Source organism: Nocardia camponoti, assembly GCF_014646135.1.
Taxonomy (GTDB): Bacteria; Actinomycetota; Actinomycetes; order Mycobacteriales; family Mycobacteriaceae; genus Nocardia; species Nocardia camponoti.
In genome coordinates this window covers 801,406-857,433 of sequence record NZ_BMMW01000002.1, presented here as the reverse complement: position 1 = coordinate 857,433, position 56,028 = coordinate 801,406, and the positions used below count along the sequence as shown (strand labels likewise).

General features: G+C 63.6%; 60 protein-coding genes and 2 riboswitches (2 of these 62 cut by a window edge). Of the genes, 38 read left to right on the top strand and 22 right to left on the bottom strand.

What is annotated here, in order from left to right; all coding sequences use genetic code 11:
- Positions 1–81, top strand: the 3' portion of a protein-coding gene (locus IEX78_RS12060; protein WP_188828986.1) for a Clp protease N-terminal domain-containing protein. It extends 651 nt beyond the left edge of the window; only the last 81 of its 732 coding nucleotides appear in the window; its start codon lies beyond the left edge, outside the window; the stop codon is at positions 79–81.
- 209 nt (positions 82–290) lie between these two features.
- A complete protein-coding gene (gene groL / locus IEX78_RS12055) occupies positions 291–1,916 on the top strand; it encodes a chaperonin GroEL (protein WP_188828985.1) in 1,626 nt (541 codons plus the stop codon).
- 90 nt (positions 1,917–2,006) lie between these two features.
- Here groL and IEX78_RS12050 read toward each other — a convergent pair whose 3' ends face one another.
- A complete protein-coding gene (locus IEX78_RS12050; protein WP_229683902.1) occupies positions 2,007–2,810 on the bottom strand; it encodes a DUF6585 family protein in 804 nt (267 codons plus the stop codon).
- Between the two features lie 106 nt (positions 2,811–2,916).
- Entirely contained in the window at positions 2,917–3,603 is a 687-nt protein-coding gene (locus tag IEX78_RS12045; RefSeq protein ID WP_188828984.1) for a ZIP family metal transporter, read from the bottom strand.
- 219 nt (positions 3,604–3,822) lie between these two features.
- Here IEX78_RS12045 and IEX78_RS12040 point away from each other — a divergent pair, with 219 nt between their 5' ends.
- Entirely contained in the window at positions 3,823–4,617 is a 795-nt protein-coding gene (locus IEX78_RS12040) for an alpha/beta fold hydrolase (RefSeq protein ID WP_188828983.1), read from the top strand.
- A gap of 118 nt (positions 4,618–4,735) precedes the next feature.
- On the opposite strand, the gene IEX78_RS12035 is transcribed toward IEX78_RS12040, so the two are convergent.
- Positions 4,736–5,194, bottom strand: coding sequence for an SRPBCC family protein (locus IEX78_RS12035; protein ID WP_188828982.1), 459 nt, complete (start codon positions 5,192–5,194; stop codon positions 4,736–4,738).
- A 235-nt stretch (positions 5,195–5,429) separates the two neighbouring features.
- Between IEX78_RS12035 and IEX78_RS12030 the strand changes: the two genes are divergently transcribed.
- Positions 5,430–5,945 (top strand): DUF5063 domain-containing protein, encoded by a 516-nt coding sequence (locus tag IEX78_RS12030; RefSeq protein ID WP_188828981.1) that lies wholly within the window; start codon positions 5,430–5,432, stop codon positions 5,943–5,945.
- On the opposite strand, the gene IEX78_RS12025 is transcribed toward IEX78_RS12030, so the two are convergent.
- Together IEX78_RS12025 and IEX78_RS12020 are read right to left on the bottom strand one after the other, a co-directional pair.
- Positions 5,930–6,751, bottom strand: coding sequence for a DUF4265 domain-containing protein (locus tag IEX78_RS12025; protein WP_188828980.1), 822 nt, complete (start codon positions 6,749–6,751; stop codon positions 5,930–5,932). The genes IEX78_RS12030 and IEX78_RS12025 overlap by 16 nt on opposite strands.
- 165 nt (positions 6,752–6,916) lie before the next feature.
- A riboswitch (SAM riboswitch) is annotated at positions 6,917–7,031 on the top strand.
- A complete protein-coding gene (locus tag IEX78_RS12020; protein ID WP_229683901.1) occupies positions 7,003–7,191 on the bottom strand; it encodes an NAD(P)H-dependent oxidoreductase in 189 nt (62 codons plus the stop codon). It overlaps the preceding riboswitch by 29 nt.
- A 219-nt stretch (positions 7,192–7,410) precedes the next feature.
- A riboswitch (SAM riboswitch) is annotated at positions 7,411–7,529 on the top strand.
- Positions 7,530–7,547: 18 nt separating this feature from the next.
- Here IEX78_RS12020 and IEX78_RS12015 point away from each other — a divergent pair.
- The 9 genes from IEX78_RS12015 (at position 7,548) to IEX78_RS11975 (ending at position 16,042) form a co-directional block, all read left to right on the top strand.
- The gene (locus IEX78_RS12015) at positions 7,548–8,687 is read left to right on the top strand and encodes an ABC transporter substrate-binding protein (RefSeq protein WP_188828979.1); all 1,140 of its coding nucleotides are present in this window, start codon (positions 7,548–7,550) and stop codon (positions 8,685–8,687) included.
- Positions 8,687–10,522, top strand: coding sequence for an ABC transporter permease (locus IEX78_RS12010; RefSeq protein ID WP_188828978.1), 1,836 nt, complete (start codon positions 8,687–8,689; stop codon positions 10,520–10,522). Before IEX78_RS12015 ends, IEX78_RS12010 begins: the two co-directional genes overlap by 1 nt.
- Positions 10,509–11,384 carry an ABC transporter ATP-binding protein gene (locus IEX78_RS12005; protein WP_188828977.1) on the top strand — a complete coding sequence of 292 codons (876 nt, stop codon included), beginning with the start codon at positions 10,509–10,511 and terminating at the stop codon, positions 11,382–11,384. The genes IEX78_RS12010 and IEX78_RS12005 overlap by 14 nt, the downstream gene beginning before the upstream one ends.
- Positions 11,374–12,120, top strand: a complete 747-nt coding sequence (locus tag IEX78_RS12000; RefSeq protein ID WP_188828976.1) for an ABC transporter ATP-binding protein — start codon at positions 11,374–11,376, stop codon at positions 12,118–12,120. The genes IEX78_RS12005 and IEX78_RS12000 overlap by 11 nt, the downstream gene beginning before the upstream one ends.
- Positions 12,117–13,148: an LLM class flavin-dependent oxidoreductase gene (locus tag IEX78_RS11995; RefSeq protein WP_188828975.1), complete on the top strand. Its 1,032-nt coding sequence runs from the start codon at positions 12,117–12,119 to the stop codon at positions 13,146–13,148. The genes IEX78_RS12000 and IEX78_RS11995 overlap by 4 nt, the downstream gene beginning before the upstream one ends.
- On the top strand, positions 13,145–13,606 hold the full coding sequence (locus tag IEX78_RS11990; protein ID WP_188828974.1) for a CMD domain-containing protein: 462 nt from the start codon (positions 13,145–13,147) through the stop codon (positions 13,604–13,606). The genes IEX78_RS11995 and IEX78_RS11990 overlap by 4 nt, the downstream gene beginning before the upstream one ends.
- Complete coding sequence (locus tag IEX78_RS11985) at positions 13,603–14,199, top strand: alkylhydroperoxidase domain protein (protein ID WP_188828973.1); 597 nt, start codon at positions 13,603–13,605, stop codon at positions 14,197–14,199. The genes IEX78_RS11990 and IEX78_RS11985 overlap by 4 nt, the downstream gene beginning before the upstream one ends.
- A gap of 344 nt (positions 14,200–14,543) precedes the next feature.
- Positions 14,544–15,176, top strand: a complete 633-nt coding sequence (locus IEX78_RS11980; RefSeq protein ID WP_229683900.1) for a TetR/AcrR family transcriptional regulator — start codon at positions 14,544–14,546, stop codon at positions 15,174–15,176.
- Positions 15,176–16,042 carry an alpha/beta hydrolase family protein gene (locus IEX78_RS11975; protein ID WP_188828972.1) on the top strand — a complete coding sequence of 289 codons (867 nt, stop codon included), beginning with the start codon at positions 15,176–15,178 and terminating at the stop codon, positions 16,040–16,042. The genes IEX78_RS11980 and IEX78_RS11975 overlap by 1 nt, the downstream gene beginning before the upstream one ends.
- A gap of 16 nt (positions 16,043–16,058) precedes the next feature.
- On the opposite strand, the gene IEX78_RS11970 is transcribed toward IEX78_RS11975, so the two are convergent.
- Positions 16,059–18,119, bottom strand: coding sequence for a prolyl oligopeptidase family serine peptidase (locus IEX78_RS11970; protein WP_188828971.1), 2,061 nt, complete (start codon positions 18,117–18,119; stop codon positions 16,059–16,061).
- A 41-nt stretch (positions 18,120–18,160) separates the two neighbouring features.
- Between IEX78_RS11970 and IEX78_RS11965 the strand changes: the two genes are divergently transcribed.
- The 5 genes from IEX78_RS11965 to IEX78_RS11945 all read left to right on the top strand — a co-directional run bounded on the left by IEX78_RS11965 (position 18,161) and on the right by IEX78_RS11945 (position 22,625).
- On the top strand, positions 18,161–19,126 hold the full coding sequence (locus tag IEX78_RS11965; protein WP_188828970.1) for a dipeptidase: 966 nt from the start codon (positions 18,161–18,163) through the stop codon (positions 19,124–19,126).
- 129 nt (positions 19,127–19,255) lie between these two features.
- Positions 19,256–20,659: a dihydrolipoyl dehydrogenase gene (gene lpdA, locus IEX78_RS11960; protein ID WP_188828969.1), complete on the top strand. Its 1,404-nt coding sequence runs from the start codon at positions 19,256–19,258 to the stop codon at positions 20,657–20,659.
- A 360-nt stretch (positions 20,660–21,019) separates the two neighbouring features.
- The gene (locus tag IEX78_RS11955; RefSeq protein ID WP_188828968.1) at positions 21,020–21,514 is read left to right on the top strand and encodes a L,D-transpeptidase; all 495 of its coding nucleotides are present in this window, start codon (positions 21,020–21,022) and stop codon (positions 21,512–21,514) included.
- A gap of 16 nt (positions 21,515–21,530) precedes the next feature.
- Positions 21,531–22,235, top strand: a complete 705-nt coding sequence (locus IEX78_RS11950; RefSeq protein ID WP_229683899.1) for a polysaccharide deacetylase family protein — start codon at positions 21,531–21,533, stop codon at positions 22,233–22,235.
- A 9-nt stretch (positions 22,236–22,244) separates the two neighbouring features.
- Positions 22,245–22,625, top strand: a complete 381-nt coding sequence (locus IEX78_RS11945) for a DoxX family protein (protein ID WP_188828967.1) — start codon at positions 22,245–22,247, stop codon at positions 22,623–22,625.
- Here the strand turns inward: IEX78_RS11945 and IEX78_RS11940 are convergent.
- Complete coding sequence (locus tag IEX78_RS11940) at positions 22,622–23,167, bottom strand: carboxymuconolactone decarboxylase family protein (protein ID WP_188828966.1); 546 nt, start codon at positions 23,165–23,167, stop codon at positions 22,622–22,624. The two genes, IEX78_RS11945 and IEX78_RS11940, sit on opposite strands and share 4 nt — an antisense overlap.
- A gap of 161 nt (positions 23,168–23,328) precedes the next feature.
- Here IEX78_RS11940 and IEX78_RS11935 point away from each other — a divergent pair, with 161 nt between their 5' ends.
- Positions 23,329–24,192, top strand: a complete 864-nt coding sequence (locus IEX78_RS11935; RefSeq protein ID WP_229683898.1) for an NERD domain-containing protein — start codon at positions 23,329–23,331, stop codon at positions 24,190–24,192.
- Here IEX78_RS11935 and IEX78_RS11930 read toward each other — a convergent pair.
- From IEX78_RS11930 to ramB, 10 genes are all read right to left on the bottom strand, one after another.
- Positions 24,152–24,790 carry a GntR family transcriptional regulator gene (locus IEX78_RS11930; protein ID WP_188828964.1) on the bottom strand — a complete coding sequence of 213 codons (639 nt, stop codon included), beginning with the start codon at positions 24,788–24,790 and terminating at the stop codon, positions 24,152–24,154. The genes IEX78_RS11935 and IEX78_RS11930 overlap by 41 nt on opposite strands.
- Positions 24,791–24,806: 16 nt before the next feature.
- Complete coding sequence (urtE, locus tag IEX78_RS11925; RefSeq protein WP_188828963.1) at positions 24,807–25,499, bottom strand: urea ABC transporter ATP-binding subunit UrtE; 693 nt, start codon at positions 25,497–25,499, stop codon at positions 24,807–24,809.
- Positions 25,492–26,265 (bottom strand): urea ABC transporter ATP-binding protein UrtD, encoded by a 774-nt coding sequence (gene urtD / locus IEX78_RS11920; RefSeq protein WP_188828962.1) that lies wholly within the window; start codon positions 26,263–26,265, stop codon positions 25,492–25,494. The genes urtE and urtD overlap by 8 nt, the downstream gene beginning before the upstream one ends.
- Positions 26,262–27,389 carry an urea ABC transporter permease subunit UrtC gene (gene urtC, locus IEX78_RS11915; RefSeq protein ID WP_188828961.1) on the bottom strand — a complete coding sequence of 376 codons (1,128 nt, stop codon included), beginning with the start codon at positions 27,387–27,389 and terminating at the stop codon, positions 26,262–26,264. The genes urtD and urtC overlap by 4 nt, the downstream gene beginning before the upstream one ends.
- Positions 27,386–28,270, bottom strand: a complete 885-nt coding sequence (gene urtB, locus IEX78_RS11910; protein WP_188828960.1) for an urea ABC transporter permease subunit UrtB — start codon at positions 28,268–28,270, stop codon at positions 27,386–27,388. Before urtB ends, urtC begins: the two co-directional genes overlap by 4 nt.
- A gap of 70 nt (positions 28,271–28,340) precedes the next feature.
- On the bottom strand, positions 28,341–29,591 hold the full coding sequence (gene urtA, locus IEX78_RS11905; RefSeq protein ID WP_188828959.1) for an urea ABC transporter substrate-binding protein: 1,251 nt from the start codon (positions 29,589–29,591) through the stop codon (positions 28,341–28,343).
- A 311-nt stretch (positions 29,592–29,902) separates the two neighbouring features.
- Positions 29,903–30,511 (bottom strand): DUF8020 domain-containing protein, encoded by a 609-nt coding sequence (locus IEX78_RS11900; RefSeq protein ID WP_188828958.1) that lies wholly within the window; start codon positions 30,509–30,511, stop codon positions 29,903–29,905.
- Positions 30,512–30,752: 241 nt separating this feature from the next.
- Positions 30,753–31,118 (bottom strand): HepT-like ribonuclease domain-containing protein, encoded by a 366-nt coding sequence (locus IEX78_RS11895; RefSeq protein WP_188828957.1) that lies wholly within the window; start codon positions 31,116–31,118, stop codon positions 30,753–30,755.
- Positions 31,115–31,558 (bottom strand): XRE family transcriptional regulator, encoded by a 444-nt coding sequence (locus tag IEX78_RS11890; protein ID WP_188828956.1) that lies wholly within the window; start codon positions 31,556–31,558, stop codon positions 31,115–31,117. Before IEX78_RS11890 ends, IEX78_RS11895 begins: the two co-directional genes overlap by 4 nt.
- Positions 31,559–31,618: 60 nt before the next feature.
- Positions 31,619–33,025 (bottom strand): acetate metabolism transcriptional regulator RamB, encoded by a 1,407-nt coding sequence (gene ramB, locus IEX78_RS11885; RefSeq protein WP_188828955.1) that lies wholly within the window; start codon positions 33,023–33,025, stop codon positions 31,619–31,621.
- Positions 33,026–33,112: 87 nt separating this feature from the next.
- On the opposite strand from ramB, the gene IEX78_RS11880 reads away from it, so the two are divergent.
- The 5 genes from IEX78_RS11880 to IEX78_RS11860 all read left to right on the top strand — a co-directional run bounded on the left by IEX78_RS11880 (position 33,113) and on the right by IEX78_RS11860 (position 37,240).
- The gene (locus IEX78_RS11880) at positions 33,113–34,651 is read left to right on the top strand and encodes an ATP-dependent DNA ligase (RefSeq protein ID WP_188828954.1); all 1,539 of its coding nucleotides are present in this window, start codon (positions 33,113–33,115) and stop codon (positions 34,649–34,651) included.
- Between the two features lie 56 nt (positions 34,652–34,707).
- Positions 34,708–35,877: an inorganic phosphate transporter gene (locus IEX78_RS11875; RefSeq protein ID WP_188828953.1), complete on the top strand. Its 1,170-nt coding sequence runs from the start codon at positions 34,708–34,710 to the stop codon at positions 35,875–35,877.
- A 12-nt stretch (positions 35,878–35,889) separates the two neighbouring features.
- Positions 35,890–36,171, top strand: coding sequence for a hypothetical protein (locus IEX78_RS11870; protein ID WP_188828952.1), 282 nt, complete (start codon positions 35,890–35,892; stop codon positions 36,169–36,171).
- A 10-nt stretch (positions 36,172–36,181) separates the two neighbouring features.
- Entirely contained in the window at positions 36,182–36,544 is a 363-nt protein-coding gene (locus tag IEX78_RS11865) for a DUF3349 domain-containing protein (RefSeq protein ID WP_188828951.1), read from the top strand.
- A 111-nt stretch (positions 36,545–36,655) separates the two neighbouring features.
- Positions 36,656–37,240: a TetR/AcrR family transcriptional regulator gene (locus IEX78_RS11860; RefSeq protein WP_229683897.1), complete on the top strand. Its 585-nt coding sequence runs from the start codon at positions 36,656–36,658 to the stop codon at positions 37,238–37,240.
- A gap of 66 nt (positions 37,241–37,306) precedes the next feature.
- On the opposite strand, the gene IEX78_RS11855 is transcribed toward IEX78_RS11860, so the two are convergent.
- Positions 37,307–38,317: an alpha/beta hydrolase gene (locus IEX78_RS11855; protein ID WP_188828950.1), complete on the bottom strand. Its 1,011-nt coding sequence runs from the start codon at positions 38,315–38,317 to the stop codon at positions 37,307–37,309.
- Between the two features lie 251 nt (positions 38,318–38,568).
- Between IEX78_RS11855 and IEX78_RS11850 the strand changes: the two genes are divergently transcribed.
- From IEX78_RS11850 to IEX78_RS11835, 4 genes are read left to right on the top strand one after another with little or no spacing between them, the layout of a single operon-like run.
- Positions 38,569–39,348: an ABC transporter ATP-binding protein gene (locus IEX78_RS11850; RefSeq protein WP_188828949.1), complete on the top strand. Its 780-nt coding sequence runs from the start codon at positions 38,569–38,571 to the stop codon at positions 39,346–39,348.
- Positions 39,345–40,094 (top strand): ABC transporter permease, encoded by a 750-nt coding sequence (locus IEX78_RS11845; protein ID WP_188828948.1) that lies wholly within the window; start codon positions 39,345–39,347, stop codon positions 40,092–40,094. The genes IEX78_RS11850 and IEX78_RS11845 overlap by 4 nt, the downstream gene beginning before the upstream one ends.
- A complete protein-coding gene (locus tag IEX78_RS11840) occupies positions 40,091–40,891 on the top strand; it encodes an ABC transporter permease (RefSeq protein ID WP_188828947.1) in 801 nt (266 codons plus the stop codon). Before IEX78_RS11845 ends, IEX78_RS11840 begins: the two co-directional genes overlap by 4 nt.
- A gap of 60 nt (positions 40,892–40,951) precedes the next feature.
- Positions 40,952–42,016, top strand: coding sequence for an ABC transporter substrate-binding protein (locus IEX78_RS11835; protein ID WP_188828946.1), 1,065 nt, complete (start codon positions 40,952–40,954; stop codon positions 42,014–42,016).
- Between the two features lie 81 nt (positions 42,017–42,097).
- Here the strand turns inward: IEX78_RS11835 and IEX78_RS11830 are convergent, their stop codons facing one another.
- Positions 42,098–43,333, bottom strand: a complete 1,236-nt coding sequence (locus IEX78_RS11830; RefSeq protein ID WP_188828945.1) for a type II toxin-antitoxin system HipA family toxin — start codon at positions 43,331–43,333, stop codon at positions 42,098–42,100.
- A complete protein-coding gene (locus tag IEX78_RS11825) occupies positions 43,330–43,626 on the bottom strand; it encodes a helix-turn-helix domain-containing protein (protein WP_188828944.1) in 297 nt (98 codons plus the stop codon). Before IEX78_RS11825 ends, IEX78_RS11830 begins: the two co-directional genes overlap by 4 nt.
- Before the next feature lie 189 nt (positions 43,627–43,815).
- On the opposite strand from IEX78_RS11825, the gene IEX78_RS11820 reads away from it, so the two are divergent.
- Both IEX78_RS11820 and IEX78_RS11815 read left to right on the top strand, forming a co-directional pair.
- Positions 43,816–44,829 carry a hypothetical protein gene (locus IEX78_RS11820; RefSeq protein ID WP_188828943.1) on the top strand — a complete coding sequence of 338 codons (1,014 nt, stop codon included), beginning with the start codon at positions 43,816–43,818 and terminating at the stop codon, positions 44,827–44,829.
- Positions 44,830–44,923: 94 nt separating this feature from the next.
- Positions 44,924–45,271 carry a hypothetical protein gene (locus IEX78_RS11815; RefSeq protein WP_188828942.1) on the top strand — a complete coding sequence of 116 codons (348 nt, stop codon included), beginning with the start codon at positions 44,924–44,926 and terminating at the stop codon, positions 45,269–45,271.
- Here IEX78_RS11815 and IEX78_RS11810 read toward each other — a convergent pair.
- Both IEX78_RS11810 and IEX78_RS11805 read right to left on the bottom strand, forming a co-directional pair.
- On the bottom strand, positions 45,268–46,287 hold the full coding sequence (locus IEX78_RS11810; RefSeq protein ID WP_188828941.1) for an XdhC family protein: 1,020 nt from the start codon (positions 46,285–46,287) through the stop codon (positions 45,268–45,270). The two genes, IEX78_RS11815 and IEX78_RS11810, sit on opposite strands and share 4 nt — an antisense overlap.
- 5 nt (positions 46,288–46,292) lie before the next feature.
- Positions 46,293–46,895, bottom strand: coding sequence for a nucleotidyltransferase family protein (locus tag IEX78_RS11805; RefSeq protein ID WP_188828940.1), 603 nt, complete (start codon positions 46,893–46,895; stop codon positions 46,293–46,295).
- A 126-nt stretch (positions 46,896–47,021) separates the two neighbouring features.
- Between IEX78_RS11805 and uraD the strand changes: the two genes are divergently transcribed.
- The 8 genes from uraD to alc form a co-directional block, all read left to right on the top strand.
- Positions 47,022–47,498: a 2-oxo-4-hydroxy-4-carboxy-5-ureidoimidazoline decarboxylase gene (gene uraD, locus IEX78_RS11800; protein ID WP_188828939.1), complete on the top strand. Its 477-nt coding sequence runs from the start codon at positions 47,022–47,024 to the stop codon at positions 47,496–47,498.
- A gap of 2 nt (positions 47,499–47,500) precedes the next feature.
- A complete protein-coding gene (gene uraH / locus IEX78_RS11795; protein WP_188828938.1) occupies positions 47,501–47,818 on the top strand; it encodes a hydroxyisourate hydrolase in 318 nt (105 codons plus the stop codon).
- Between the two features lie 2 nt (positions 47,819–47,820).
- The gene (gene pucL, locus IEX78_RS11790; protein ID WP_188828937.1) at positions 47,821–48,711 is read left to right on the top strand and encodes a factor-independent urate hydroxylase; all 891 of its coding nucleotides are present in this window, start codon (positions 47,821–47,823) and stop codon (positions 48,709–48,711) included.
- Positions 48,699–50,057 (top strand): 8-oxoguanine deaminase, encoded by a 1,359-nt coding sequence (locus tag IEX78_RS11785; protein WP_188828936.1) that lies wholly within the window; start codon positions 48,699–48,701, stop codon positions 50,055–50,057. The genes pucL and IEX78_RS11785 overlap by 13 nt, the downstream gene beginning before the upstream one ends.
- 145 nt (positions 50,058–50,202) lie before the next feature.
- A complete protein-coding gene (locus tag IEX78_RS11780) occupies positions 50,203–51,066 on the top strand; it encodes an FAD binding domain-containing protein (RefSeq protein WP_188828935.1) in 864 nt (287 codons plus the stop codon).
- Positions 51,067–51,109: 43 nt separating this feature from the next.
- Positions 51,110–54,217 (top strand): molybdopterin-dependent oxidoreductase, encoded by a 3,108-nt coding sequence (locus IEX78_RS11775; protein ID WP_188828934.1) that lies wholly within the window; start codon positions 51,110–51,112, stop codon positions 54,215–54,217.
- Entirely contained in the window at positions 54,214–55,449 is a 1,236-nt protein-coding gene (locus IEX78_RS11770; protein WP_229683895.1) for a DUF6986 family protein, read from the top strand. The genes IEX78_RS11775 and IEX78_RS11770 overlap by 4 nt, the downstream gene beginning before the upstream one ends.
- Positions 55,446–56,028 carry the 5' portion of an allantoicase gene (gene alc / locus IEX78_RS11765; RefSeq protein WP_188828933.1) on the top strand. The gene runs 380 nt beyond the window's last position, so the window shows 583 of its 963 coding nt (coding positions 1–583); it begins with the start codon at positions 55,446–55,448; its stop codon lies beyond the right edge, outside the window. Before IEX78_RS11770 ends, alc begins: the two co-directional genes overlap by 4 nt.

The following is a 56,028-nucleotide window of genomic DNA, read 5'->3' as shown; positions in this document are numbered from 1 at the left end:
GAAAAGGCTGTGGTTGAAGCGGATCTGGTTCGGCTGCTCGCCGAGTTCACCGCGTCAACGGAGGACACGCGCGAAGACTGATTCCCAACCTTGCACTCTCACCCGGTGAGTGCTAGAAATGGGCTTGGCACTCTCTACTGTTGAGTGCCAGGTCGGGACGGTGAGATCGGGTTCCATCGACACCCTCGGTCGTCCGTCGCGGGCACCGCACCTGGCCAGCGTAAACGGGGGCGATCCAACCTGTGGTCGTCTCGTGTGTCAGCCATAGACATGTGGAGGATCTCAACGCAATGGCCAAGACAATTGCGTACGACGAAGAGGCCCGTCGCGGTCTCGAGCGGGGTCTCAATGCCCTCGCCGACGCTGTCAAGGTGACGCTGGGCCCCAAGGGTCGCAACGTCGTCCTCGAGAAGAAGTGGGGCGCCCCCACGATCACCAACGATGGTGTTTCCATCGCCAAGGAGATCGACCTCGAGGACCCGTACGAGAAGATCGGCGCTGAGCTGGTCAAGGAAGTTGCCAAGAAGACGGACGACGTCGCTGGCGACGGTACGACCACCGCAACCGTGCTCGCCCAGGCGCTCGTGCGTGAAGGTCTGCGCAACGTCGCGGCCGGCGCGAACCCGCTCGGCCTGAAGCGCGGCATCGAGAAGGCCGTTTCGGCCGTCACCGCCAAGCTGCTCGACTCCGCCAAGGAGATCGACACTAAGGCCCAGATCGCCGCCACCGCTGGCATCTCCGCTGGCGACCCCGCCATCGGCGAGCTCATCGCCGAGGCGATGGACAAGGTCGGCAAGGAAGGTGTCATCACCGTCGAGGAGAGCAACACCTTCGGGCTGCAGCTTGAGCTCACCGAGGGTATGCGCTTCGACAAGGGCTACATCTCCGGCTACTTCGTGACCGACCCCGAGCGCCAGGAAGCGGTCCTCGAAGACCCGTACATCCTGCTCGTCGCGGGCAAGATCTCGACGGTCAAGGATCTGCTTCCGCTGCTTGAGAAGGTCATCGGCGCTGGCAAGTCGCTGCTGATCATCGCCGAAGACGTTGAGGGCGAAGCACTTTCGACCCTGGTCGTCAACAAGATCCGTGGCACCTTCAAGTCGGTCGCCGTCAAGGCCCCCGGCTTCGGTGACCGTCGCAAGGCGCAGCTCGCCGACATCGCCATCCTCACCGGTGGCGAGGTCATCAGCGAAGAGGTCGGCCTCTCGCTGGAGACCGCCGGTCTTGAGCAGCTCGGCCAGGCGCGCAAGGTTGTCGTCACCAAGGACGAGACCACCATCGTCGAGGGTGCGGGCGACGCGGAGGCCATCAAGGGCCGCGTCAACCAGATCCGCGCCGAGATCGAGAACTCGGACTCGGACTACGACCGTGAGAAGCTCCAGGAGCGTCTCGCGAAGCTGGCTGGCGGCGTTGCCGTTATCAAGGCTGGCGCTGCGACCGAGGTTGAGCTCAAGGAGCGCAAGCACCGCATCGAAGATGCCGTGCGTAACGCCAAGGCTGCCGTTGAAGAGGGCATCGTCGCTGGTGGTGGCGTCGCGCTGCTGCAGTCGGCGCCCGCGCTCGACGGCTTCGAGGGTCTGACCCCCGACGAGGCGACCGGTGTGAACATCGTGCGCGTCGCCCTTGGTGCCCCGCTGAAGCAGATCGCCTTCAACGCTGGCCTTGAGCCGGGCGTTGTCGCCGAGAAGGTGTCGAACCTGCCCGAGGGCGAGGGCCTCAACGCCGACACCGGCGTGTACGAGAACCTGCTCGCGGCCGGCGTTGCCGACCCGGTGAAGGTCACCCGTTCGGCGCTGCAGAACGCGGCGTCGATCGCGGCCCTGTTCCTCACCACCGAGGCTGTCGTCGCCGACAAGCCGGAGAAGTCGGCCCCGGCTGGCGACCCGACCGGCGGTATGGGCGGAATGGACTTCTGATCTCCCCGATCAGGTAGTTCAACGTAAGTTGCGAAGGCCGGTCCACCGTTTGGTGGACCGGCCTTCGGCGTGAGTAGGGGAGTCTGCGCTTCAGCTCACCGGGGTGAGGCGCAAGCGCTCGGCCAGCTCGTTGAAGATGTAGAAGTTGGGGATGGTGCCTACCGGGGCCAGCGACTTCCAGTTGCCTGCCACCTTCAAGCGGATGTGGCCGCTGCGGGCGTCGATGAGTTGGATTGCCTCCCATGGCAATTCCTCGTCTTCATAGGTCAGCGCGTCCAAGTTCAGGCCGACATCGCCGAAAACTACCGTGCCGCCAGCGTCGATTTCCTCGACCGCGGCGGGCAATTGGGTTGCGGTGACGGCGGATTGGATGGCGCGCGCCCATTCGCGCGGGCGGGCGAAGTCGGTGTCGGCGACCGTCTCCTCGATCCCGCCAGGGCCTGACAGCTCAAGGTGATACGCCACCGTCGCGCTGTCATGGAACGGGATTTCGTGCTGACGCACTTCCATTGTGTCCCAACGGAATCCGGCGACCCGCTGACCGGTGCGGTAAACAGTGACGCCGAAGTCGAACACGTCAATGCGGGCCGCGCGGTTCTGGCGGTTGATCATCCCGCGTCGCAGTGCGAGCAGCAGCGGGACGCACGCGAAGATCATGAGCGGCAATCCGCCTTGCCACGCGCCGACCACGAGACAAATGATGCCGATGGTGCCCAAAGTTCCCGCGACAATGCCGCATCCGCGCACAAAAATGTCGTCGGCTGGCGTTGCGAGATAGGTGTCGCAATGTCGGCCAAGGTGCTGGTATTCGGCCATGAGGTGGATCAACTGCGTGAGCGGCACTCGGTGTCGCGCGTCATCGGTGTGGTCCTCCGGCCTGTTCGGAGTGATCAAGCGTCCCTCCAAGAGGCGTTTTCGTCCGCGGCGAACTGTATTGCAACCGCGCCCGAATTGCCACCGGTGTGCCCGAAAAAGCTTGCCTTGACCGGGCGAGAGTCGACTACCCGATGGCGAAGGCGACGAAGAACCCGGCCGCTGTCGCCATGCCGACCCACCAGCCGCCTTCTCGATATGCCTCTGGCATAAGCGAATCCGCTAAAACGGCGAGCGTCGCGCCACCCGCGAACGCCTGCACCGCGCTGATTGTGGTGTGCGAGACCGTGTTTGTGAGACTGTCGCCGAGTACGGTCACCGCGACCAGCACCGCCGCTGTCGCAGCCCAGAGCGCGAAGGTGCGCGACGGCGAGTAACCGTGTTGCCTGCGCATCAACTCGACGCCGCTCATCGCTTCGGGGACGTTTCCTGTCGCGATCGCGACGAGCAGCACGAGGCCAGCGCCCTCGTTGAGCGAAACGCCAAGCGCGAGGTTTTCCGGGACGCCGTCGAGCACGGTCCCGAGCAGCAGCGCCCAGCCGATCGCCGCGCGACCGAGTTTGTTCTCGATGAGCCGGGTCCCGACAACGAAAACCGCGGCTCCCGCGAACAGCGCGCACCCCGCGATCACTTCGCCCGCCTGATCAAACGCGGGCGCGAACAGTTCCTGCGACACCGCGGCGATCATCGTGCCCGAACCGAACGCCATCATCGCGGCGAGCACGGGCTTCGGCAGCCGCCACCGCGTCCCAACCGCAACGCCGACCAGCAGCGGAAGCGCAGTGCCAAGCCCGTAGAGCAGTGCGGTGAGCATTTGCAAAGCCTATGGCGAAGTGCTGCGCCGAGCCGGTAGCGAGGGTGTCGGGCGTGGGTGCGGAAAACGAGCGAGTCGGCGGGTGCGCGCCCGGTTGGCTACCCACCAATCAAGATCAGCACGCTTTCGTGGCGGCATCGGTCGAGTGGGTTTCTCCACCAGAGCGTGTTGATCTTGTGGCGGTGACGGCAAACTCCGGGGGCACGGCTGGTGACTAGGGTGGTTGACGTGGATTACCTCGACGAGGGTGCGGCCGACGGTCCCGCGATCGTGTTCCTACACGGCATCCCGGGTTCGCCGGACTGGTTCGGCGCGGTCGCTGACCGGCTGCGCGCGCGGCACCGCGTGATCCGAGTCGATACGCGCGAACAGTCGGGCGACTTCAGCGCGGCCGCCCGCACCCGCCCGATCCGCGCACTCGTCAACGAACTCGACCTGCGCGACGTGACGGTCGTCGGCCACTCCTTCGGCGCGGAGTTGGCGCTGGAACTCGCCGCGACCTCCGACCGCGTCGCGCGTGTAGTGGTCGTTGGGCAGGGTCCCGATTACGAAACAGCCCGTTTTCCCAGCGCGGCGAGTTGGATCGTGCGCGCCCCGGTCGTGCGTGCGGTCCAGCGACTCACCCCGTCCACGATCGTCCGGTTGGGTAACCGCGCGGGTTTCGCGCCGGGTTTCCGTTTCGGCGGCGCGCCCGGGGCGGCCGACTGGATCGTGCGGGATTTCCGTACCGCGATGCCCGACGGACTGGCGTACGCGGTCGGCAACCGCCGCGCCGACCTGGCAGCGAACCCACTCGACGCCCGCGCGGCAGCGCTGACCGTCCCGGTCCTCGCGATCCACGGCCGTCACGACAACCTGTACGACGCCACTGCGACCCTGTCCCGCTTCGCGGAAGCGGGCGCGCAAACGCACCTGGTCGAGCACGCGGGCCACTCGCCCCAGGTCGAACAGCCGGACGAATTCGCTTCTGTCCTAACCGAATTCATCGCAAGCGGCGGGTCGAGCAAGCTCTAGCGACGGCCACCTGTGCGAAGCTTCGGCGGTGCTCGCGCGTCGCGGAGGGGGACGTCGGAAGCTAGCTGAGCACGAACGAAGCCCGGCGAATGTCGGCGGGCTTTGTCCGCAACGCTGGCTAGTGCTCCGCGATGGTCTTCAGCTTCGCGAGGGTCTCTTCCATGCCCCTCGTCAGGTCGGACTCAAACTGCTTCTCGCCGCCCATCAGCGCGTTGATGGCGACGAGTAACCACTTCGGGAGGCCCTTGGGGCCGACCGTGCGGGTCTCGACCACGTGCGTGCCGCCGGTCGCGGTGGGGGTGAGTTCGTATGTCCAGGTGGTGCCGTTCTCGTTCATTTTGAACGCGATTGCCTTGTTCGGCTCGAAGCGCACGACGCGCGACGTGGTTGGGTAAATCTTCCACCAGCTCACCTTGTTGACATTCACCATGAACGAGCCCGGCTTCGGGTTGCGGCTGGTGAGCACCTTGAACGTCGGCGGGCTCAGTTCCGGCATCCGACGCAGGTCCGAAAGGACGGCCCAAACTTTCTCCGGCGACGCGGCAATGTCGATGCTGGCTTCAAGATTGTTCGGCAACGTTGCCTCCCGGGTTGATGATGTTTCGCGCTCAGCTTAGGCAGGACTGTTGCGGCCCGAATCCACCCACGGGCGGACTTTTTCGCAGGGTGGGCGGAAGTTCGCTTAAAGAGGCTGTCGCGCAACAGTTTCCGTTTAAGTCGGCGCGTGTTCCAGCGCAAAGCCCCGGCTTGCCGGGCGACAACCCCCACACTCTTGGCTTGCTTGCGACGATCAGGGCAATCAGGCTTAGCGCATGAGTGGTGAACCTCCGGCGAGCGTGGTCGCGTTTGTTGATGCGGCGCGGGCGTTCTGTGGCGCGGTGGAGTGCATTGCTGAGAGCGCCAGCGTTGAGGACGCGGCACGGCGGCTAGTCGCGCCGCTCGCGCACCTTGTCGCTGCGGGGAGTGCGCTGCCTCAGGTTGACCCGACTGAAGCCGACTTGCCGCGTACCGTTGACCGCGACGCCTGGTATGCGCGCTATCGCGAGATGGCCGACGGGTTCGGGAACGCGGACCTGTACTGGACCAATCTTGATATAGCGCAGCTTGATTCGAACCTATGTGCCGGCTCCCTCGCAGACGACATCGCCGATATTTGGCGCGAGATGCGCACCGGAATCGCCGCGCTCGACAACGGAAGTGATTGGCGCGACGTAGTTTTCGAGTGGCGCCTCTCGTTTCACCATCACTGGGGACGACACGCGGTCGAGGCGCTGCGCCCGCTGCACGCGTTGCTTCAAGATAAGCGGGTTAGTCACTCCGCTGGATAGCTGAAGTCCTCGATCGTCCACGGGTCAGTTGCGGTGTCGCGCCACGCAATTCGGCCTGCGGGGAGGTTCGCCAGTTCAAGGACGGATGAGTCGTTGTCCACCACGTGTTGGATGTGGACCAAGGCGGCGGAGTCGGGGTCTGGTTGGGTGTGGGTGCCGTCGCTGACGATCCAGTCGCCGTCGGGGTCGTGGAGTACTACCAAGGGCGGGGCTTCGCCGGAGAGCACCGTGCGGTAGACGATGGCGGCGAGGTCGTCGGGGAACGCCAAACCGTAGTCGGCTGGGGGCGGGTCGCTTGGGTTCGTCGCGGGCAAAGTTGGGCTTGCGGCCTGCCACGCCTCGGTCACCGAGCCGAGTTCGTATACCCACAGGCCGTCGGCGTGGCCCTGTTCGAGGGTTTCCTTCACCTCGGTTAGATCGGCACCGCCGGGGACGTTGAGTGAAACCAGACCGGTTCGCGAGCCCTCACCTTCAACACCGAGCGGTTCGAACGCGTCGCCTACTGCTTTGCGGACGCCGCTGCGTAGGCAACCTTCGACGGGAATCACCCGGATAGTGCAGTTCCCGGACGGCTCAACTACGTCGCCTGCCCAGAGCACGCCGTCTTCGTCGGCAGTGACGGTGAGGATGTCGCCAGCAGCGACCCCACGCGCGGCGAAGGGGATGTTTTCGACGCGAACGCGCTGGTCATCGAGCCGGACCGCCCAGATCCGCTCGGTCCCGGCGGGGTGCCAGCCGGAGTCGTCGCTGGGAAGCCGGAAAACGACCCGAACGTAGTCGACGTCGTCGTCGGTGGTTGGCGTCATGGGTTGGAAGCGTAGTGAAAACCCGGACCCCGGGCGAGCCTCAAGCCCGCGCGGACAACTGGGCGAGTCCTGTCGCTGCGGGGCGTGAACGCACGGGCCGACTTTTTCGCAGCCTGGGTGCAAGTCTTCTCAAAGAGGTTGTCGCGTAATAACTTTCGGTTTGACGGTCACGAGTTCCAGCGTCAAGCCCCGGCTTGCTGGGCGGCAACCCTCCACGGCGGCGGGGTGCTCCGGGTGACGACCGGATGGAGCTATCGCAGTAGCTTTGCGGCGGCGGCGTGGGTGCCGAAGTCGGGCAGTCCCGCGTCGAAAAGATCGATGGTGTCGACTTCGAGCGACGAATCTTTCGCGCGCAAGCCGTCGATGAAAGTGGTTGCGATAGCGCGAGATTGGCTGTTCTCGCCCCGCGCGGACGCATTGATGTGCAGCAGAGTTGTCATGAGAACAAGCAGTACTCGCACTCCGATAATGGGCCAATGGTTTGGCGCTTAGTGCGCTGATCCACCAGCGATAGCCGACCACGCGGTCGGCTTATTTTGTCTCACGCTGATTCCAACCGGTAGCAACGCTAATTGCCGCAGCTACCCCGTATCGCGCTGTCCCATAACAAGATCAATGGTGCGGCGACGTGCGGAAACCCGCTGCTACTTTTCGTTCGCGGTCACGAGTATCAGCACTGTATCGAGCCCCGGCTCGCTGATCGGCAACCCTCGCTTGGCGGTGGGGTGCCCCGGGTGACGACCAGGCGGTATCGATCCAGATGCCGCAAGCGCTGGCTAGAAAGAATGGGAAGACAATGTCGCGTTTCAAGATCATCGCGGGCGCCCTCGCAGCGGTAACTGTAGCGGCCGCGGTGGTGGGTTGCAGTGATGATTCGTCCGAGTCGTCCAACGCGGGCCCGGTCTACTTCGGCGTTTCCGGACCGAAGACCGGCCCATCAGCCGAGTACGGGCGGCTATGGCAGCAGGGGTTCGACCTCGCGCTGGAAGAAATCAACGCCGCGGGCGGTATCAACGGCCGCAAGGTCGAGCTGAAGTGGGAAGACTCGCAGTCTGACCCGAAGCAGACCGTGCCGATCGCGACGAAGTTCGTCGAGGACAAGTCCATCATCGCCGAGCTTGGCGATTTCTCGTCGCCCGCGTCGATCGCCGCTTCGCCAATCTATAACCGGGGCAAGCTCGTTCAGTACGGCTTCACCAATTCCTCGGTCGACTTCACCAAGGGTGGCGAGTACTCGTGGAGTCCATCGATCACCCTCGACGTGTTCCAGGAACGCAACGCGGAGTGGGTTAAGAAGAAGGCGAAGAAGGTCTCGGTCGTCTACCTCGAATCCGACTGGGGGAAGCAGGCTTTCAACTTCTTCCAGAAGTCGGCGAAGGAGAAGGGCGTCGAGATCGTGTACTCGTCGCCGATCCTCGCAGACTCGACCGACGTCAAGCCCATCCTGATCAAGGGCCGCGAAGCCAACCCCGACGCGTTCGTGCATCTCGGCTACGGCCCCGACGGCGCGCTCGTGGTGAAGCAGCTGCGCGACGTCGGCTTCACCGGCCAGTTCTTTGGCGGCCAGAACACCCCCCAGTTCATCGACCTTGCTGGCAAGGCCGCCGACGGCGACATCGTGAACGGCATCTTTAGCCCGGCCGACCCGGACCCGAAGGTTCAGGCGTTCGTCACGAGGTTCCGGCAGAAGTTCAACGTCGACCCGGGCGACTTCAACGTCTACGCCTACGACGCGCTCAATGTCGTTGTGGCAGCGGCGAAGAAGGGCGGCGCAACGCGCGAAGGCGTCCTGAACGGGCTCAAGACCGAAAAGCAGTTCAGCGGACTGGGTTTGGGCATCTTCGCCTTCGACCAGGAGATCCGTCGGCCCAAGGGTGTCAAGCCGCGTGAGCTGATCCTTAAGGACGGCAAGTTCGTCCCGACCGGCAACCACTGATGTTCGACACGCTCATCGCGGGTGTGGTCCACGGCAACGCGTACGCGCTGCTTGCCGTGGGCATCACCCTCATTTTCGGGGTAACCAACGTGATCAACTTCGCCCACGGCGCGGTTTTCGCGTTTGGTTCCATTCTTGGCTGGTGGCTGATCGCCCAGCAACACACGCCGCTGTGGCTTGCCATCATTCTGGTTGTCGCGATCACGGCGGCGGTTGGCATTCTCATTGACGTGATCGCGGTCCATCCGCTCCGAAAAGCGCCCGCGATCGCCGCGTTGCTCGCGACGGTCGCGGCTGGGTTGATCATCGAGAACCTGACCCAGGTCGTCTTCGGCCCGGACACCCGACCATTCCCACATGTGCTGGAAACCAACAACTTTCAGCTCGGCGGCGTGCGGTTCGGCACCTCCGACGTCGTGATGTTGGCGATCACCTTGACCGTGATGGCTGGCCTTGCTGGCTTCCTACGGTTCAGTCGTTACGGGCTCGCCATTCGCGCGACCGCGCAAGACCCCGACGCCGCCGCGCAGATGGGCATCGGCGTGGCCCGAATTCAGCTTCTCGCCTTCGCAATTGCCTCCGGGCTCGGTGGTCTGGCTGGCATTTTCGTCGGCATTTACAACTCGAATATCTCGCCGACCAGCGGCACATTGGCTGGGCTCACCGGTTTCGTCGCGGCGACGATCGGCGGGCTCGGGTCGATTCCCGGCGCGGTGATCGGCGGGTTCACGCTCGGCATTCTCGAAGCGTTCGGCATCTATATTTTTGGCGACGGATACCGCGACCTGATCACTTTCGGCGTGCTCGTCGCATTCCTGATCCTGCGCCCTGGCGGCCTGCTCGCGAAGGTGCCCGCGATTAGCGCTGAGCCGCTGACCGGCACGTTCCTTGGACTTGGTCGCCAGTTGCGGGTGCGGTGGTGGCAGGCGGTCGTTGTGTTTGCTGGCGTCGCGGTGATCGTGCCGCTGGTCGCGAACAACTACGCGATCACCGTCGGCACGCAGATCCTCGCGTACGCGATCATCGCGGTTTCGATGACGCTGGTCGCCGGTTCGGCCGGGCAGCTGGTGATCGGGCAGGCAGGCCCGATCGCGATCGGCGCGTACACCTCCGCGGTACTCACGACCGCGCACGACTGGCCGTTCCTCGCGGCGGCGATCGCTGGCGGGGTGCTCGCGGCGGTGGTGTCGTCGGTGCTCGCCGCGCCGCTGTGGAATCTCAACGGTCACTACGTCGCGATCGCCACGCTCGGGATCGGCATCGTGATCGTCGCGGTGATTCGCAACTGGGAGTCGCTGACACGCGGCAGTTACGGGATCTTCGGTATTCCCGTCCCGTCGATTCTCGGGTACGAGTTGGCCGACAACACCGAGATCTTCCTGCTTGACCTGTCGGTACTCGCGATCACGCTCGCCGTTGTTGTTGGCGTGCAACGGTCCCGGTTGGGTGTCGCCTTACGCGCCGTAGGTGCCGACGAGGTCGCGGCGAAGTCGTCGGGCATTCCGGTGCGCGACTACAAGGCGCTCGCGTTTGGGCTCAGCGCGCTGTTCTCCGGCATCGCGGGTGCGCTGCTCGCGCATCAGTACAGCTACATCGACCCGACGGTGTTCAACCTGTCGATGTCGCTGCTGATCGTGACGATCATCGTGCTCGGTGGAACCGGTTCGCCCTACGGCGCGGTGGTTGGCGCGATCGTGCTGATCGGCGTGCCTGAGGCGCTTCGCCTCGCGCCCGAAGCGCGAATTTTGCTCTACGGCGTGGTGTTGCTGTTGATCATCCGGTTCCGCCCCCAGGGCGTGCTGGTACGAAAGGAGCGCGTCGGTGTCGCAGTCTGAAGCAGCGCTCGTCGTGAGCGAACTACGGAGGTTCTTCGGTGGCGTGCATGCCGTCGATGGGGTCGGATTCACTGTTGCCCCAGGCGAATTCGTTTCGATCATCGGGCCGAACGGTTCGGGGAAAACGACGACGGTGAACCTCATTTCGGGACTGCTGCGTCCCGATGCGGGGCACGTCGAGGTCGATGGCAAGCGGCTGCGCGCCGGTTCGCAGGAAGCGGCAGCTCGCGCCGGGATTGCCCGCACGTTCCAGAATGGGCGCGTGTTCGGCAACTTGACCGTGCGCGAGAACGTCGAGATTGGGTTGCACACCCGGATCACGGCGGCGCGACCGTTGCAGTCGCTCGCGCGGTTTCCGGTGTTGCGGTGGGTTCCGCTGCTCGCGGAAACGGCGCTCGCGCTGCTGCCAACGCCTGCCGTGCGGGCGGAAACACGCCGTACGTCCGAACTCGTTGACGCTGAACTCGCCCGTTTCCCGGAACGACTCGTGCCACGCGCCGACAACAACGCGTACACGCTGTCGTACGCGAACCGTCGACGGACCGAAATCGCGCGCGCGTTAGCGCTGCGCCCGCACGTGCTGTTGCTTGACGAGCCCGCGGCGGGAATGAACCAGACCGAGACGGCCGAAGTTGGCCGTCAGCTTGCTGAATTGAAGGCCGCAGGCCAGACGATCGTGCTTGTCGAACACAAGCTTGAACTCGTGAATTCGTTGTCGGACCGGGTGCTCGTGCTCGACGAGGGCCGCATCATCGCCGAAGGAAAGCCAGCCGAGATTCAAAACGATGAACGAGTGATCGAGGCGTACCTGGGCCGCCGCCGCTTGCGGAACGAAGAGAAGGTAGCCACCGGTGCCCACTAGCGAAACATCAACGCCCATCCTCGAATTCGACGAGGTGACCGTGCACTACGGGCCGTCACGCGCGCTGGACAAGGTGTCGCTACAGGTCCACCCCGGCGAGATCGTTTCCCTGCTCGGCGGCAACGCGTCGGGCAAGTCGACAACGATGAAAACCGCGCTTGGCCTGCTGAAGCCGAGTTCCGGCGTGGTGCGTATCGACGGCGTCGACGTGAGTTCCAGCGCGTCCGCCGCCCGCATCTCCGCGGGACTCGCGTCGGTGCCAGAAGCGCGACGGGTTTTCCCCGCAATGTCGGTCGAGGAGAATCTTTTCGTCGGCGGGTACATCCGCAAGGAACGTCGTTCGGTGCTCGTCGCCCGCGCGAACGAGCTGTACGAGCACTTCCCGCGACTGCGCGAGCGACGGACTCAGCACGCTGGCACGCTCTCGGGCGGTGAGCAGCAGATGCTCGCGTTCGCCCGCGCGTTGATGAGCAAGCCTCGGTTGATCTGCATGGATGAGCCGACGATGGGTTTGTCACCGCTCTTTGTCGACCGCGTGCTCGACGAAATCGCAAGGCTCAACAAGGAATTAGGCCTCGCGATCCTGATCGTGGAACAACAGGCCGAGCTAGCGCTGTCGATCGCGCATCGCGGAAATGTGCTTCGCGGCGGCGAGATCGTGCTGCGCGGCACCGCTGCCGAACTGCTCAACAACCCCGCCATCCGCGACGCCTACCTTGGGAAGGAAGCCGCATGACCAAGCGCCTCGGATTGTTCACCCGACTCGTTCGGCCAGCCGACGACATCAGCGCGGGTCAGGTCTATACCGACGCGTTGGCGCAAATCGAATTGGCCCAAGAGCTCGGCTACGACACGGCGTGGGTCGCGCAGCACCACGTCGACCCGGCCGAGGGCGGATTGCCTTCGCCCCTAGTCTTTCTCGCACATGCGGCCGCTCGCTTCGAGCGCATTCGACTTGGCACCGCGATCATCACGCTCGCCCTTGAAGACCCGATCCGCGTCGCCGAGGATGCGGCTGTGCTCGACTCGCTTTCGGGCAACCGGCTCGAATTAGGTTTCGGCAGTGGCGGATCCAAGTCGACGTTCGCGCTGTTCGGCATCGATCCCGAGGACAAGCAACGGGTGTACGCGGAGAAGTTGGCGAAGGTCACCGCGACCCTTGCCGGCCAACCGCTCGTCGCTAGTCCATCCGGTGAAGGGGACTGGAGTCTGCACCCTGCCGCGGGCACGCTCGCCAATCGTGTTTGGCACGCGAGTTTCTCGGCCGACGGTGCGCGACGCGCCAGCGAAGCGGGCGCCGGGTTGCTCCTTTCGCGCACCCAGCCGCGCAGCGAGGCGCAACGCGACGCGCATATCGGCGAAGTGCAACAACCGCTCATCGACGCCTACCTCACGGCGTTGACCGGCGACGGGCAACCGCGAATTGGCGCGTCTCGCAGTGTGTTTGTCGCCGACGACGCGAACGAGGCACGCGAACTGGCTGAACGCGGCGCGGTTCGCTTCCTGAACCATCTACGCACCGCCGGTGTGGTCGGTATGGCGTCAACGGTCGACGAGATCCTTCGCGATTCCTACATCGGTACGCCCGACCAGGTCGCCGAAGCGCTCGGCGCCGATCGCTCGGTCGCCCAGGCGACCGACCTCATCGTCCAGATTCACCCGGTCGACCCCGATCAGCGCACCGCGCTGCGCTCGATCGAACTCATCGCAACCAAGGTCGCGCCCCAGCTCGGGTGGCGCGCCGACAACGAAAGGCGACAATGACCGACGTCATCGATGCCGTTCTTGGTGCCGAAACGGCAGCCAAGGTCGCGACGCTCCGCGAAACACGGCAGGTAGTCAAGCAACACACTCAGGGCACCTACGATGCGCTCTTCGACGGGCCTGCCGGTCAGGCGTTCGGTCCGGAACGGCTCGCCGCCATCGCCGCGCACGTCGCCACCCTCGCCGAAGCGAAGAAACTCGCCGAGCATTACGCCGCGAAGGCGGGAAGCGCTGGGACGGAAGCGGATTCAAATGGCGACGTCAAGCTGGCCGCCGCGCTCCGTCACGCGGCAAGGCTCACCCTCGCGCCGGTAGAAAGCACCCGCGACCACATCAACGTCCTGACTAGCGCGGGCCTCACCGAAACCGACATCGTCACGGTGACCCAGCTCGTCGGCTTCGTGAACTACCAAATCCGGGTACTCGCCGGACTCAGCCTGATCGGAGCGCAGCGGTGACTGAAGTACGCGACGTCGAAACGGGCCGTCGCCCAACCGGATTCACGCAAGACGAGCTGGGCTGGGTGCCGTGGGTCGAACCGATCCAACTCGCTGACGCCAACTCCGACCAGCTTGCGCTGCTCGAAGGTGCGCGCGGCGAGAGCCCCTACTTCCGACTCCTCGCGCGCAACGCCGAGGTCCTCGCCGAGCGCAGCGCCAACGACAAGGACATCTTCTACAGTCGCGAAGGGCTCACGCGTGCCGAGCGGGAGCTCGCTGCCACCGTCACGTCGCGGACCAATGGTTGCGAATACTGCGCGTCGGTGCACTCGCGGTTCACGTCGCACCTGTCAAAGCGAACCGATGATGTGCAGCGGCTGCTTGATGAAGGGGTTACGGTCCGAATCGACGATCGATGGGACGCGATCATCGATTTCACGACCGCGTTAGCAGCGCAGCCGCCGCGTGCGGGCGAAGCGGAACTTGGCCGGTTGCGTGAACTCGGATTCAGTGATTCCGACATTCATGATCTGGTGTTGTCGACTGCGTCGTTTTCGTGGGCAAACCGGATGATGCTGAGTCTCGGTGAGCCAGAGACTTCGGGGGCTTGACACCTCATCAAGAAAAGATGAGTAATTTCCTTTAAAACACTCACTCTTCACAACTCGCGTGACTATGGTCGGAATTGGCAAACGGCCAGTGACTTCCACCGTCACAGAGCTATTGGAGTGAACATGCTGTACAACATCACCGACACCGGCAACACCAGCGACGGCAACATTTTGACCCTGTTGCTTGGGCTGCTTACGGGCTCGCTCACCACCGGTTCGCTGCAGTCGTCGGGCACTTAATCCGACAAGGCAAATGTATGGCTAACGCGCGGTAAGCCATACATGCCAACCGAAGGGCCCGATCCATGACGAGGGGATCGGGCCCTTCGGTATTGTCAGCGGCAATGTCTCAGGATGCGAATACGGGAAGAATGTATGCCGGGCAACCCGTAGAGGACCGGCAACGCCAGCGGCGTGCGCGATTTCTGGAATCGGGCCTCACGGTCTTCGCGCGCGACGGTTACGCCAACAGTTCTGTTGGGGCGATCTGTAAAGATGCCGGGCTCTCCTCGCGACAGTTCTACGAGGAATTCACCGGCCGCGAAGCGCTCCTGCTTGAACTTTTCGAGCAGATCGACCGCGCGTCACGCGAAGCGGTCGCCGCCGCCCTCGAAACTCGAACGGGCGCAAGCGTTCCCAACCAGATTGAAGCGGCCGTGCGCGCCTACATCGAATCGATCGGGGCAGATCCGCGCAAAGCGCGCGTCGCGCTGGTTGAGGTGGTCGGTGCCGGTCCCAAGGTGGAGAAGTTTCGCCTAGAGCTTCGTCGGGTGTGGGGCTCGCTGCTCGCGGGCGCTGCCGAAGACGCCGCGCTGCAAGGCGGGATTCCCGAGGGCGACTACGACATGCGCGTGCTCGCGGTGATCGGCGCGGTGAACTACGTGGTCGACGGGTGGAGCGGCACCGAACCTCGCCAGCCGCTCGACGATGTGATTCGGGTACTCACCCGGATCATTCTCGGGGCGGTTCGGGCCTGATGGCCCGGGTCGAGCGCGTTGAGGTTCAGGTCCCCGACGGGACCACGCTGCCCGTTCGGCTTTTTCCCGCATCGGGCGCGCACCGACACCCGGTTAGCGCGGACTTGCCGCGTCCAGCGATCTTGATCTTGCCGGGCCTCGCAGTGCCAGGAGAGTTTTACGAATACTTCGCGAAGGTGCTCGCGGGACGCGGATTCGATGTCGCCATCGGGGAGTTGCGCGGCAACGGCGACAGCGGCAAGCCGGATTCGTCGAGCGCCTACGGCTATCACGAGCTGGTGACCGTCGACCTGCCCGCGATGCTTTCAGTGGTCCGCGAGCGTTTTCCTGACTCGACGCCGTATCTGCTCGGGCACAGCCTGGGCGGCCAGCTCGCGACGATGTACGCCGCTCGCGCGCGCGGGAAGGTGGCTGGGCTCCTGCTTGTCGCGTCGGGTACGCCGTATTTTCGTGGCTATCGTGGGCTATTCGGACCGGGTGTGCTGGTCGGAACGGCCGCTGTCGCCGTCGCGGCGAATCTCGCTGGTTTCTGGCCGGGCGACCTGCTCGGCAGTCGCGGTTTCGGCCGCCAGTCCAAGGTGCTGATCGCGGACTGGGCGCGTCTTGCCAGGACCGGCCGGTTTGTCCCGGTGGGTGCCGACGTCGACTACGACGAACGGATGAGTCGCCTGACGCTGCCGGTGCTTTCCGTGCGATTCACCGACGACGAGTTCGCGCCGGAATCTTCGGCCGAACATCTGCTTTCGAAGATGCCCAAAGCGCACATCACGCGCGAGACGGTGACCCAGCCCGCTGGACACAACGGCTGGATCACCGACCCGAACTCAACGGTCGACCTAGTCGAGAAGTGGTTGCGCGACCGCTAACGCTTGCAGAGACCTACTAGGCCTTGCGACCTTCAACAAGCATCTGCGTGAAGAACTCATAAACCAGCGCGGCCTTGAATGCCGACTGTTTGTTGTCGGCAGCGCCGCCGTGGCCGCCTTCGATGTTCTCGTAGTACCAGACAGTGCGATCTTGAGACTCCAAGAGCGCGGCCATCTTTCGCGCGTGCCCCGGGTGGACGCGGTCGTCGCGCGTTGACGTGGTGAGCAGAATCGGCGGGTACTGCTTATGCGTATCAGTGTTCTGATACGGCGAGTACTCGCTCAAATACGCCCACTCTTCCGGCTTTTCGGGATCGCCATACTCGGCCACCCACGACGCGCCAGCCAGCAGCAGGTGGTAGCGCTTCATGTCGAGCAACGGCACCTGGCAGACGATCGCGCCGAACAGTTCGGGGTAGCGCGTGAGCATCACGCCCATCAGCAGTCCGCCGTTGCTCCCGCCAACCGCGCCAAGCTGGTCCGGCGTTGTGATGTTGCGCGACACCAGATCTCGCGCGACAGCGGCGAAGTCCTCGTACACCAGATGCCGGTTTTCCTTCTGCCCAGCGGTATGCCACTCGGGTCCGTACTCGCCGCCACCGCGGATGTTGGCGATGACGAACGTGCCGCCTCGGGTGAGCCAGGTGATGCCAGCGGTCGCCAAATATCCTGGTGTTTGCGAGATTTCGAAGCCGCCGTAGCCGTTCATGATCGTCGGGCCCGGTGTGCCGCGTCGGTCGCGGTGTCGCACAACGAAATACGGGATCTGGGTGCCGTCGTCGGAGGTCGCGAAGAACTGCTCGGCCTCGATGCCTTCAGCGTCGAAGTAGGCGGGTGCTTGCTTGAGTACGGTCGGAGTTTCACCGATCGCGGTGGAGAACAACGTCGTCGGTTGCGTGAAACTGTTTGTGGTGAGCATGAATTCGTCGCCTGCTTCGAGCGGGTCGAGGTTGTTCACCGAGATGCTCGACATCGGCGGCGCGTCGGGGAAGTCTTCGCTTGTCCAGCCGTCCGGGCCGGGGGTGAGCACGCGCAGTTTCGTCTGCACGTCCTGCAAGGTGCCGACGATGAGGTGATTTTCCGTCCACGCGTACCCGTCGAGCGAGGTGTGCGCGTCGGGGGTGAACAACACTTCGAACTCGCGTTCGCCAGCCATGAACGCGGGCAGGTTCGTGACAATCAGCGAACCTGGCGCGTAGGTTTCGCCACCGACCTCCCACGCGGTTTTCGGGCGGATGAGCAGCCAGTCTTTGTATGACGAAACGTCGGCGTCGGTCGGTGCGTCGACACGCTGCCATTCGCCCTGGTCATCGAGCAGAAAGACCTCTTCGTTGAAGAAGTCGGTCGCGCGACCAAGCCAGTGCCGCTCATAACCGGGATGACGGCTGTAGCCGACGCTGATCGACACGTCGCTCGGCTCGCCCTCGTACACCGTTTCCGCTTCGGTCAGCGGAGTGCCGCGTCGCCAGCGTTTGGCGATGCGCGGGTAGCCGGAGTCGGTGAGCGAGCCGGGGCCGAAGTCGGTGCCGACGTAGACGGTGTCGATGTCGATCCAGCCCACGCGCGACTTGGCTTCGGGCAGCACGAAACCGCCTTCATCTTCAGTAACGAATTTCCTTGTCTCCATGTCGAATTCGCGAACGACCGTCGCGTCGGCACCGCCGCGCGACAGTGAGACAAGGGCGCGTTCCTGGGTCGGCCGGAACACGCCAGCACCGCCCCACACCCAGTTCTCGCCCTCGGCTTCGGCGAGCGCGTCGACGTCGATGATCACGTCCCATTCAGGCGCGTCGGTGGCGTACGACTCGAAGGTGGTGCGCCGCCATACGCCGCGCGGGTGTGCCGCGTCGCGCCAGAAGTTGTAGAGCCACTTCCCGCGCCTGCCGGGGTAGGCGACCTTGGTGTCGTCGTCGAGCATCGCGAGGACGCGGGATTCGAAGTCGGCGAAGCGGTCGGTTGACCCGAAGCGTTGAACAACGACGTCATTGCGGGCGCGCACCCAGTCGAGGGCGTCCTCGCCGGTCACGTCTTCGAGCCACAGGTAGGGATCAGTCACGTTTTCCTCAACGCTGCTCATGTCGCCATTGTTGCCGATAGCCCGAGATAGGGTCGGTTGGTATGCCGCCTTTCCTGTGGGAACAGCACTGCTGCCTGCCGTTAGACCGAACCGGTCGACTTGATGAGGTGGCTCGCTACCCGGCCGGAACGTACGCGTCGGTGAACGTTGGCTATTCGCCGCACACCACCTCCGACGCGCTCGGTTTTCTGCACGATTTCCGCAGCCACGCCGATGAGCGGTTCCGGCTTGTCACGTCAATCGACGACATTGGCGACCCAACCAAGATCGCGCTGGCCTTCGACCTGGAAGATTCGGGCCCGCTCGGCGGCAACCTCGACAACGTCGAAATGTTCTACGACCTCGGCGTCCGCTCGCTGCTGCCGAGCTACAACCACGCGAACGCGGCGGGGTGCGGATGCTTAGACACCAACGACACTGGCCTCACCGGCTATGGAAAAGAGTTGGTGCGCAGGCTCAATGAGGTCGGGATGTTCGCTGACGGCTCGCATTGTTCGCAGCGAACGGGTCTCGACATCGCCGCTGTCACGTCGGTTCCGATGATCTACAGTCACTCGAATTTCGCTGGCCTGTGGGCACATCCGCGCAACATCACCGACGACCAGGCTCGCGCGTGCGCTGAGACGGGAGGGGTGATCGGCATCAACGGCGTCGGCATTTTTCTCGGTCAGAACGCTCCCGGCGCTCGCGCGGAACGGGTCGCCGCGATGGCTGACCACATCCGCTACGGCGTCGACTTGGTCGGCATCGACCACATCGGTGTCGGGTCGGACTACTCGTTTGACGGTGATGAGTTCAACGCCGAGATCGCGGCGAACCCGGGCGCGTTCTCCGATGACTACACGAAATATGGCCCTTTGCAATGGGTTTCGCCGGAGGACTTACTTGGTGAGTCAGGTGTGCCGTCGCTATCGGATGAGCTAGCGAAGCGTGGCTTCAGCGAGCAAGACCAGGCGGCGATCTTCGGCGGCAACTTCCGTCGCGTCGCCGGGGCGGTCTGGCGCTAACAAGATCACCACGCTTTGGTGGCGGCATCGCGCGAGTAGTTTTCGCCACCAGAGCGTGTTGATCTTGATTCGCTCACTGGTTCGGGGGACAGGTGGGTGAGATTCGCGGAAAGGACTACGCTCGCAAGGGTGACTTCCCACTACGATGTCGTCGTTCTCGGCGCCGGACCCGGCGGTTACGTCGCCGCGATCCGGGCCGCTCAACTCGGCTTGCGAACAGCGATTGTCGAGCAGAAATACTGGGGTGGCGTGTGCCTGAACGTAGGCTGCATCCCGTCCAAGGCACTGCTGCGCAACGCCGAACTGGCCCATATCTTCACCAAGGAAGCTAAGACGTTCGGCATGTCTGGCGACGTGACCTTCGACTTTGGCGCTGCGTTCGACCGCAGTCGCAAGGTCGCTGACGGTCGCGTCAAGGGCGTGCACTTCCTGATGAAGAAGAACAACATCACCGAGTACGACGGCCACGGTGTTTTCACCGGCCCGAACTCGATGAATGTCGATCTGACCAGCGGCGGCGTCGACCACATCACGTTCGACAACGCGATCATCGCGACCGGCACGACCACCCGCATCCTGCCCAACACCTCGCTGTCGGACAACGTGGTCACCTACGAAGAGCAGATCCTCGACCGTGATCTGCCCGGCTCGATTCTCATCGTCGGCGCTGGCGCGATCGGCATGGAATTCGCTTACGTACTCAAGAATTACGGCGTTGACGTGCGGATCGTCGAATTCCTCGACCGCGCGCTGCCCAATGAGGACGAGGCGATCTCCAAGGAGATCACCAAGCAGTACAAGAAGCTCGGCATCCCGATCACCACCAGCGCGGCCGTGCAGACGATCGACGACGACGGCAGCAAGGTCACCGTCACGATCAAGGACAACAAGACCGGCGCGATCGAGACGGTCACCGTCGACAAGGTCCTCCAGGCCGTTGGCTTCCAGCCGCGCGTCGAGGGCTACGGCCTGGAAACCACCGGTGTGGCGCTCACCAACCGTGGTGCCATCGAAATCGACGAGTACATGCGCACGAACGTGCCGCATATCTACGCGATCGGTGACGTGACCGCGAAGCTTCAGCTCGCGCACGTCGCCGAAGCGCAGGCGGTTGTCGCTGCCGAAACCATTGGTGGCGCGGAGACGATGACGCTCGGCGACTACCGCATGATGCCGCGCGCCACGTTCTGTCAGCCGCAGGTGGCAAGCTTCGGCCTCACCGAACAGCAGGCGCGCGACGAAGGTTACGACGTGAAGGTGTCGACCTTCCCGTTCACCGCCAACGGCAAGGCGCACGGTCTCGGCGAGCCGACCGGTTTCGTGAAGCTCATCGGCGACGCGCGCCACGGCGAAATCATCGGCGGCCACCTCATCGGCCCCGACGTTTCGGAACTGCTGCCCGAACTCACCCTTGGGCAGAAGTGGGACCTGACCGTCAACGAGATGGCCCGCAATGTGCACACACACCCGACCTTGAGCGAAGCGGTGCAGGAAGCACTGCATGGTCTCGCGGGGCACATGATCAACTTCTAGTCGCTTGGTGCGGCGCGGGTCTGATTGAGTTCGGCCCGCGTCGCGCACCACGCCTTCGCCGAGCCCGGGTGTGTCGGACCAAGTTCACCCGCTAGTCGGCGAGCATTCGCCCTGCCCGTGCGAGCTTTGATCGTGCCGACTCGCGTGTGGCCGCAGCCGCACGGATTCGGCGCTCCGCCGCCGCCGCCGCGAACCTCTTGGTCGCAAATCGGGCATTTTCCTAACCTTGTTCCGGGCGTCGATTTTGAAATCCGGTCGACGTTGTCAGATGATCAGGTCGAGCTTCATCCAGCACCACCAAGATTGTCCCGTTGTCGGGCGATTTCCCGGCTGCGGGCATGGTTGAGAGGCAATGACTCGATGCGTATTCTCGGTTTCGCAGCACGGCTCGCGGCGGTTTCTGGTGTTCTTATCGCCGGTTTCGCCACTATCGCGCCCGCAGGCGCTGAACCCCTTTTCCCAGGTGGACCCGATATTCCCGGCGTTGGTTCGGTGGTGCCGACCCCGTCGCCGTGCCCGGTCACCGCAGCACGCGCGTGCATGCGACTTTCCACGCAGGAAGCGTGGCTCGTCGACAACGGTCGCGTGGTTTTCGGGCCAACGCCAATCGCGACGGGAATGCCCGGATATGAAACTCCGCCCGCGGTCACCCAAATTTCGTTCAAGCGCGAATTCCATTGGTCGACAATGCATGACGCCCCCATGCGCTGGGCCACTTTCTTCAATGGCGACATGGCGTTTCACGTTGGCCCGGTCGACTCCCGTTCGCATGGTTGTGTGCGAATGACCGAGGATGGCGCGCACCGCTTCTTCGATTACTTGAAGCCGGGCGACATCACCCAGGTCATCGACTGACGGTATACACCTGGGTGTGCGTAAATGGTTGATCGGCGGCTCGGCGAGCCTCGTTGTAGTGCTCGCCGTCGCCGCCGGGCTTTATTTCCTGATGAATTCGCGAACGTTCCAGCTCACTGGGCGACTCGTTGACCGGGTCGACACCAGCGAGAAGCTCGTCGCGTTGACCTTCGATGACGGGCCAACCGACCGGACCCCCGAGATAGTGCGAACACTCCGCGAGTTGGGAGTGCCAGCGACGTTTTACCTTGTCGGCCAAGACATCGCGACGCATCCGGAATACGCGTCGGCCATTGTCTCGGCCGGACACGAGCTGGGCAATCATTCCTTTCAGCACCATCGGATGGTCCTTGTCAGCGAGCAGACCGTCGCGGACGAAATAGAACGCACCGACGCTGAGATTCGGCGCGCTGGATACACCGGCGACATCACCTTCCGCCCGCCGTACGGCAAAAAGGTCTGGGCGCTGCCGAAATACCTCGCAGACCACAACCGCACGACGGTGATGTGGAATATCGAACCCGATTCCGCGGGTACAGCGACCCGCGCCGAAATCGTGGCGGAAACACGAGCGAAAGTGTCGCCTGGCAGCATCATTTTGCTGCATTTGATGCACGGCAACGGCGAAAGTCGGGCGGCGGTCGGCGATATCGTGGCTGACCTGCGCGGGCAGGGGTATCGGTTCGTCACCGTCAGCCAGTTGCTTGCTTCCGGCAAGTAGAGTGCGCTGATGGCTGTCTCTACCCCAGGTCGCGCGCACACTTATCTCAGCGGCTTGCTTTTCGTGATGGGGGCGCTGCATTTCCTCGCCCCGAAACCGTTCGACGGCATTGTGCCGCCCGCGCTGCCAGGCAAGGCGCGCACCTATACCTACGCATCCGGCGTCGCTGAGCTTGGGGTTGCCACCGCGCTCGCGGTGCCGCGCACCCGGCGCTTTGGTGGGTGGCTTGCCGCGGCGCTGTTTGTCGCGGTATTCCCGGCGAATATTCAGATGGCGGTTGACGTGATGGGAAATCCCAAGTCGCCCAAGGCGTTTAAGCTCGGCGTGCTCGCACGGCTGCCGTTGCAGATTCCGATGATTATCGCCGCGCTACGAGTTGCCAAGCGCTAGAACGTGTCTCGCTGAATTCCCAACGTCGCGATCGTTGACGCCAACGATTCGTACTGGTTGATCAGCAGGACGATTTCGATGAGCAGGCGGTCGTCGAAATGGGCGCTTAGCTCGGTCCACGTCGCGTCGTTGATCGTGCGGGTGGTGACCAACTGGTCGGTTGCGGCAAGCAGGGTCCGCTGACGTGGCGTCCACACGTCCGCGTCCGGGCCAACCCCCGTCGCTTCAATCGCCTCGGCGGTGAGTCCGGCCTTCGCGCCCAGTCGGCGGTGGTGGTCGAGTTCGTAGTCGCTGTCGCGCAGCCGTGCGACGCGCAAAATCACCAACTCCGCCTCCGCGCGCGAGAGGCGACCACCCGGCATGAGCTTGCCCGAATAATGCAACCAGCCACGGAAAAGGCCGCCGGTGCGGCCGAGGGTGCTGAACAGTTGCGCATCGGCGGTGCCGCTTGCTCGAGAAAGCACCTGCCACACCACCCAGTTAATGGGGCCTAGCTGGCGTAGTCGCCCCGGAGAAACGCGTGGTAGGGGTGGTAATTCCATGATCGCCGAGCGTACCGGGCCAGCGCTTGCGGCGGAGCGGAGTCGTGTTGCGAACGCGATTTTCTTTGGGTTCCAGTGGTTTTCGGCGCGTTTGCGCGTCATGATCTGACGTAGCAGCGGTAGCAGAGCACTGTCAGGGGATAGGCGAGATGCTGGTTCGGATGAGGCCGGGGGCCGAGCTCACGGGCGCTGAAGAGGAGTTTGTCGACTGCCTGCGGTCCTACCCGAGCACCGGGCTCGCGCTTATCGACTGTCGGGTTGGCGATCGACGGCTCGGCGCGATCGTGATCACCCCGCGCGCGGTCACCGTGCTTGAAGTGCGCGGGTTCGCACGCAGGCAAAGCGGGCTGCTTTCGGTCAAGACCGACGGTCAGTGGACGATTTCCGGTAGCCCACTCGACCTCGACAACGCGTCTGGCGGCCCAACTGACCGGCTCGAACACGGTGTCCACGCGGTGCGGGTCGCGTTGGAACAGTCGTTGCAGGACAGCGGGCACGTGTGCGGGGCGGTTGTGCTTGTGCCGTATCGGGGCGTCGTTGTTCGACCGGCGCGGACGTCGTTGCGGCCCGGGCTCGACGTGCTCGTCGGCAACACCATCGACTCCCATGAATTGCGGATTTACCTGGAAAGTTTTTCCGCCGCTGCCCCGACAATCACCGCCGACCGCGTCCGGACGACGTGCTCGGCCTTAGGTCTCGAAGCGCTGACACCGCCGAAAGATGAACTGCTGCTTGATGGTTTCGTTGGGAAGCGCCCGCCAGCGCCGCCGCCGATCGCGCGACTAAGTCAGCAGGTTAGGCCGACACCGCTGCCACCCGAGCCGCCGAAACATCGGGGCAAGTTCGCCGGGATCGCGGTGTTTGGGCTTGCGTTGCTCGGCTTGTTCGTTGTGTTTGTGATCGTTGGCGAAGCCGTGCTGAGCGACCCGCCGTCGCGGTCGTCGACGACGACAACGGTTCGCCCGACGGTGTCGTCGCAGGTGGTTAAGCCGACGCAGTGTTGGCCGTTGCAGCCGGATTGTTGAGCGCTCGCGCTAACCGTTCGTGGCCTGAGCGGATGTGGTTGGTGAGCAATGTCGTTGCTCCGGTGGTGTCGCCTGCGAGTACCGCACGGGCGATGGCGACGTGGTCGGTGGTCATCGCGGCCAGTCGGGTTGCGTCTGGCCGGTCCAATGAGCGCGCCGCGCGGAGTCTGCCGAATACCTCGAAAAGGGCTTCAGGAAGTGCGGAATTGCCTGTGGCGCCGAGTAATTCGAGGTGGAACTGTTCGTCGGCCGCTAGCGCGTCTGTCGGTGGTGAAGCCGCGTACCGATTCCAGCGGGCCAGTTCGTCCCGCATCACCTCACGTTCCCGAACGCGCTCAATTCCGCGTAGCTCCAACACCATTCGCAGTTCGTACAGCTCGGCCACCTGTTCAGCCGGCGGCTGATGCACGAAAAGCCCACCGCGCCTTCGCACCACGAGCCCGTCGGCAACCAGTCGCGCCAACGCCTCGCGCACCGGGGTGCGCGAGACGCCGTACCGTCGCGCGAGTGGTTCAGCCGCTAGCCGTTGGGTTGGGTCGAACCGAGTCAGATCGACGCGCAGCGCCTCGTACACGTACTGCGCCAACGACCCCCGCATCGGCGATAAACCCGGCTCAGATCGCCATCGCCGCACGGACTTCGGCTTCGGCGCTCGCGCCGCCCTTGCCCGACGAACCTAGGTGCCCCGAGTGCAGCACGTAGTAGAAGTGCGCGGCTTGGAGTGCGAAGCCGATGTGCTGTTCGACAAGGAGCACGCTTAGGCCGCCGCGGCCGGTCAGGTCGATGATCGTGCGCTCAATCTCGGCGACGACCGACGGCTGAATGCCCTCGGTCGGCTCGTCGAGGATCAGCAGCTTGGGCTCGGTGATCAGTGCGCGCGCGATCGCCAACTGCTGGCGCTGACCGCCCGAAAGCAGGCCCGCCTTGCGGGTGAGCAGGTCTTTCAGCGCGGGGAACAGGTCGAGTGACTCGTCGATCAACGCCTTGCCGCGCTTGCGCCCGTCGGCGACGACCTGCAAGTTTTCCGCTGTGGTGAGCTGTGGAAAACTCTGCTGACCTTGCGGAACGTAGGCGATGCCGCGCTTCACGCGCTTCGACGGGGAGTACTTGGTGATGTTCTCGCCGTCGAAGGTGATCGAGCCCGCCTTGGTCGGCAACAGGCCGACCGCCGCGCGCAGCAGCGTGGTTTTGCCAGCGCCGTTGTGGCCCATGATCGCGACGACGCTGTCGTCGGGGACCGTCATTGTCACGTCGTGAATGACCTCGGTGCGGCCGTAGCCCGACCGGACGTGGGAAAGCTCAAGCATCGGTCGACTCCTTATCCTCAGTGGCAAGCGACGCGGTGCCGAGGTAAACCTCTTGCACCTTCGGGTCGGCCTGCACCGCTTCAACGCTGCCTTCGCTGAGCACCTTGCCGCCAGCGAGCACGGTCACGGAATTGGCGAAGCTGCGCATGAAGTCCATGTCGTGTTCGACAACGACAACAACGCGATCAGTTCCGATGCGCTGCAACAACTTTCCGGTTTCTTCGCGCTCTTCGGCGCTCATGCCAGCGACGGGCTCGTCGAGCAGCAGCACCGACGCGTTCTGCACGAGCAGCATGCCGATTTCGAGCCACTGCTTCTGGCCGTGGGCCAAGACACCAGCGGGCTTGTCGCGCAATGCGGTGAGCCCGGTTGTCTCAAGTGCCTCTTCGATGCTTGGCAGCACCGACTTGCGGCGACGGAGCAAACTCAGCGCGGATCGGCCAGCGCCAGCGGCGATGTCGAGGTTTTGCAGCACGCTGAGCTCTTCGAACACACTCGCGGTCTGGAAGGTGCGGCCGACGCCGAGGCGGGCAATCTGATGCACCTTCTTGCCAAGCAGTTCGACGCCCGACTTCTGCGCGGAACCGGTGCCGGTGACGAGGCCGGTGATGGCGTCGATGAGCGTGGTTTTGCCAGCGCCGTTCGGGCCGATCAGGAAGCGGAGGTCGCCTTGCAGGACCGTGAGGTCGACGTCGGTGACAGCCTTGAAGCCATCGAAACTGACGGAGAGGCCACGGATTTCGAGGTAATCCTTATCCATCGTCATCGCGCTTCCACCTTCTCTTCAGTGACAACAGGCGTCGGGGCGGCAACTGCCGGTACCGGTTTGCGACTGTCGATCCAGCCCTTCACCAGCGGCCACAGGCCAGCGAGACCAGCGGGAATGAACCCGACGACAACGATGAACAGCACGCCCTGCAGGTAGGTCCAGCCCGACGGGAACTCTTCGGACAGGCTGGTTTGGGCCCACGCGACGCCGATCGCGCCGAGCACCGGGCCGAGCAGCGTGGTCCGGCCACCGATCGCGACGCCGATCAGGAAGGCGATCGACGGGACGATGCCGATGTCAGCGGGGGAGATGATGCCGACGATCGGGGTGAACAGCGCGCCCGCGATGCCAGCGAGGAACGCGGCGGTGACGTAGGCGAAGATCTTGATGTTGGCCGGGTCGTAGCCGAGGAAGCGCACGCGCTCTTCAGCGTCGCGAACGGCGACGAGCAGTTCGCCGTAGCGGCTGCGGTTGAGCTGACGGATCAGCGCGATGACAAGCAACAACGTTGCGGCGGCGATGAAGAACAGCATCTTGCGGTTGGCCGGGTCCGACAGCTTGAAGCCGAAGAACGCGCGGAAGTCCGAGAGACCGGTGAAGCCGCCGATGGCCTGTTGGCCGGTGAGCAGGATCGCCAACGCGGCCGCGAGCGCCTGGCTCAGGATGGCGAAGTACGCGCCACGGACACGTCGCTTGAAGACGCCGAAGCCGAGGATCGCGGCGATCAGCGCGGGCAAAACGAGGATGCCGAGCAGCGCGACCGGGGCCGATGCGAAGGGCTGCCAGAACGTCGGCAAAGTGGAAATGCCGGAGATTTCCATGAACTCGGGAACGTCGTTGCCGAGGCGAGCGGCGTCGGCGAGCTGCATGTGCATCGCCATGATGTAGGCGCCGATGCCGAAGAAAACGCCCTGGCCGAGCGTGAGCATTCCGCCACGGCCCCAAGCTAATCCGATGCCCGCCGCGACAATTGCGAAGCAGAGGAACTTGGCGAGCAGGTTGAGTCGGAAGTCGCTGAGGACAGCGGGGGCGACGCCAAACAGGATCACTGCGGCGACGGCGAAACCGAAAAGGGGTTTGACCGACGGGTAGGCGCGGAGGCGATCAACTAACGCGTTCACACGAGACTCCTTGTCCGCACAGTGAAGAGGCCCTGCGGGCGGACCTGCAGGAAGATGACGATCAGCACGAAAACGATCACCTTCGCGATCGACGCGGTGGTCGAGTATTCGATGAACGAGTTCAAGATGCCGAGGGCGAACGCGGCGATCACGGTGCCCTTGACCTGGCCGAGGCCGCCGATCACGACGACGAGGAACGCGTCGATGAGGTAGCTCTGCCCGATAGTTGGGCTGGTCGAACCGATCAGCGTGAGCGCGACACCGGCGACGCCAGCGAGGCCCGAACCGATGAAGAACGTGCTGATATCGGTGAAACGGCTTGAAATACCTGAGGTTTCGGCGAGGCCGCGGTTCTGCACGACCGCGCGAATGCGTCGACCCATCGGGGTGGTCTTGAGGACCGCGGCGAGCGTGGTGACCGCGACAATCGCAAGCACAAGAATGAAGATGCGCGTCTTGGGGACAACCGCGCCCATGATCGTGATGCCACCCGAAAGCCATTCGGGGACAAGCACATTCTTCGCGGGAGCGCCGAAGATGTCGCGCGCTGCCTGCTGCAAAACAAGCCCAACACCGAACGTGACGAGCAGCGTGTCGAGTGGGCGGTCATACATCCAGCGGATGAGACCCATTTCCAAGGCCGCACCAAGTGCGCCGCCAACGAGGAAACCGAGCAGGAGCGAGACGACGAGCGAAACACCTGCCGAGGAAAACACTTGCTGCACAACGTAAGTGGTGTAGCAACCAGCCATGATGAATTCGCCGTGGGCCATGTTGATCACGCCCATCTGGCCGAAGGTCAACGAGAGGCCGAGCGCGGCGAGCAACAAAATCGATCCGAGACTCAACCCGGTGAAGAGTTGGCCGATCAGTACGTCCATAAGGTGGACTCCTTGGAAATGGGGGTTTGAGTGGGGCAGACTCGCGCCTGCCCCACTCAGACGGGCAGGGTTACTTCAGGCCCTTGGCCCAGTCGTAGGACTTCAGGTACGGGTCCGGGGTGATGGCCTTGCCGGAATCCCAAACCGTGTAGATCAGACCGTCGGGGCGGATTTCGCCGATGCGGGCGGTCTTGGTGATGTGGTGGTTCGAACCGTCGATGGTGACGGTACCCTCGGGCGCGTCGAAGCTCACGCCGTCGGCAGCGGCCTGGACGTCAGCAACGGCGAACGACTTGGCCTTCTCAACCGTGTTCTTCCACAGGAACACCGACGCGTAGGCGGCTTCCATCGGGTCGGAGGTGGGCTTGTCGGCGCCGAAGGCGGCCTTGTAGTCGGCGACGAACTTCTTGTTCGCGGGCGAATCGACGGTCTGGTAGTAGTTCCACGCGGTGAGCTGGCCCGCGATGTTCTGCGCGCCGATACCGGCGACCTCTTCCTCAGCGATCGAGACCGAAACGACCGGCATCTCAGCGGCCTTCAGGCCAGCGTTGGTGTACTCGCGGAAGAACGCGACGTTGGAGTCGCCGTTGAGGGTGTTGAACACCGCGCCCGCCTTGGCGGTGCGGACCTTGTTGACGATGGTGGAGAAGTCGGTCGAGCCGAGCGGGGTGTAGTCCTCGCCCTTGATCTCGATGCCGTTGGCCGCCGCGTACGCCTTGATCTCGCGGTTGGCGGTCTGCGGGAACACGTAGTCCGAGCCGACGAGGTAGAGGGACTTGATGCCCTTCTGCTTCAGGTAGTCGAGCGCGGGGATGATCTGCTGGTTCGTGGTGGCGCCGGTGTAGAAGATGTTCTTGGAATCTTCGAGGCCCTCGTACTGCACGGGGTAGTAGAGGAGGTTATTGAGCGACTCGAACTTCGGCTTCATCGCCTTGCGGCTAGATGAGGTCCAACCGCCGAAAACCGCTGCGACACAGTCGGAGCTGATGAGCTTCTCGGCCTTTTCGGCGAAGGTCTTGGGGTCGGACGCGCCGTCTTCGAGGACGACCTCGATCTTCTTGCCGAGCACGCCGCCCGCCGCGTTGATCTGGTCGATCGCCAGCTTGGTCGAGTTGGCAACGGTCACTTCGGAAATGGCCATCGTGCCCGAAAGCGAGTGTAGCGAGCCAACTTTGATCGTGTTCTTGCTGGTGTCGACGCACGATGCTGCGGTCGAGCCGGTGGACGCGTCGTCACGCGCACCACAACCGGTGAGCAGCAGACCTGCGACAGCAACCGCGGCGGGCACGGCAAGTGCCCGGACCAAACGGGATTGAGACATGGGGCGGTTCTCCTCATCAGGTGAAACAGCAGCGCACACGCGCCACCACGAACACCGCTGGGCCGAACCTGGGAACTTCGATGTACACCGGGTTGTATACAGCGGCTGTGCTCGTGATTGCGAACAGTAAACGGAACATGTTGCACCGGAATATCGCCCGATAACGCGTCCGTTTCGTCTGTTGCGTCGGTGTGAACAATTGCTGACGGAGGTGGCGGAACGCCGACGTGAAATATGTCAGCTAACTGTTGGCAAACCTTGGAGGGGAAAACACGGCGGTGCGGATTCGACCGCACCGCCTTGTTTCTTACTCAGTAGCAGAAGCGGTACTTGCCGCTGCCGTAGCAGGTCGCGACGTATTCGCGGCGATCGGGCTTGTCGGAGTTGGGGATCGCGGCACCGGCGAGTCCGCCGATGATCGCGCCGCCGATGACACCAACGAGCAGGCCGACAGGCAGGGTAAGCGGCACGAGGAAGCCGCCCGTCGCGATGCCGAGCGCGAGCCCAACGACAACGCCGACGAGCCCGCCGATCGCGCCACCGATCTGCGTGCCGATTTCGGTGCTGCGCTCCCGTGGGGAGGTGGTGCGCCAGTAGCCGATCGGGCTGGCGGTGAGTTTCGTTCCGTCGGAGCTGATTTCCGCGCCGAGCGCGACATCGCCCTCGTCGATCGTGACAGTGGTTGGGAGCGAAGCGATTTCGGCGCCCGCGCGGTCGGCGACGACGATCGCATCGCCGTTGCGGCGGAAGGTGCCGTCGGTGAGCGTGGCGGTGATCTGCGCGCCGTCACTCGAAACCTGGTATGCGACAGCATGATCCACGTTCTGGAACTGCTGAACAGGCGCGGCGTAACTAGTCCCCCCGGACACGCCGATCGCGGCGATAGTGAGCAGAGCGACGGCAGAGAATGCCTTCATCATGGTGTACCCCGTTAGTCAACGGACGCAGGTGCGCGTCACGTATGAAAACATAGCAACAACCACCGACAAGTACGACATTGCTTTCCTGATGCGTTCGAGCAAGGCGATTTCGTCGCAGTCGGCCCAGTAGAGGTCGCGCCCGAGTTGGCGATGGGTCGCTCAGCGCGTAGCCCTGCCTCTGCGTACTACACCTCGTGTCGGTCGGCGAGAGCGATGGTGCTCTACTCGACGTGTATCGCCCCTACTGTCCTTGCGCGGTCAGCGCTTCCAAGATCGCATGGACGTGAGCGGCCTCGTTCGGCACACGTATGGTCAGCAGCTCCCACACGATCTCGTAGTCGATCTGGTTGTAGTCGTGCGCAATGAGATTTCGTGTGGCCTTGATGCCACGCCACGACACCTGTGGGTTGGCCGCGATGAGGTCCTGCGGTAATCGAGCCACCGACTCGCCAAGACGGTGCAGGACCGCTTCTGCCGCGAGCCGGGTGATGCGGTTGGCGTCGTAGGCGGCTTTGCCCCCTTGTGCGACTTCAGCGGCCATGTCGCAGAAAGAGAGGAAGTCGCGAAGACTTTTGATCGTGCGCTCTTGTCCATCGGGCGCGCTCACAGTGGCCTCGCCTCATCCCTGATGGGGTGCGGTCCTGCGGGAAGGCCGCCTTCGGAGACCAGGTCGACGTGAATGCCGGTCAGCTCCTCGATGTCGAGCATCAGCTCGGCCATGTCCACCAGATCGGCACCGGAGACGAAGCGGACCAACAGATCGATATCGCTGCCCGAGACGTCCTCGCCCCGCGCGATCGACCCGAAGACCCGAACCCGGTCAGCTTTGTGTCGCCGGGCAAGCGCGAGGATCGCATCCCGATGTTTCGCGAGCACGCCCGACGGGCGGGGTTTGGCAGCTGCGCGTATGCGCGACATTGTCGTTGGTGACGGTTGTCGCTTCCCGGTCTCGTATGCGGCGATGTTGGGCTGAGCGATGCCGGAGCGCCGTGCCAATTCGATTTGGGTAAGGTCGGCGGCTAACCGCAGATCGCGGACGGTTTCCATGCCCCAATTATATTGGAAGATATAACCCTGGGCTAGTGGCCATCGGGGGTCAGGCTTGCCCTACTTCACTAAATACGGCGAAACTGAGCTTCGGTGTTCGCTGATGTCGAGGAGCTTGCCCAGCGGGGGGAAGGCGCGTTGGGGGCAGTTCGCGCGCACGCACACCCGGCAACCCGCGCCGATCGGGGTCGCTGTTGCTTCGCCCAAGTCGATGCCGTCGGCGTACACAACTCGGTTCGCGTGGCGCAGTTCGCAACCTAGGCCGATCGCGAACGTCTTGCTTGGCTGGCCGTAGCGGGTCGCGCGGCGTTCCACCGTGCGTGCCACCCACAGGTACTTGCGGCCATCGGGCATCTGGGCGATCTGGGTCATAATCTTGCCCGGGTACGCAAACGTCTCGTACACGTTCCACAGCGGGCACGTTCCGCCGCTCGCGGAGAAGTGAAAACCGGTGGCGGACTGGCGTTTTGACATGTTGCCCGCCCGGTCGACGCGCACGAACGAGAACGGGACGCCGCGTAAAGACGGGCGCTGCAACGTCGACAAGCGGTGGCAGATGGTCTCGTAACTCTGCGAGAAGAACGCCGACAGTCGTTCGATGTCGTAGCGGAAGTCTTCGGCGACCTCGTGAAACATGGTGTACGGCAACACCATTGCGGCGGCGAAGTAGTTCGCGAGACCGAGCATCGCGAGCTTGCGCGTGGCTTCGGAAGCGAAATTGCCTTCCTCAACGAGCTTCTCAAGCAACCCACCACATTCGAAGTACGCCAACTCTGCGGCGAGTTTGAACGTGCGCTGCCCACCCGACAGGTGCGGCGAGATTTCCAGCAGCTTCGTCTCCGGGTCGTATCGGTGCAGAATGCCTTCGCCAAGGTCGATGCGTTCGGCGATGCGCACCCCGTGACCGCGAAGCAGTCGCTGCGCCTCGGTGCTCACGTCGCCACCGTGGAACCGGATACGCGCGGTGAGTTCCTCTGCGGCCGTATCCAGTTCGTGAATGTAGTTCTGGCGCTGATAGAAGTAGTCGCGCACTTCCTCATGCGGCTTGCTGATCGCGGCGCTGCCCGAACCGTCAGCGAAGCGATCTTCGGTCGCCGCCGCGAGCTGCGCGCTGGTGTTGCGGTAGCGGTTGTGCAGGGCAACCAGCGCGCGTGCCATCGACGGATGCGCCGAAACCATGTCGGCGATTTCGGTGGTGTCGGCCTTGATGCCGAGCTCGGCGTCCATCACGACCTCGGACAGTTCGGCGATCAGTCGCGTGTCGTCGTTAGTGGTGAAGAAGGCCGGATCGACGCCGAAGACCTCGTTGATCCGCTTCAACACGGGCACGGTGAGCGGTCGCACGTCGTGTTCGATCTGATTCAGATAACTCGACGAGATCCCCAGCTGACCTGCGAGGCCAACCTGGCTCAGCCCACGTTCGGACCGTAGTTGGCGCAGTCGCGCCCCGACGTAGGTTTTGGCCATATGTCCAGTTTATGGGTGGTTTCGCAAGGTTGCCACACCTCGCCTTCGCAACGAAAAATTGTCAGACCCCCGCGCTACATTTTTCAGGTGCGCTTCAACGAGGTTGTCGATACGTCGGCGAAGGTGCGCGCCACTCGCTCACGCAAGGCGAAGGTGGCCGCCATCGCCGAGTTGCTTGCTGTCGCCGCCAGGCCCAGCACTCCCGATACGGCCAGCGACGTCGGCGTAATTGTCGCGTGGCTTTCCGGCGAACTAACCCAGGGCCGCATAGGAACGGGATGGCGCACGCTCGCCGGCCTCACCGACCAATCAGCGAACGAGCCAACTCTGACGATCGAAGACGTCGACGCCACGTTCACCGAATTGGCCGCCCTCTCGGGAAAGGGTTCAGCCAACCGGCGGGCCGAACTGCTCGCCGAACTCTTCAAGGCCGCGACCGAAACCGAACAACACTTCCTGCGCGCCCTCCTCACCGGCGAACTTCGCCAAGGCGCGCTCAGCGCGATCGTCGTCGAAGCCGTCGCACAAGCCACCGGCATCAACGTCGACGTCGTCCGTCGCGCGCACATGCTGTCGGGCCAGTTGCCGCTCACCGCGACGGCCGCGTTCACCGGGGGCGAGCAAGCGCTCACCGATTTCCGACTACAGGTGGGTCGCCCAGTTGCCCCGATGCTCGCGTCGCCGGGCGGCTCGCTCGACGAGGCGCTGGCCGAACTGGGCCCGGAAGTTTCGGTCGAACACAAGCTCGACGGCGCGCGCATTCAAGTGCATAAGGAAGGCCACGACGTCTGGGTCTTCACCCGCACCTTGCGTGACATCACCGCCAACGTTCCCGAGCTGGTCGACCTGGTCAGAAATCTCAACTGCGAAACCGTGGTCCTCGACGGCGAAACTCTCGCACTCACCGATGCGGGAAAACCGCGCCCGTTCCAAGAAACAATGAGCCGCTTCGCGACCGCAGAAGACGCACAGGACCGGCGCCTGCACCCGTATTTCTTCGACATCCTGCATCTCGACGGCATTGACCTGATCGACGAGCCGCTGAGAACACGCAGGCCCGCGCTGGAACGCGTCGCAGGCCACCTCGCGATCCCCGCCCTAATCGCGCCGGATAGCACCCAAGCCGAGGCCGCGTACGCCGACGCGATGGATCAGGGCAACGAAGGCGTCATGATCAAGTCGCTTGACGCGCCTTACGCTGCCGGTCGACGCGGCAAGTCGTGGCAGAAGATCAAGCCAGCCCACACGCTCGACCTGATGGTCACCGGTGCGGAATGGGGCTATGGCCGTCGCACTGGCATGCTGTCGAACCTGCATCTGGCCGCACGCGACCCCGAAACCGGTGAACCGGTGATGGTCGGCAAGACGTTCAAAGGCATGACCGACGAACTGCTGCGCTGGCAGACCGAGCAGTTTCCCCAACACGAATCCCACCGCGACGACCACACCTTGTACCTACGGCCAGGGTTCGTTGTCGAGATCGCACTTGACGGCGTGCAGACGAGCACGCGCTATCCGGGCGGCGTCGCGTTGCGGTTCGCGCGAGTGGTTCGGTATCGCCCAGACAAACAGCCGGTCGACGCCGACACCATCGACACGGTCCGCGCACTATTGCCCAAGCACTAGACGACTTTCGGGCAACGGTTTAGCAATCCGGGCACCGAATGCAGCACACTGTCTTCGTGAGCGCCGAACTATTGGTCCTGTTGATCGTCATCGTCACAGCCCTAGCCTTCGACTTCACCAACGGTTTCCACGACACCGCCAACGCAATGGCCACGTCAATCGCGACGGGCGCGCTCAAGCCGCGCGTCGCGGTCGCCCTTTCGGGCCTCCTCAATCTGATCGGCGCCTTTCTGTCGGTGTCAGTCGCTGCGACGGTCGCCAAAGGCATCGTCAAGCTCAATGACGTGAGTGGGCAAGACCTGCTCGTCATTGTTTTCGCTGGCCTCGTTGGCGGTATTTTGTGGAACCTTTTCACCTGGTTGCTTGGACTGCCGTCGAGCAGTTCGCACGCGCTTTTTGGCGGACTTATCGGGTCAACCATCGCCGCGCTCGGGTGGAGTGGTGTGATCTGGGCTTCGGGTAATGAAGGTGTGTTGGTCAAGATCGTTTTGCCCGCCGTACTCGCGCCGGTGATCGCGGCTTTGGTCGCGGCGATCGCGACGTGGTTGGTATATCGGATTGTGCGTGGTGTCTCCACCGACAAAACCAACGAAGGGTTCCGCTGGGGGCAGATCGGTTCGGCTTCGCTCGTTTCGCTCGCGCACGGCACTAACGACGCGCAGAAGACGATGGGCGTCATTTTCCTCGCGCTCGTCGCGTATGGCTCGATCAACCCGAACGACCACATGCCACTGTGGGTGATGGCGTCCTGTGCGGTCGCGATCGCGCTCGGCACCTACCTCGGCGGCTGGCGGATCATTCGCACGCTCGGTAAGGGGCTCGTTGAGATCGACCCGCCGCAGGGCCTCGCCGCCGAGTCGACCGCGGCCGCGATCATCCTGACCTCGGCCCACTTCGGCCTGCCGCTGTCGACAACCCAAACCGCGACCGGCTCGATCCTTGGTACCGGCCTCGGCAAGGGCGCGGAAGTTCGGTGGAGCGTCATGGGCCGCATGGTCATCGCGTGGATGCTCACGCTGCCGCTCGCTGGCCTTGTCGGCGCGCTGTGCTGGTGGATCGCCGACGTGATCGGTGGCCTTCCTGGCGTGTTGGTTGTGTTCGCGATCCTGATCGCGGGCGCGCTCGGCATGTGGTTGCAATCGCGCCGCGACCCGATCGGGTCGCACAATGTGAATGACGAATGGGCCTCGGCCGAGCCGTCTGAACCATCGGACTCGGCGAAGTAGGAGGACGCTCGAATGGACAGCTTGCTTAATGCCCTCAAAGATCTGTGGGAAGTGTTGCTCGCGGCGCTGGTGTTCGGCGCTGGCATGCCCGCGCTGTTCGCCTTCGGCGTTCGGTTTTGGGCGCACGCGGAAACCGTCGACGGTGACGGTCGCGTTCGACGCAACTACTTCGCACTGGTCAGCGCGATTACCTGTTTTGTGGTGATCGTCGTCGTCGTGATCGCGGCGATTCTGTTCATCGCCAAAGCGTTTATCGCTCACCAGTTTGGAATTCACCTGTTCGGCCAAGCGTGAGGAGAAGCCGATGACTGACCCGGCTGACAAAGACCATGTGGTTCGGCCCAACCTGCTGCTGCGGGTGCTCGGGTGGCTGCGCGCCGGTTACCCCCAGGGCGTGCCGCAGTCGGACTACGTCGCGCTTTTGGCGGTTTTGCATCGGCATCTCACCGACTACGAAGTGGTTGTGATCGCCGAACGGCTCAGCGAGGCTGCCCAGGGTGAACACATCAGTGAGGCCGATATCGAAGCCGCTATCGCCGACTTCGCCAAGCAACAGCCCGCCGCCGCCGACACCGCGCGCGTCGCATCGCACCTCGCCGCGGGCGGTTGGCCGTTGGCCGAACCGATCGATGCCACCGACGATGAAAGCGAAACGGCCACCGAATAATTCGGTCGGGGCTAGCATTTGCTCGTGGTTTCGCGTGCGACTGAGATGGATAGTGGACGTTCTTACGGCGGTTTGTCCCGTCAGCAACGAGTCGCACTAAGAAGAGGTCGATTGATCGACGCCGCCCTCGAACTCTTTGGTACCCAAGGATATTCGTCGACGTCGATCGAACGCCTGTGCGCGACCGCCAATGTTTCTACGCGCAGTTTCTACGAAGATATTGGTTCACGCGAAGCGCTGTTGATCGCACTTGTCGACCGGATGAATACCGCGGCGCTGCAACGCCTTGATGAGGTACTCGAACGCACGCACGATGAACCGCTTGTCGTGCGGGTTGTCGAGACATTTCGTGCGTTTCTTTCCGTCACCTGTCGGGATCGTCGCGCGGCGCGCGTCTTCTATTTAGAAGTTGTTGGCGTCAGCCCACTTGTTGAGGAATGGCGTCGCGCACAGCGTCGCCAGATTCTCACGCTCATCACCAGCGAAGCCCAACGTGCCGCCGAACGTGGCGAAGCCGAATCGCGCGGCTTCCACCTGTTCTCGCTCGCGGTGATCGGCGCGGTGAATTCGCTCGCGCAGGAAATGGTGCATTCGACGGTGCCTGGCGAAGCGATCTCGGTCGACGAGATTTGCGACGAGATCGCCTACCTGATCGAGTCCGGCCTCAGCACCCGGACGCCGGTCGCGCCTAGCTAACGTGCCATGAACAACGAAGTGGGCGGGCCCGGAGTGATCCGGACCCGCCCACTTTTTTACTTACTTTCAGATACCCATGCCCTGAGCGAGCATCGGCCACGACTCGTGCAGCGCCGACTCCCAGTACGGCCAGTAGTGGGTGCCCACCGGGTTGAACAGGTAGGTCGCCGGGATGTTGAGCGAGTCCAGCTTGTTCTTCAGGTTGGCCGTGCACGCGTTGGTCGCGGCTTCGATCGCGACGCCGAGACCGAGGTTGATCACGCCGACCGGACCGTTGCCCTCGGTGTAGTAGCGCACGTCTTCCATCACCGGCATGCCGCTGCCGGAGGAGATGTAGAGGTTGGTGCCGCGCAGCTTTTCGGCGTTGATGACCGGGTCATTGGCGACCCACGCCGGGTCGTTGTCCGGGCCGTACATGTTCTCGGTGTCGCCACCGGCCCACATTTCAATCGAGAACTTCACGAACTGGCGACCGACCGGGTCGGCGATCTGGGCGCAGCCCGAGTACGCGGCGACCGACTTGAACAGGCCAGGCTTGGCTTCGGCAAGCTGAAGCACCGAGGTGCCCGATGTCGAAAGACCAGCCAGGGCATTGAGACCGGTGGAGTTCAGCGTCTTGTCGAGCAGCGGCGGCAGTTCCTCGGTGAAGAACGTTGTCCACTTGTTGAAGCCGAGCTTGGGGTCTTCCTTGCGCCAGTCGGCGTAGTAGCTACCACGGCCGCCGATCGGCTGGATCACGTTGACCTGCTTGTCGGCGAGGAAGCCGAGCGCGTTGGTCTGCGCGTTCCAGCTCGCGGTGCCTTCGCCACCGTCGAGGCCATTGAGCATCCACAGGTTGGGTGCGGGCTTTGACTCGTCGACCGGACGCTGCACGTCGACGGCGATTTCTTTCTTCATCGAGGCGGAATACACCTTGAGGTGCCAGCTGCGACCGTCCTTGACGACCGACGACACCGCCGACGCCTTCTCGGGTTCAGCTGACGCGCCGCCAGCGAGGACAGCGACCGACAGTGCGGCGGTGAGTGCCACCGCGGTGGTGCGCAGCGCGGCAACGTTACGTAGTGCAGAGAGCTTCATCGAGCAGTCGGTTCCAGTCCACGGGGCCGTTGGGCACCGTCATCGCAGTAGTTCATCATCCGCCTTGCTGGGCGGTTGCGGATGTCAGATCCTTCGACACTCTATGTGTAGACCTGACGCCTGTCTGGCGATAGATCACCTTTTCGTGATGAATCAGCGTCAACATGTGTCCATGACCATCGTTAACGACCCGGCAATATGTCCGCCTCGACGGAAATATCAGCGCAACTAGGCGCTCTTATGGTTGCGACATGGCTAAGGAATTGCCCCCGGGGATCGAGATCAGCGGGTTGTCGAAGACGTTCAAAGTAGGCCGCAAAACAGTCGACGCGCTTGGTTCGGTTGACCTCCATACGGAGAATGGGGCGTTCCTCTCGTTGCTTGGCCCGTCGGGGTGTGGCAAGTCGACGGTGCTGCGCATTCTCGCCGGTTTGGACACGCCGACCGCCGGTACCGCGCGCATCAACGGGCACACGCCCGAGCAATTGCGGTCAGGACATGAGCTCGGTATCGCGTTCCAGGATTCGGCGCTGCTGCCGTGGCGGTCGGTCGAGTCGAATATCGCGCTGCCGTTGCAGGTTGCTGGGCTGCCCGCCGCGCCTGATCGCGTCGCCGAACTGATCGCCCTTGTTGGGCTGGAAGGGTTCGAGAAGGCCAAGCCCGCGCAGTTGTCTGGCGGTATGCGGCAACGTGTTTCGATCGCTCGCGCGCTTGTGGTTCAACCGTCGGTGCTGTTGCTTGACGAGCCGTTCGGCGCACTCGATGACATGACGCGTCAGCGGCTGAACCTCGAACTGCTGAGGATCTGGACGTCGAAACCGGCGACAACATTGATGGTCACCCACGGCATCAGCGAAGCGGTCTTTCTTTCCGACGTGGTCGCGGTGATGAGTCCGCGTCCTGGGCGTGTCATTGAACTCGTCACCATCGACTTGCCGCGTCCGCGTACTCCGGAAATGATGCGCACGCCCGAATTCCACAAGGTCTGCGACTACCTCTCTGAGCTGCTTTTTGGTCGAGGTGTGGCGTGAAGGGTCGGCTAGCCGGGCTCGCCGGAGTCTTAGTTCTGCTTGTCGGTTGGTCGGCGCTCGCGGCCTTCGGCGTCGCAGGCGGCACGATTCCGTCGCCGTTGCGCGTGGTCTCGACCATGTTCACCGACGGGTGGGCGCTATACGGGCCCAACTTCGCGATTACAGCGCGAGGCGCGCTGCTTGGGTTCCTTTGGGGAAACCTGCTGGCCCTGGGCTTGGCGGTGCTTGTCATGCTTGTCCCGCGCGTTGAACCGCTGGCGACCCAGTTGGCGATTCTCAGTTACTGCACGCCGCTCGTTGCGCTTGGGCCGATCATCCTCGTTGTGTTCGGTGGGCGAACCCCGACGGTGTTCCTCGCCGCGATGTACTGCTTCTTCACCACGATGGTTGGCGCGGTCGCCGGGCTACGGTCGGCCGATTCGACGAGCATCGACCTGATCCGCGCGTACGGCGGCGGGCGCTGGCAGGAGCTTTACCGGGTGCGGGCGATCGCGGCGTTGCCGTCGATTTTCGCCGCGCTGAAGATCGCCGCGCCTTCGGCGGTGCTCGGCGCGATCATCGGCGAGTACCTCGGTGGCGTCGACAGCGGGATCGGCGTCGCGTTGACCGCGGCCCAAACCGCCTACAACGTGCCGCGCACGTGGGGCATGGCGCTCGCCGCCGCCGCCCTCGCCGGACTCGGATACTTGCTGGTCGCCGCACTCGCGCGCGTTGTCACCCCGTGGACTAAGGAGGTCGCGCGATGACCGTGCTGACCCGCATTGGTCGCTTCTTGCTGCCGCTGCTGATCTCGCTCGTGCTCCTGTTCGTGATCTGGACGGTGTTCCTCAAAGCCTTCCCACAGATCGGACCGCGCGTCGGGAAAACGCCGAGCGATATCTGGACGTATCTGAGTGAATCGCCGACAGCACGAACCGCGATCCTCGACGACCTGACGATCACACTCACCGATGCTGCGACTGGCTTCGTTTTCGGGATGTTCGGCGCGCTCGCCGTTGCCGCGATCTTCGTCGTGTCTTCGGTTGTGCGACAGACGTTTATGCCCGTCGCGATGCTGTTGCGTTCGGTGCCGCTTGTCGCGTTGAGTCCGATCGTCGTGCTGATTTTCGGACGCGGCACGTTTGGTGTCACGGCGTTGGCCGCGATCGTCGTGTTCTTTCCCGCGCTCGTCATGATCATGACCGGACTGCGTGAAGCACCAAGGCAGGCAATGGAATTGGTTGCCGTCTATGGCGGGACGCGCTGGACCGGGCTGCGGATGGTCGCGGTGCCCGCCGCGCTGCCGTCGATTTTCGCCGCCGCGCGAGTGTCGGTGCCAGGCGCGCTTATTGGTGCGCTACTCGGTGAATGGTTGGGCAGCGGAACAGGATTGGGGGCTTCGTTGGTGCGCGCTATTCCGATGTTTCAGTACAATCGGCTATGGGCGTCGATCGTAGTTGTCACCATTGTTTCGGTTCTTCTTTACGCGATTGTCGGCGTGATTGAGAATCTTGTGCTAGCGCGATTTGGCCCTAATGCTGGCCGAATCACCAGCGGCGCGTAGGGAATAGCCGTGGAACGTGTTGGAAAAGAAAACGAAACACGGCGACTCTACATTCGAGAAATGAACAGTATCGACCGTCGTTCCTTTCTCCGCTTTTCCGCGATGTCGGGCGTTGCCCTCGGTGGAGCTGGCTTGCTCGCCGCCTGTGGTGGCGCGTCCGGCACGTCCGCGGATGGTTCGTCGTCCGACGGATCGAAATACGGCAAGGTCGCGATTCAGCTTTCGTGGATCAAGAACATCGAATTCGCGGGTGAGTATTTCGCGGACTCGAAAGGCTATTTCAAGGATGCGGGATTCGGTGCGGTAGACCTCGTCGCGGGTGGCGCGGCGAGCACGTCAGTTGAGGCTGGCCTCGACACCGGAAAGGTGTGGCTCGGCCTCTCCGCACCGCAGACCACCGCGCCCGCGATCCTTGAAGGCCTGCCCGCCAAGATCGTTGGCGCGACCTTCCAGAAGAACCCGTTCTGCATCGTGAGCTCGGCGGCCAAACCCATCAAGACGCCCGCCGATATGAAGGGTCGCAAGATCGGCGTGCAGGACACGAACCTGCTGATCTTCAACGCCCTCCTCGCCGCGAACGGGATTAAGCCGAGCGAAGTCACGATCGTGCCCGCACAGTTCGACCCAACGCCGCTTGCCAACGGTGAGGTCGACGGGTGGGTCAGCTACGTGACCAACGAGCCAATTACCTTGGCGTCGAAGGGTTTCGCGAACACCAACTTCCTGTTCGCCGATTTCGGTTTGCCGCTTGTCGCGGAGACGTTGACGGTGAAGCAGTCGACCATCGACAAGGAGCGCGACAAGCTCAAGGCGTTCCTGACCGCGCAGATCAAGGGTTGGAAGGACGCGGTCGCGTCACCCGCCGAGTCGGCCCGCTTGGCAGTTGAGGTGTACGGCAAGGACCTCAAGCTGAGCTTGGACGAGCAGACGCTTGAGGCGACGGCCCAGAACGACTTGATCGTTTCCGCGGCAACGAAGAGCGACGGTTTGTTCACGATGACCGACGCGCTGATCGAGCAGAACATCGCGGCGTTGAAGACGGCGAAGATCGACATCAAGGCGTCGCAGCTGTTCGACCTGTCAGTTTTGCGCGAGGTTTACGCGGAGAACCCGGGGTTGAAGTAGGGGAATTAGTGGCGCGTGGACGGACCGTTGAAGGGGTTAACGGCTCATCCGCGCGCCATTAGTGTTGCGGATAAGGCTGGGTCAGCCTGAGGCCGCGATGAACTCCGTCAATGCGGGTCGGAGATTTTCGAAAGCCGAAGTGAAACGCGATCTTTCGGATGCGCCGATCCCGTTTCGCGCCGCAACCGATTCCCATTGCGCGGTGGCAGCGAGCACTTCGGACAGTATCGTTGCGGCTTGTCTAGGGCCGATGCCGCACGCCTCGGCCAACACCGCCAGCCCATCGACTTCTTCCGCGCCGACGCGCGCGCCTGCGATAGAGGTCATTCTCGGTTCCGCCGCTTCGGGATTGGGGTTGATGTCGAATACCGGTGCCAACCGCCAGCCACCTCGCGTGCGGAGGAATCCGTGATTGCGCAAGTGATCGTCGGTGTTGTGAATAGCGACGCTGAAAGCCACCCGCCGCCAAAGGGCGGCCAGGTCCTCGGCGGGCTGGTCGCCCTGATCGGGCAATTCCTCGATGACATCGAGGTAGTCGTGTCCTCCGCCGTCGCGACCGCCGATCATGGTCATCGCGCTGACGTAGCCGATACGGGTGCTGCCCTCCCGGTCGAATCGCTCCAAGACGAGAACTCCGCGACCATCGACACGATGCAGCGAGTGGCGCGGCGTTGCGATTCCCGCGAGTTCCGCGAGATCGATCGCGGTTTTCTCCCATGCCATCACATCCCAGTTGTCGGCGTGGTGACCGAACTTCGCGATGTAGAGGGTGTCCCCGTCGCGGACAGATGCTTTCGGCCGAGCGCCTCCCAGCGTGGCGGTGCCCGCGGCTAACAGAAGTTTGAGATCGCTGAAATCGTGGTCGTCGCGCGCGAGATGGTCGGCGGCGCGAAGAAGCTGCGGCAACTCGATCATTTTGGGTACAGCGGAATCGGGGTCGAGGAAGTCGCTAGCACCCTCGGCGCTAAAGCGAAGTGCGCCCTGACGTGTGTAATCGCCTACGCCGGTGAGAAAGTCGACGGACGTCAGCGCGCGGGCCTTCGTTGACTGATCTCGACCGCGAAGGCGTTGGCGAATGAGATTGCGCCCCCATCGGTCGGGCGCGCTGTCGGCGAAAGCACCAGGCAAGCTAGCGACGTGGTGCTGCCCTTGATAGAGCGGCAGCGAGGGGTCTAGCGCGTAGGCGTCTGGGCGCCGCAGGTAGTCCTGTCGATACCCGAACGCGGTCGCCAAGCTGCCACGGTGTGTGAAATAGGCGGTGCCGACGGGGACCGTCTCGCCATTGATATCGACCCACACGGCGAGCTGATCGGTCATTGCCGCACCCGCTTCGGCAATTTCTGGTCAGCGCGGGCGCGACCTAAGTCAGTCTCGTAAGGGTCGATGGCTTTGACGGCTTGGTCGAGTTGGCCCAACGCGCGCAGCGTGTTGAGGTACGTGCCCATCGAGACACCAAGTTCGCCTTGTTCGAGGCGCCGCAGCGTGGACCGCGAGATGCTAGCGCGGTCAGCGACCTGTTCGGCGGTGAGATTGAGCAGTTTGCGCCAGGTGGTGATGTGCTCGCCAAGCTCACGAGCGGCGCGATTGACGCGGGGCGATGGACGCTTCATCGACAATCCTTACGGTGCGTAGGCTGTTCATTGTAGTGGTTTATGGGCGATATACGCGCCATTATCTTCGCGTGTTGCCCCGCTACGCCTGGCATTTCGCTCACTGAAGGCGGGCAACAGCCGCCAAACCTACGGTCAGCGGCCAATTTCAGTCTTCGGGTGCCGACCCGTGACGGTAGGGTCCTGACGGTGAGCACGCCGCGTCGCCTCGTTGACCTCCCGATAGTCGATGAGCTCGTGGGCTCGTTAGTTGTCGCAGTGAAGCTGGGACGGGACTTTGTGGTCCGGCTCGATTTATCTGGTGCGTTGCTTTCGGTCTACGCGCTCTCGTGGCGCATCGATGGACCAGAAGGAGCGGTAGTCGGAAGCCAAGACTCACCGCGGTTTATTGACGTCGCGCTGGCGTCGTTGGTGTTGAAAAGGCTCACCGCGATTGAGGTCCAGGCATCAAGTCTCGACACCGTTTTCTTCTTCGAAGATCTGCGTTTGCGCATATTTCCAGAAACATTTCGCCAGGGGGACGGTGCACCTCCGTTTTGGACGCTGAAGGGGCCGGATCGGAAGTTCGGTGTCGGGTGGAACGGCGGGCGGTCGGCGTCTGGCGCCGCGGCCGAGCATGAGTTTTCGCAGACCGTACAGGTTCGCCCACGAGTCACAGCAACACCAGAATTTGCGCTAGACGGGAAGATTTGGTCGCTGCCATGTGTGCCGATTTCCGACACCGCATGGGTGGCAGGCAGCATGTTCTCTCTCCACTTCGGTGGCGGCAGAAGCGAGATTCCACGGCGTCGTGTTGTCATGCGCGACGATGTCGCATTGCTGATCGGCAACGTGCCATGGCGAATTGAGAGCGAAGACGCCGCCTACCTGGGTTGGCAGGATCCGCGCGAGGAGATTGAGTCACGGATTGAGATTCTCAGGGACCGCCGCTTGCTTGGAATGAGCCGGAACGACGACGGGGAGGTAGTTTTCGAGTTCGATGGACTCCGTCTGCGCGTTTTCGCCCCACATTCGGGCAACGACGAAACTATCGAACCGGGAGACGTAGGCGAATGGAATTTGATGCTTGCCAGCGGCGACACCATCGTGGGCAACGCGCGGGGGAGGTTATCTGCCTTCTCCCACCCGACACTGTTCTATCTTTTCAGCTTCGAAGCGACAGAAGATCAGCGATGGGGTCGAGATCCGGAAGTCCTCAAGTGACGAGGGGTTGACGCGGTCGAGCGTGAATCACGTTGGAACGCTGGCTGATCCACTTGCTGTGCGAGACGCCAGAACCGCCGGTAGCGTCAGTCGCGTGCGCATCCTGGGGAAACCGTTTGGCAGCGGCTACATCACGTTCAAATCTGCGGACGATGGGGGACGGCAGACTGGGCGGCCGACAGGGCCCGTGTATGGGGCGAACGCCCGTGTGGTCGGTGCGGCGCCCGGTACCTTCTCTGAATTGGTGTCGATGCTGATCGAGCTCCCGGGAACCGTCACCGACGGACGGGAACTCGTTCGGTTCGGCTTTATCGCTCCGGAGATAGTTGCCCCCTCCCTCTATCCGGGGGCCGTGATCTCGGTTTCCGAGGGCCCGGTCAAGGTCGTCGCCGACCTGACCGTCGCGGAAATCTACGGAGACGTCGCAGTCGAATCCGACTAAATCGCCATTCCAACTGCCGTATGCGCCCCATAATCGCGCTGTGCTGCCAAGCGCAAACCTGCGCGGGCCGCCAAGAAATCGGCCGTGATGAAAACCGCGGTTTCCGCAGGGGTGCGCGGGCCCGATTCCAAACCTGCGGGGACGTGCAAACCCGCCAACGTCGACTCGTCGAACCCGCCGGCACGCAGGTCGTCTAGACGGCGGGCCTGGTCGGCTGGAGTGCCAAGGGCCGCAAGGTAACCCAGTTCCGGCAAGCGCAATGCCACCGTCAGCAACGGGATTTCGAAGCGCGGCTCGTTCGCCAAAACCACGATGCCCGTGCTTGAGTCAATCTCGCCCGCGGCCGCGAGGGTGTTCAAGTAGCGGTGCGGCCAATCGCAAACAACCTCAACGCCGGGGAACGACGCAGGGTCGGCGAATTCGGCGCGCGAATCGCAAATGCTGACGCGGTAGCCAATCATTTTCGCCTGCGTCGCCAATGTCGCCGCGTACGCGTTCGCGCCGAAGATAATCAGGCGCGGCGGCGGGCAGTACGACGCGACGAACAAATCCGATTCCGGCAGCGCGACCAATTCCGTCGCATGCTTGCGATCGGTGACCAAATGCTGGCCGATCACGTCAGGATCCTGATTCCACACCACGGTAAAGACGGTCACGCGGCGGTGCGCCTGAATATCGGCGGCGATAGCTGGGAACTCCGGGAAATCGCGGCAGGAGAACGGCTCGACGAAAATGTCGACGAGCTGCCCGTCGTCGGACGTGGACTCCATCCCGGTGACCATGCTGTAGCGACGTAGTTGCCGGGTGCCGGTGCGGGCGGCTTCGAGTGCGGCCGCGTAAACGGTCTCTTCGAACCGCCCCGCGCCGATGGACCCGAAGACGCCACCGTTGGGCGTGACGAGCAACGCGCTACCAATGGGAACGGCGTCGGTCCCGATGGTACGGACCACGGTGGCGAGACCCCCGGTTCGGCCTGAATGCCACACTCGCAGAAGGTCATCGACGATATCGCGCATAGCTCTTAACTCCGATCGACCGTGTCGATGACTTCCGGGAAATCGCGATCGTTCCCAGCCGCCAAGTCATCGCACGTGACGCACACCATATCTTGTCGAGCGCCCAAATAGGAACCCGCTCCGTGATCACCTACTAAAGACCCTGAAATCGCCCCCCAGTGCTTGTTCTCGATCACGGCAGGGTGGCCTGGTGTGTCGTGGAACACAGCGCGGGCGATGCCGCTTTCGCTGGAACGGGCGGCGGCGAGCACGCGGGCGACGACATCGGCACCAATATCGGGAACATCAACGGGCAAGAACGCGACGTAACGCGAATTCGATTGTCCCGCAATGAAAAACCCGCTTCTGACGGTAGCAGAAAGGCCCGTCGCCCAGTCGGCGACCCAGTGCCAGTTCGCGCCCGCTGGCACGAGGTCGGGGTTGGGTCCGGTCGCGCCGAGTAGCACGGTGACCGAGTCGCATCCGCCGTCACGCAAAGCCGCGACCGCGCCGCGCAACCACGCCCCGTTTTCGGCAAGCGCCTTGGGTTTGCCATAGCGCGTCCCAGCGCCCGCGGCCAACACGATGCCAACGCATGACGCGTCGGCTTTCGCTGCTGGTTGGGGCATGGGTGCGAAGGTAGCGACCTGATGTTGCTAGGGGATTACGGGCGAGCAGCTCCAAGACGACGACACGCTGACGTGACCGACCCCACAACGATGGCAACGGCCGCGAGTTGGGGCAATGCTTGAGCGATGACAAGCAACGCCATCGCCGATTTCAACGCCATGCCCGCCGACGCGGCGCGTGCGGCATTGCTTGCCTGCTGTTCCGCGCCGAGCTGGGCCGACGCGTTGACGGCGGCGCGCCCGTTCGCGACGGTCGACGACCTGCTCGCCGCAGCCGACGCCGCGCTCGTCGACATCGACATTGACGCCGCGCTCAGCGGTCATCCGCGCATCGGCGACCGACCAACTTCGGCCGCGTCCGCCCGCGAACAGGCTGGTGTTGAAGGCGACGAAGTGCGCGCAGCGTTAGCGGCTGGCAACCGGGCTTATGAAGCCAAATTCGACCACATTTATCTGGTGTGCGCGGCTGGGCGCAGCGGTGAGGAATTACTCGCGGTGCTCGAAGCAAGGTTAGGCAATGATCCGGCAACCGAAAGGGACGTTATGCGAACCGAATTGGGCAAGATCAACCGACTGCGCCTGCTTCGATTGGTTGGTGAATAACCATGACGAGTTTGTCGACGCACGTTCTTGACGCTGTTCGTGGCGTACCTGCCGCCGAGGTCGGAGTGTGGTTGACCCACGGTGACCGGCGCGTCGCCGAAGCGCTCACCGACGCTGACGGTCGCATTAAAGAACTCGCCGCTGGCCTCAATCCCGGCGACTACCTGCTGCATTTCGACACCGGCGCGTACTTCGCCGCCCAGGGCGTCGAGACGTTTTATCCCCAAGTCGTTGTCACCTTCACGGTGGGTGAGCAGTCGCATTTGCACGTGCCACTGTTGCTTTCGCCGTTCGCCTATTCCACCTATCGAGGGAGCTGACCATGCCATTAAGCGGTGCCATTGAGTTGACCGACAACCGATACGGCAAAGCCGAGAACCGGGTTGTGCGGTTTTTCAAGCAGGACGCGCGCCACGAGATCCGCGATGTGAACGTGACGACGACCCTGCGCGGCGATTTCGCCGAGGCATACACCGAAGGTGACCAGCGTCACGTCTTGCCGACGGATACGCAAAAGCACATGACGTTTGTGTACGCGCAGCGTGGCATCGAAACGATCGAGGGTTATGCGCTGGGGCTCGCCGCGCATTTCGTTGATTCGGTTGAGCCGGTGACCAGCGCGCGGATCGACGTCGAGGCCTACGCGTGGCAGCGGATTTCGATTGACGGCGTTGAGCACGATCATTCGTGGTCGCGGTTGGGGCCGGAGGTGCGAACCGCCGCGGTCACGGTTTCGGGTGACGGCACGTGGGTGGTCGGCGGGATCAAGGACTTGGTCGTGCTCAAGTCGACCGGTTCGGAATTCAACGGGTTTCTGGTCGACGAGTTCACGACACTCCCGCCAACCGATGACCGAGTTCTCGCCACGTCGCTTGTCGTGAACTGGCGGTTCGCCGACACGACCGGTTTCGACTGGGACGAGGTTTTCGCCGGGATTCGCGCGACGCTGCTTGAACTGTTCGCCACCACGTATTCCAAGGCGCTGCAACAGACGCTGTACGCGATGGGAACCGCTGTGCTCGAACGGTTTCCGATGCTCGCCGAGATTCGACTCTCCGCGCCGAATAAGCATCACTTCGACTACAACCTTGGGCAGTTCGGGATCGAGAACAAGGGTGAGGTGTTTTGGGCGGCCGACCGGCCGTATGGCTCGATCCACGCGACCCTGACTCGCTCGGACGCACCAGAAGCGGGGCCGGCATGGGAAGCGTGAACCTGCTCATCACCGGTTGCGCGATCGCGACCGTCGACGCTGCTGGCACCGAATATCGCGACGGCTGGGTTGCCGTGAGCGGCAACAGAATTGACTCCATCGGCGAAGGAACGCCGCCGGATTTCGGGCCCGACGTTGCGCGCATCGACGGGCGCGGCTGCCTGCTCACACCGGGGCTGGTGAACACCCATCACCACCTCTACCAGTGGGCAACGCGCGGACTCGCCGCCGACAACACGCTTTTCGAGTGGCTGACCACGCTCTATCCGGTGTGGTCGCGCATTGACGAGAAGTCGGTACACACCGCGGCAACCGGGGCGCTGGTCGCCCTTGCCCGGAGTGGCTGCACCACGTCGTCGGATCATCACTACGTTTTCCCGCAGGGCGGTGGCGACCTGCTTGCTGCCGAGATCGCGGCGGCGACCGAAGTGGGGTTGCGGTTCCATCCGGCGCGCGGGTCGATGGACCTCGGACAGAGCCAAGGTGGGTTGCCGCCGGACTCGGTTGTCGAGTCCATCGACGGCATCCTCGCCGCGAGCGTCGCCGCCATCGACACCTGGCACGACCCGTCGTTCGACTCGATGGTCCGCATCGCGCTCGCGCCCTGTTCGCCGTTCTCGGTGACGGCCGACCTCATGCGCGAATCGGCAGCGCTCGCGCGCTCGGCAGGCGTTCGGCTCCACACGCACCTCGCCGAAACCATCGATGAGCAGGAGTTTTGCCTCGAAACCTTCGGTTGCACGCCCGCCCAGTACATGGAGCGACTTGGCTGGCTCGGCGACGACGTTTGGTACGCGCACGCGGTGCATCTCGATGACGAGGCGATCGGCGCGATGGCGCGAACCGGGACTGGCGTCGCGCATTGCCCGACGTCGAACGGCCGACTTGGGGCTGGCATCGCGCGCACCGCTGACCTCGTCGCGGCCGGCGTCCCGGTTGGGCTCGGCGTCGACGGGGCGGCGAGCAACGAGTCGTCGTCGCTGATCGAAGAGCCGCGCAACGCGTTGCTGTATGCGCGGGCCGTTGGTGGGCCGCGCGCGATGACGGTCCGCACCGCGCTTGAACTGGCGACGATGGGCGGGGCACGTGTGCTTGGCCGCGACGCCGAGATTGGTTCGATCGAGCCGGGCAAACTCGCGGACTTGGCGCTGTGGCGAGTCGATACCGCAGCACATGCGGGAATCGCTGATCCGGTCGTCGCGCTGATTCTTGGGTCAGCTCCGCCGCTTGCCGCGTTGATCGTGAACGGGCGCGAAGTGGTGCGCGACTCAGTGGTGCTGACCGTCGATGAAGAAGCGGTTGGCGTGCAGGTTGCCGCAGCTCAGGCGGCATTAGTAGGCGAGTGAATCGGCGTTAACCGGAGCGAAATTTCCGGCGGTTGTCGCGCAACATCGTGGCAACCGCACGCACTTAGTGTTGGCAACGATTAGTCATGACCCGCGCTGCATCGAAGAGATCCCGCGCTGCGTCGAAGTGAGCCGAGGAGGGCTTGTGGATCTAGATACCGTGACCCAAGTGCACCTGGCTCGCGACCGCGCCGACCTGGCGCGGCTCGGCCCTGGTTGCTCGGTGCTCGCCGGCGGCACGTTCCTGTATTCGGAACCGCACGACAACATCGACGCGCTGGTCGACATCACGACTCTCGGTTGGCCAGCCCTGCGTGTTTCCGATGCTGGGTTGGAAATCGCCGCGACGTGCACACTCGCGGAATTTGCCGGGGCGCGTCCCGGGCGTGAACTCGGTACCACGCTGATGAAACCGGAGTGGCCGGGCACGGCGTTGTTCGCGCTATCGTGCCGGGCGTTGCTCGCTTCGCACAAGATTTGGCGGACGGCGACGGTTGGCGGAAACGTTTGTTTGTCGCTGCCTGCCGGAGCGGTGCTTGGTTCCTTGGTTGCGCTGGATGCGGTCGCGACCGTGTGGGGTCCGCTCGGCGAGCGCTCGATTCCGTTGCGCGAGTTTGTGTTTGGTCCCGGCGTGAACGCGCTGCGTGAGGGCGAAGTGGTGCGGAGCTTCCTCGTGCCGACGTCAGGGTTGTTGTCGCGCACCAGTTTTCGCAAGATCGCTCTCGCGCCGCTTGGGCGGTCGGGGTCGGTCGTGATGGGTGTGGCAATGCCGGACGGTTCGTGCGCGGTCACGATCACCGCAGCGACCGACCGACCTGTCGTTCTCGAATTCGACACTGTCCCAGCCGAAGACGCGGTCGCGCGCGCGGTTGCGTCCATCGACCCGGCCCGCTGGTTCGACGACCCCCACGGCGCGCCTGATTGGCGCGCGCACGTGACCGGGTTGTTGGCGCGCGAAGTGGTTGGCGAGCTACGGGACACGGGAAGTGCGCCGACCGCGCTCTCGTAGTCCCCAACGACTAGCTCACGAAGATCAAGGTAGGAGGCGTGCAGTGCAACTCGACGTAGATGGCGTCGCGCGAGAGGTCGCCGCGCGCCCGGGACAGTGTTTGCGGACTCTCCTGCGGGAAAACGGTGTGTTCGCGGTGAAGAAGGGCTGCGACTCGGGCGACTGCGGGGCGTGCTCGGTGCTGCTCGACGGCGAACCGGTCCACTCGTGCCTGATCCCGGCACACCGCGCGGAGGGTCGCGCGGTGACGACAGCGGCGGGTATCGCGCCGAATGCGGTGCAGCGCAAGGTAGTTGAGTGCGCTGGGTTTCAGTGCGGGTTCTGCACGGCGGGGATGGTTGTGACGGCGACCGGGCTTGCTGCCAGATCGGGTGAGGCGACAGCGCGCGGTAACGGGGCTGCTGCCGAGCAGCCACAGGCGGGCGCGCTTGGGGGGTACGCCGCGACGTCGGGACTCGCGGGCGACAACGGGGCGCAGGCCGGAGACACGCGGGTAATTGATGCCGAGCATGCGGAACTGATGAAGGGCAACCTGTGCCGCTGCACGGGGTACCGCTCGATCGCGGACGCGCTGGTGAGCGCGGGGGAAACAGTTTCCGACGCGGTTGGGATCGATGCTGCGGCGGCAGGGGAGAGCCGCGCGACGGTCGCGGGTGCTGGCGAAGCCGGTGCGCTCGGGGTGTGTGCGTCGGGAGCTGCCGGGCATGCAGTCACTGTTGGCTGCGAGACCCGGACCGCGAACGGCACCACTGGAGCGCTGTCCACGGAGCACGCGACCGCTGCCGGATCGGTCGCGGAAGCAGCGGCCAGCGCTGCCGTGAGTCCTCGGGACACCTGTGGACAACTTGGTGGGGTGATGCGGGCGGCCGTTCGGGCCGGGCAGGTTGGGGACGGGGTTCGGGCACCTGCGGGGGAGCGGATTGTGCGTGGAGCCGAGCCGTTCACCTTTGATGTTTCCGCTGGTGAAGGGGATAACGCGCCGCCCATCGCGCCCTGGCACCTTGCCGTGCTGCCCAGTCCGCACGCGCACGCGCGCATCATCAACATCGACACCTCAGCCGCCGAAGTAATCCCCGGCGTCCGGCTCGTGCTCACCCACCGCGACGCACCCAAGGTCGCGTTTTCCACAGCTCGGCACGAGCTACGCACCGACGATCCCGACGACACCCTCGTCATCGATTCGACCGTCCGGTTCATCGGGCAGCGCGTCGCGGCCGTTGTCGGCGATACCCTCGACGCCGCCCGCGCCGGAGTGCGCGCGCTGCGCGTCGAATACGAAGTGTTGCCCGCGGTGTTCACCCCGGACGAGGCGCTCGCCGAAGGCGCGCCCGCGATTCATGGCGACAAGTCCGGCGACACGGCGCGTATCGGGGACGCCGCCCGCAACATCATCACCGAAATCAAGGGCGGTGTCGGCGAATTCGACGCTGCGGTCTCGGACGCGGCCAAAGTTGTTCGCGGCGTTTGGTACTCACCGCGAGTCCAGCATGTGCATCTGGAAACACACGGTGGCATCGGGTGGCTCGACGACGACGGGCGGCTCGTCATCCGCGCGAGCACGCAGGTCCCGTTCCTCGTGCGCGACGAACTTTGCCACGTGTTCGGCCTCCCACGCGACCGCGTTCGCGTTTTCGCGACACGACTCGGTGGCGGCTTCGGCGCGAAGCAGGAATTGCTCGCCGAAGACCTCATCACCCTCGCGGTTTTGCGCACCGGCCACCCGGTCCAATACGAATTCACTCGCACCGACGAATTCACTTCGGCCACTTGCCGTCACCCGATGCGCGTAGAAGTCACGGCAGCCGCGAATAACCAAGGCAAACTCACTGCTCTCGGCGTGAACGTGGTCGCCGATGCGGGCGCGTACGGCAACCACAGCATCGGCGTGCTCTACCACTCGGTGGGCGAGTCGCTCGCGGTCTATCGCTGCGCCAACAAGCATGTCGACGCGAAAGCCGTGTACACCAACAACGTTCCGTCGGGCGCATTCCGTGGATATGGACTCGGCCAGGTGAGTTTCGGCGTCGAATCGGCGATCGACGAATTAGCGCGAGAACTCGGCATCGATCCCTTCGAATTCCGACGCGCGAACGTGGTTGTTCCCGGCGATGAATTCACCAGTTTCGAAGTCGATGAAAGTGACATGGGCTTCGGCAGTTACGGTCTCGACCAGTGTCTTGACCAGGCACAAGCGGCATTGCGGGCGTCGAGCGACACCGTCGACGACGAGTGGCGAATGGGGGAGGGCATGGCCGTCGCGATGATCGCGACGGTGCCGCCGAACGGTCACCATTCGCACGCGACCGCCCAACTCCGCGCGGACGGACTTTATGAACTCCACGTCGGTACCGCCGAATTCGGCAATGGCACAACAACAGTCCACGCGCAATTGGCGGCGACCGCGCTGAAAACCTCGGCCGACCGCATTGTGATTCGTCAATCCGACACCGACCTCGTCGACCACGACACCGGTGCGTTCGGCTCAACCGGCACGATGGTGGGCGGCAAAGCCTCGTACGCGGCGGCGTCGGAACTGCACGCGATGCTGCTCGCGCGGGCGGCGAAGGTGAGCGGCCACCCCGAACGCGACTGCGTGCTGGAACGCGACGGCGTGCGCTGCGGCGACGAACTGATCGGCACGGCCGCGCTGCTGGCAGACGGCGCGCTCATCGCCCACGGCAACCACGCTGGCACCCCGCGTTCGGTGAGTTTTAATGTGCACGCGTTTCGCGTCGCCGTTAACCCCGAGACGGGCCAGGTCCGCGTTTTGCGGTCGATTCAAGTGGCAGACGCTGGCACGGTGATCAACCCCGTGCAATTGCGCGGGCAGGTCGAAGGTGGCGTCGCGCAAGCGATGGGAACCGCGTTGTATGAGGACATGCGCAGCGAAAATGGCGCGGTGACAACGAAAACCCTGCGGCACTATCACATTCCGCAGTTCGCCGACTTGCCGCGAACCGAGGTCTATTTCGCCGAAACCAGTGACAACTTGGGCCCGCTTGGGGCGAAATCAATGAGTGAGTCCCCGTACAACCCCGTTGCGCCCGCGCTTGCGAATGCGATTCGTGATGCGATCGGCGTCCGTCCGAACCGTTTACCGATGACCGCCGACCGCGTGTGGCGACTCATCAAGGAAGGAGCCGCCGGGTGAGTTCACGATTGCCCGAACATGTGCGTGCCCGCGTCGACGCGATTCTCAACACGGTCGATGCGGATTTGCGTGTGCGTTATCCGGGACCGAATGGGCGTGACCAGCCGATTCACACCGTTTATGTGCCCGCTGATCGAGCCAATGCTGTCACCCCTGCGGAATGGGGAGCTGGCGCGTTGCGTTTGCTCGACCAGCAGCGGGAATTGTTCACCGAACTCGATACCGCGAATTCGCTTGACGCCGTGCGGGAGCGAATAACCGCCGCGCCAATTCAAGACTTGCGCATCGATTTCGAGGACGGCTACGGATTCCGGTCCGACGCCGAAGAAGATGATGCGGCTATCGCGGCCGGGCGCACCCTCGCTGAATACGCTAAAAACCCGGCAGCGCCAACAATATTCGGCATCAGGACGAAAGGTCTCGCAGGTCCGGAACGGGCACGCGCACTCCGCACGCTCGAACTGGTCATCGACACGCTCGGCGAGATCCCCGACGGTTTCGTGTTCACGATCCCGAAAATCCGCGCGGTTGATCAAGTGGTGGCTGCTGCCGCGCTGTGTCACGGACTTGAGCGCGGATACGCGCTGCCAGATCAGAGCCTGCGGTTCGAATTGCAGATCGAAAGCCCGCAAGCGGTTATCGGACCCGCAGGAGCAACGCCGATTCCCGAGATGATCGCGGCCGCCGAAGGGCGCTGTACCGCACTGCATTTCGGAACATACGACTACACCGCGGCCTGCGGAATCGCCGCCACCGAGCAGGCGCTCGACCATCCAGCCGCCGACTACGCCAAGTCGGTAATGCAGGTCGCCGCCGCTGGGACCGGCGTATGGATCGCCGACGGTTCGACGCAAATCGTGCCCGAAACCGACCCCGAGGCCGCGATCGTGAACCATCACCGGTTGGTCGCCCGGGCTTTGCGGCGTGGCTACTACCAGGGCTGGGACATGCACCCGGGTCACCTGGTCACGCGCTGGTTGGCGACCTACAACTTCTTCCGTGCGGCAAGCGACGTCGCGGTGCCGCGACTGTCCGCGTACCTTGCTCGCCGGTCCGGCGGGGTTGTCGACGAGCCAGCCACCGCCGAGGCGCTCGCCGCGACCGTGCTGCGTGGACTTCGCGCAGGGGCGATTGACCAAACGCAATTACGTTCTGTCGCAACAGAACTCGACCTCGATACGCTCGAAGCGCTGACCACCCGCGCCTTTACTTTCGACAAGGAGAACCGGTGACTGACGCCTTCACGCTGCTGCCCGACCTAGCCGTACGTCCGCTCGGCGGGTCCGTGATCTGGGCCAACGACGAGTTCTTCGCGGAAAAAGAGAACCTGATCAACCCCGGTCCCGCCGACTACCAGTCGTCGACGTTTGGGCATAAGGGGCAGGTGTATGACGGCTGGGAGACACGGCGGCATCGCGGTCTGCCCGGCGACGACGAAGCCATCGTGCGCCTCGGCGTGCCGGGGGTAATTCGGGGCATTGTCGTCGACACGGCGTGGTTCAAGGGCAATTACCCGCCGGAGGTGTCGGTTTTCGGACTTGAAGTTGACGGATATCCGCCAGCCACCGAGATTGCCGAGCGAACCGATTGGGTTCCACTTGTCGATCGCGCGAAAGTCGAAGGGGACGCGGTCAATTCGTTCACCATCGACTCTGATGCGCGCTGGACGCATGTGAAGCTCGTGATGCACCCTGACGGTGGCGTCGCGCGACTGCGCGTGCACGGTGAGGGGCGGCCCGATCCGAAGCTGCTTGGCCTCGGCCCGCTTGATCTTGCCGCGCTGGAAAACGGCGCGCTCGTGCTCGACTGCT

Coding starts and splice junctions, on each gene's coding strand:
- IEX78_RS11890 (WP_188828956.1), bottom strand. CDS start 31,558: ATGGAAACCGTCCGCGATCTGCGGTTAGCCGCCGACCTTACCCAAATC.
- urtD (WP_188828962.1), bottom strand. CDS start 26,265: ATGACGATGGATAAGGATTACCTCGAAATCCGTGGCCTCTCCGTCAGT.
- IEX78_RS11945 (WP_188828967.1), top strand. CDS start 22,245: ATGGCTGTCTCTACCCCAGGTCGCGCGCACACTTATCTCAGCGGCTTG.
- IEX78_RS12045 (WP_188828984.1), bottom strand. CDS start 3,603: ATGCTCACCGCACTGCTCTACGGGCTTGGCACTGCGCTTCCGCTGCTG.
- IEX78_RS11930 (WP_188828964.1), bottom strand. CDS start 24,790: ATGCGGGGGTCGTTGGCGCAGTACGTGTACGAGGCGCTGCGCGTCGAT.
- groL (WP_188828985.1), top strand. CDS start 291: ATGGCCAAGACAATTGCGTACGACGAAGAGGCCCGTCGCGGTCTCGAG.
- urtB (WP_188828960.1), bottom strand. CDS start 28,270: ATGGACGTACTGATCGGCCAACTCTTCACCGGGTTGAGTCTCGGATCG.
- IEX78_RS11855 (WP_188828950.1), bottom strand. CDS start 38,317: ATGAAGCTCTCTGCACTACGTAACGTTGCCGCGCTGCGCACCACCGCG.
- IEX78_RS11840 (WP_188828947.1), top strand. CDS start 40,091: ATGACCGTGCTGACCCGCATTGGTCGCTTCTTGCTGCCGCTGCTGATC.
- IEX78_RS11785 (WP_188828936.1), top strand. CDS start 48,699: ATGGGAAGCGTGAACCTGCTCATCACCGGTTGCGCGATCGCGACCGTC.
- IEX78_RS11970 (WP_188828971.1), bottom strand. CDS start 18,119: ATGAGCAGCGTTGAGGAAAACGTGACTGATCCCTACCTGTGGCTCGAA.
- IEX78_RS11810 (WP_188828941.1), bottom strand. CDS start 46,287: ATGCGCGATATCGTCGATGACCTTCTGCGAGTGTGGCATTCAGGCCGA.
- uraH (WP_188828938.1), top strand. CDS start 47,501: ATGACGAGTTTGTCGACGCACGTTCTTGACGCTGTTCGTGGCGTACCT.
- IEX78_RS11980 (WP_229683900.1), top strand. CDS start 14,544: ATGTCTCAGGATGCGAATACGGGAAGAATGTATGCCGGGCAACCCGTA.
- IEX78_RS12020 (WP_229683901.1), bottom strand. CDS start 7,191: ATGACAACTCTGCTGCACATCAATGCGTCCGCGCGGGGCGAGAACAGC.
- IEX78_RS12030 (WP_188828981.1), top strand. CDS start 5,430: ATGAGTGGTGAACCTCCGGCGAGCGTGGTCGCGTTTGTTGATGCGGCG.
- IEX78_RS12015 (WP_188828979.1), top strand. CDS start 7,548: ATGTCGCGTTTCAAGATCATCGCGGGCGCCCTCGCAGCGGTAACTGTA.
- pucL (WP_188828937.1), top strand. CDS start 47,821: ATGCCATTAAGCGGTGCCATTGAGTTGACCGACAACCGATACGGCAAA.
- IEX78_RS11955 (WP_188828968.1), top strand. CDS start 21,020: ATGCGTATTCTCGGTTTCGCAGCACGGCTCGCGGCGGTTTCTGGTGTT.
- uraD (WP_188828939.1), top strand. CDS start 47,022: ATGACAAGCAACGCCATCGCCGATTTCAACGCCATGCCCGCCGACGCG.
- IEX78_RS12025 (WP_188828980.1), bottom strand. CDS start 6,751: ATGACGCCAACCACCGACGACGACGTCGACTACGTTCGGGTCGTTTTC.
- IEX78_RS11830 (WP_188828945.1), bottom strand. CDS start 43,333: ATGACCGATCAGCTCGCCGTGTGGGTCGATATCAATGGCGAGACGGTC.
- IEX78_RS11825 (WP_188828944.1), bottom strand. CDS start 43,626: ATGAAGCGTCCATCGCCCCGCGTCAATCGCGCCGCTCGTGAGCTTGGC.
- IEX78_RS11805 (WP_188828940.1), bottom strand. CDS start 46,895: ATGCCCCAACCAGCAGCGAAAGCCGACGCGTCATGCGTTGGCATCGTG.
- urtA (WP_188828959.1), bottom strand. CDS start 29,591: ATGTCTCAATCCCGTTTGGTCCGGGCACTTGCCGTGCCCGCCGCGGTT.
- IEX78_RS11990 (WP_188828974.1), top strand. CDS start 13,145: ATGACCGACGTCATCGATGCCGTTCTTGGTGCCGAAACGGCAGCCAAG.
- IEX78_RS11850 (WP_188828949.1), top strand. CDS start 38,569: ATGGCTAAGGAATTGCCCCCGGGGATCGAGATCAGCGGGTTGTCGAAG.
- IEX78_RS11870 (WP_188828952.1), top strand. CDS start 35,890: ATGGACAGCTTGCTTAATGCCCTCAAAGATCTGTGGGAAGTGTTGCTC.
- ramB (WP_188828955.1), bottom strand. CDS start 33,025: ATGGCCAAAACCTACGTCGGGGCGCGACTGCGCCAACTACGGTCCGAA.
- IEX78_RS11940 (WP_188828966.1), bottom strand. CDS start 23,167: ATGGAATTACCACCCCTACCACGCGTTTCTCCGGGGCGACTACGCCAG.
- IEX78_RS11975 (WP_188828972.1), top strand. CDS start 15,176: ATGGCCCGGGTCGAGCGCGTTGAGGTTCAGGTCCCCGACGGGACCACG.
- urtE (WP_188828963.1), bottom strand. CDS start 25,499: ATGCTTGAGCTTTCCCACGTCCGGTCGGGCTACGGCCGCACCGAGGTC.
- IEX78_RS11935 (WP_229683898.1), top strand. CDS start 23,329: ATGAGGCCGGGGGCCGAGCTCACGGGCGCTGAAGAGGAGTTTGTCGAC.
- IEX78_RS11900 (WP_188828958.1), bottom strand. CDS start 30,511: ATGATGAAGGCATTCTCTGCCGTCGCTCTGCTCACTATCGCCGCGATC.
- IEX78_RS11995 (WP_188828975.1), top strand. CDS start 12,117: ATGACCAAGCGCCTCGGATTGTTCACCCGACTCGTTCGGCCAGCCGAC.
- IEX78_RS11965 (WP_188828970.1), top strand. CDS start 18,161: ATGCCGCCTTTCCTGTGGGAACAGCACTGCTGCCTGCCGTTAGACCGA.
- IEX78_RS11865 (WP_188828951.1), top strand. CDS start 36,182: ATGACTGACCCGGCTGACAAAGACCATGTGGTTCGGCCCAACCTGCTG.
- IEX78_RS12010 (WP_188828978.1), top strand. CDS start 8,687: ATGTTCGACACGCTCATCGCGGGTGTGGTCCACGGCAACGCGTACGCG.
- IEX78_RS11835 (WP_188828946.1), top strand. CDS start 40,952: ATGAACAGTATCGACCGTCGTTCCTTTCTCCGCTTTTCCGCGATGTCG.